Origin of the sequence: Pseudomonas sp. AM14(2022) (genome assembly GCF_036346455.1) — a bacterium.
In the GTDB taxonomy this organism is placed as follows: domain Bacteria; phylum Pseudomonadota; class Gammaproteobacteria; order Pseudomonadales; family Pseudomonadaceae; genus Aquipseudomonas; species Aquipseudomonas putida_A.
The window spans coordinates 627,084-683,980 of the sequence record NZ_JAOTNY010000001.1; the positions used below are offsets into that span (position 1 = coordinate 627,084).

Here is a 56,897-nt window from a genome sequence, read left to right on the forward strand (position 1 = left end):
CAGGGTCGCACCCACCACGTTCGGGCGGATCGGCAGCTCGCCGGCGTCCAGGTCGAGCAAGCAGACCAGGGTCACGCTGGCCGGGCGGCCGTAGTCGAACAGTTCGTTCATGGCGGCGCGGATGGTCCGGCCGCTCATCAATACGTCATCGATCAGCACCAGATGCTGGCCTTCGATCTCGAAGGGCAGGGCCGAGGGGCGCACTTGCGGGTGCAGGCCGTTCTGGCTGAAGTCGTCGCGGTAGAAGGAAACATCCAGCGTGCCCAACGGTGCGTCGCTGGCCAATTCCTTGAGCAGGGCCTGTGCGACCCAGATGCCGCCGGTACGGATGCCGATGTAACGCGGTTCGCTGATATCACGCTGTGCAAGGTGCGCCTTGAGGCGGGTCGCCATCTGGCTGATCAGATCGGCGGGATTGGGCAGGCTCATGGTTGCTCCTTCGTGATTCCGAGCCGCGTCCTGCCGGACGTGGCTGGGTTTATAACCAAAAGAAAAGCGCCGAAGCGCTTGTCAGGATTCAAACAATGCAGTGTTTTCATCGAGCCAGCCCTGTAGCAGCAGAGCGGCGGCGATGGCATCCACCGGGTTGTCGCGGTAACTGCCTTTCTGCCCGCCGCGCACCAGTCGTTCACCCTTGGCTTCAAAGGTGGTCAGGCGTTCGTCGTGGGTATAGAAGGGCACATTGAAACGGCCATTGAGACGGCGGGCGAATTTCTCCGCGCGCAGGCACATCTCGCTGGGCGTGCCGTCCATGTTCAGCGGCAGGCCGACCACCACGGCGTCGGGTTTCCATTCCTTGAACAGCGCTTCGACCTGATTCCAGTCGGGCACGCCGTTCTGCGCTTTCAGGGTGCACAGCTCGCGGGCCTGGCCGGTAATCACCTGGCCGACCGCAACGCCGATCTGTTTGGTGCCGTAGTCGAAGCCGAGAATCAGGCGCAGGGCCATCAGGCGTGCCCCGCCTGACTGGTCAGCAGGCTGAGGTTGATCCCCAGATGCCGTGCCGCCGCTTCCAGACGCAGCTCGCTGCTGGTATTGAACAGGATGTCGGCGTCGTACGGGCAGGTCAGCCAGGCGTTGTCGGCCAGCTCAGCCTCCAGTTGCCCGGCTTCCCAACCGGCGTAACCGAGGGCGATCACGCTTTTCGCCGGGCCTACGCCGTCGGCGATGGCGAACAGCACGTCCTGCGAGGTGGACAGCGCCAGATCACCGTCCAGCTCGACGGTGGCCTGAAAGGTCTTGCCCGAAGGGTGCAGGACGAAACCGCGATCGGTCTGCACCGGGCCACCAATGAAGATCGGCACATGCTGGCACAGCGCTGGCGGATCGATGTCCGGGCGCAATTGCTCGAGGATGTCAGCCAGATTCAGCTCTTGCGGTCGATTGACCACCAGCCCCATGGCGCCATTGGCCGTGTGCTCGACGATGTAGGTCAAGGTGTGGGCAAAGTTCGGGTCGGCCATGTGCGGCATGGCGATCAGGAAGTGATGCTTGAGGTAGCTGGGGCTGACGTTTTTCATGAGCGATAGTGTGGCGTCGTAGGGGCAAACTGACAAGCTGACGATCAGAGAACAACGCAGATCAAAGGGTGGGAGCGGGCTTGCTCGCGAAGAGGGCGTGTCAGGCAAAGTCAATGTAGCTGACCCACCGCATTCGCGAGCAAGCCCGCTCCCACAGGGGTTTTGCGGTGTTCTTAATTGCTCGAAAGCTTGTCGCCCCGGGCAAATTTCCAGGTGCGGATGATTTCCAGTCGGTCGATATCCGACAGATCGCCGGTAAACGGTGCAAACGGTGCCGCCAGCCGGACGATGCGCTGCGCCGCCTGATCCAGCAGCGGCTGGCCGGAGGACTCGAGCACCAGCACTTCATACAGCGAGCCATCGCGGTTGATCGAGACCATCAGCCGCAGGTTGCCGTAAATCTGCTTGCGCCGCGCTTCTTCCGGGTAATTGAGGTTGCCGATGCGCTCGACCTTCTTGCGCCAGTCATCCTTGTACCAGGCGCCCTTGTCGCGCATGGTCGAGGCCGCGCTCAAGCGGTGAATGCGCGGGCGTTTGGCGTACAGCTGTTGTTCGTTGGCCAGTTCCGCTTCGAGGCTGGCGATGTCGCTGGATAGCTGCGAGCTGTCGAACGTCGGCGCGTTGACCGCAGGTTTGGTCTCGGTCTTGGTTTCTTCTTTCTTGGTCGGCGCCTTTTGCTGTTTCGGCGCCACCGTGGTCACTGCAGCCTTGGGTGCTGCTTCGCGCACTTCCGGTTTGGCGGCCGGGGGCGGGGTGACCTTCTTGACCTGATTGTCCTGGAACGGCGCGACCTCGGTGGTCTTGGGAATCGCCTTCTTGTCGAGGGTGCCGCTGCCTTCCTGGTTTTCCTGAGCGAGGAAATCAGCCTTTTTCGGCTTGGTTTCGCTCTTGAAGGTGGCGAGGGTGATTTCCAGGGTTTTGCTGATCTGCTTGGGTTCGACCATGGTAAAGCCGACCCCGAGCAGCAGCGCCAAATGAATCAGCGCCGCGAGAAACAGGGTAAATCCGAGGCGATCGGCCGGGCGCACGCCACGGTGGGCGAGTTCTGCGGGCAGATCGGACGGGAGGGTCATGACAAGAAAACCAACATCGCGTTTTTCAGAGGCTGCGCATGATAACGCAATGTTGGTTTCGCGCCTTGGGCTTCACGCTTCAAGCGACAGGCTGCATGTGACACACGTCAAGCTTGCGGCTTTTTGCCGGCGGCTTGCAGCTTCTTGTCGATGGCATCCATCAGCATGCCGCCGATATCGGTACCGAAAGCATTGTCGATTTCGCGGATGCAGGTCGGGCTGGTGACGTTGATTTCGGTGAGGTTTTCGCCGATCACGTCCAGACCGACGAACAGCAGACCTTTCTCGCGCAGGGTCGGGCCGACCTGGGCGGCAATCCAGCGATCCTTGTCGGTCAACGGCCTTGCTTCACCACGACCACCGGCCGCGAGGTTGCCACGGGTTTCGCCTTGCGCCGGAATTCGCGCCAGGCAGTAATCCACCGGCTCACCGTCGATCATCAGGATGCGTTTGTCGCCGTCCTTGATTGCCGGCAGGTAGGCCTGGCCCATGATCTGCTGATTGCCGAGGGCGGTCAGGGTTTCCAGAATCACCGACAGGTTCGGGTCGCCGACGCGGTGACGGAAAATCGAAGTGCCGCCCATGCCGTCCAGCGGCTTGAGGATTACGTCGCCATGCTTGGCGGCGAATTCACGCAGCACATCGGCGCGGCGGCTGACGATAGTTGGCGGCGTGCACTGCGGGAACAGCGTGGCGAACAGTTTTTCGTTGCAGTCGCGCAGGCTCTGCGGCTTGTTGACCACTAGCACGCCAGCGGTTTCGGCCTGTTCCAGCAAGTAGGTGGAGTAGACGAACTCCATGTCGAACGGCGGATCCTTGCGCATCAGGATTACGTCCAGATCACTCAGCAGGTTGTCCTGCTCGGCGTCCAGTTCGAACCATTTTTCCGGGTTGGCGAAGACTTTCAGCGGCTTCATGCGCGCCCGGGCCTGACCTTCGGCCTGATACAGGTCGCGCTGCTCCATGTAGAACAGTTCCCAGCCACGTTTCTGCGCGGCCAGCAGCATGGCCAGCGAGCTATCCTTTTTATAGGAAATGCTGGCGATAGGGTCCATGACAATCCCGACGCGAACGCTCATTGGGTTTTCCTCGAAAATTGGCTACCGGATCGGTATTGAAAAAGTGCCGCCAGAGTGGCGCTGGCAGGGTTTTCGGTCAAGGAAAAACCCGTCGATAGATTGCATCTGGAGACTGTGCTAAAAAGGCTGGCATAGCGTGCTGGCCCTTGAGCATCAAGGGTTTCCAGCCATTACTCATCGCAAAACGGACAATTTGATTCGCAAAGGCGACGGTAGAGCCCTCTTATGGAACAGCAGTCCAGCGCCTTGAAGGTCATGGTGATCGATGACTCGAAAACGATTCGTCGCACCGCCGAAACGCTGTTGAAAAATGTGGGCTGCGAAGTCATCACGGCGATCGATGGCTTCGACGCTTTGGCGAAGATCGCCGACCACCACCCCGGGATCATTTTTGTCGACATCATGATGCCGCGTCTGGATGGTTATCAGACCTGCGCTTTAATCAAGAACAACAGTGCGTTCAAGGCCACGCCGGTGATCATGCTGTCGTCGCGTGACGGGCTGTTCGACAAGGCCAAGGGGCGGATTGTCGGTTCTGATCAATTTTTGACCAAACCTTTCAGCAAGGAAGAGCTGCTTGACGCGATTCAGGCCCACGTTCCGGGCTTCGCCGCCGTTTTGCCGCAGTAAGACACGTACAGTGACGCTCGGCCAGCGGGCCGGATGTCGACAAGAAAAATGGGGAAGACCATGGCACGTATCCTGATCGTCGATGATTCGCCGACTGAAATGTACAAACTCACCGGCATGCTGGAAAAGCACGGCCATGAAGTGCTCAAGGCCGAAAACGGTGCCGACGGCGTGGCCCTGGCCCGTCAGGAAAAACCCGACGCGGTGCTGATGGACATCGTCATGCCCGGCCTCAACGGTTTTCAGGCCACCCGCCAGTTGACCAAGGATGCCGAGACCAGCCACATCCCGGTGATCATCATCACCACCAAGGATCAGGAAACCGACAAGGTCTGGGGCACGCGCCAGGGCGCGAAGGATTACCTGACCAAACCGGTCGAAGAAGACATGCTTATCAAGACCCTGAACAACGTGCTGGCCGGTTGATCGCGCGGCCATGAACCAGTCGCTGACCGCGTTCGAGCTGCTGTGGCAGATCGACCAGCGCTGCCGTCTGCTGGCGGCGGACCTGCCGTCGCAGCCCGGCCGTCAGGATCGCTGGAGCGGCATCGGCTTTCGCCTCGGCGAGCATTGGTACGTGACGCCGATGGGCGAAGTCAGCGAAGTGCTGCACGAACCGCGTTGCACTCAGTTGCCCGGGGTCAAGCCGTGGGTCAAAGGGGTGGCTAACCTGCGTGGGCGCTTGCTGCCGATCATGGACCTGTGCGGCTTTTTCGGTCACGAGCTGTCGCCGTTGCGCAAACAGCGGCGTGTGTTGGTGGTGGAGCACAACGATGTGTTCGCCGGGTTGCTGGTGGATGAGGTGTTCGGCCTGCAGCACTTCGAGCAGGACAGCTTCGAACCGATCTCGATCAGCAAGCGCCAGGGCTCCAAGGCCGAGTTCGTCAAAGGCTATTTCCGGCGTGAGCAGAACTGGCGGGTGTTCAGCCTGTTTGCGCTGGCCAAATCGCCGGTGTTCATGAGCGTCGCGATATAACTCTGACACTACAAATCCCATGTGGGAGCGGGCTTGCTCGCGAATACCGTCTGACATTCAACATAGATGCTGGCTGACCCACCGCATTCGCGAGCAAGCCCGCTCCCACAGTGGACCGTGGCAGGTTTCATAGGCGAGGACCGATGACAAAGGCAAAAACAGGCAAATCGGCGGAAGGGTCGCGCAGTCGCTCGCAGATCATCGTGCTGTTCATCGCACTGATCGTGTTCATCATGCTGCTGTTCGCCAACTTCGCCTACCTCAACACCCAGGCCAACTACGACAAGCAGTACATCGGCCACGCCGGTGAGCTGCGCGTGCTGTCGCAACGCATCGCCAAGAACGCCACCGAAGCGGCTGCCGGGAAGTCGGCAGCGTTCAAGCTGCTGAGCGATGCGCGCAACGATTTTGCCCAGCGCTGGGGTTACCTGAAGAAGGGCGACCCGGCCACCGGCCTGCCACCCGCGCCGGCCACCGTGCGCCCGGAAATGCGCGCGGTGCAGCTGGATTGGGAACGCCTGCTGAAAAACACCGATGCGATTCTCTCCAGTGAGCAAACCGTGCTCTCGCTGCATCAGGTCGCCGCGACCCTGGCTGAAACCGTGCCGCAGTTGCAGATCGAATACGAAAAAGTCGTCGAGATCCTTCTGCAACGCGGCGCCCCGGCAGCGCAGGTGGCGATGGCCCAGCGCCAATCGCTGCTGGCCGAACGCATTCTCGGCGCGGTCAACACCGTGCTGGCCGGTGACGAAAACTCGCAGCAGGCTGCCGATGCGTTTGGCCGCGACGCCACCCGTTTCGGCCAGGTGCTCAACGGCATGTTGCAGGGCAACCCGACCCTGAAAATCAGCCAGGTCGAAGACCGTGATGCCCGTGCGCGGCTGAGTGAAATTTCCGAGCTGTTCCAGTTCGTCTCCGGCTCGGTGGACGAAATCCTCGAAACCTCGCCGGAGCTGTTCAAGGTCCGGGAGTCGGCGAGCAATATCTTCAGCCTGTCGCAGACCCTGCTCGACGAAGCCTCGCACCTCGCCAGCGGTTTCGAAAACCTTGCCGGCGGGCGCAACACCGACACCATCGGCGGCTACGTCCTCGGTTTGCTGGCGCTGGCTTCGATCATCCTGATCGGCATGGTCATGGTTCGTGAAACCAACCGCCAGTTGCGCGAGACCGCCGAGAAGAACGAACGCAATCAGAACGCGATCATGCGCCTGCTCGATGAGATCGAAGACCTCGCCGACGGTGACCTGACCGTGACCGCCTCGGTGACCGAAGACTTCACCGGGACCATCGCCGATTCGATCAACTACTCGGTTGACCAACTGCGCGATCTGGTCGCCACCATCAACCTCACCGCCGGTCAGGTCGCCGCCGCCGTGCAGGAAACCCAGGCCACCGCCATGCACCTGGCCCAGGCCTCGGAACATCAGGCGCAGCAGATTTCCGAAGCCTCGACGGCGATCAGCGACATGGCCCAGTCCATCGATCAGGTCTCGGCCAACGCCGCTGAATCCTCGGCGGTGGCCGAGCGTTCGGTGGAGATCGCCAACAAGGGCAACGAGGTGGTGCACAACACCATCCACGGCATGGACAACATTCGTGAACAGATTCAGGACACCGCCAAGCGCATCAAGCGTCTGGGCGAGTCGTCGCAGGAAATTGGCGACATCGTCAGCCTGATCGACGACATTGCCGACCAGACCAACATCCTCGCGCTCAACGCGGCGATTCAGGCCTCGATGGCCGGGGATGCCGGGCGCGGCTTTGCCGTGGTCGCCGACGAAGTGCAGCGGTTGGCCGAACGTTCGTCCGCCGCCACCCGGCAGATCGAAACCCTGGTGCGGGCGATTCAGACCGACACCAACGAAGCGGTGATTTCCATGGAGCAGACCACCACCGAAGTGGTGCGCGGCGCCCGACTGGCGCAGGATGCCGGAGTGGCACTGGAAGAAATCGAAGGCGTTTCGAAAACCCTCGCCGCGTTGATTCAAAGCATCTCCAACGCGGCGCAGCAGCAGACCTCGTCGGCCGGGCAAATCTCGCTGACGATGAACGTGATTCAGCAGATCACCACGCAGACCTCGTCCGGCTCCACCGCCACCGCCGAGAGCATCGGCAATCTGGCGAAAATGGCCAGTCAGCTGCGCCGTTCGGTATCCGGTTTCACTTTGCCGTCGGCGTCCGCGACGGATAAGGCGTGAGTGGAGTGGTTATGGGTGACCGGCACGACTACGTGGCCCTCGAATGGGTCAAGGGTGAAATTGCCGAAACGCTGAAACAGGCGCATCAGGCGATTGAAACCGTGCTCGATGACCCGCAGGCCACGCCGGGGCTGGATGAGTGCCTGGCCTATATTCATCAGGTGCACGGCAGTTTGCAGATGGTCGAGTTCTACGGCGCCGCGTTGCTGGCCGAAGAGATGGAGCATCTGGTCGAAGCCTTGCAGCAGGGGCGCGTCGCCCATCGCGACGAAGCCCTGCACCTGCTGCTGCAAGCCCTTGGGCAATTGCCGATCTACCTTGATCGGGTGCAGAGCGCCCGCCGCGACTTGCCGCTGGTGGTGCTGCCGCTGATCAACGACCTGCGCAGTGCGCGCGGCGACAGCCTGCTCTCGGAAACCAGCCTGTTCAGCCCGCCACTGCCGGACTTGCCGCCGTTGAGCGCAGAAGCGCTGGCCGCGCTGGAGCCGGCCGAGTGGCCCAACGTGCTGCGCAAGTTGCGCCAGATGCTGCAAATGGCGCTGGTCGGGTTGCTGCGCGAGCAGGATGACCAGACCCACCTCGAATACCTGGCGAAAGTCTTCCAGCGCCTGGAAGCGCTCAGCGCCAATGCGCCGTTGAGCCCGCTGTGGCAGGTCGCATCCGCGCTGGTCGAAGGCATGCGCGAAGGCGCCATTGCCAACAGTCCGGCGTTGCGCAGCCTGTTCAAGGACGCCGACAAGGAACTCAAGCGCCTGCTCGAACAAGGCCCGCGCGGCCTCAATCAGCCGCCCCCGCCGGAGTTGCTGAAAAGCCTGCTGTTCTATATTGCCAAAGCCGAACATCCCACCGGGCAGATGCTGACCATGAAAGATCGCTACTCCCTGGACGACGCGTTGCCCGACAGCGCGATGGTCGACGAAGAACGTGCGCGTCTGGCCGGCCCCGACCGCGATGCGATGCGCTCGGTGCTGGCGGCGCTGTGCGAAGAACTGGTGCGGGTCAAGGAACGCCTCGACCTGTTCGTGCGCAGCGACCGTCAGCACACCTCCGATCTGGAGAGCCTGCTGGCGCCGCTGCGGCAGATCGCCGACACCCTCGCGGTGCTCGGTTTCGGCCAGCCGCGCAAAGTCATCATCGATCAACTGGCGGTGGTGCTCAGCCTCGCTCAGGGCCAGCGCGAACCGAATGACGCGACCCTGATGGACGTTGCCGGCGCGCTGCTTTACGTCGAAGCCAACCTCGCCGGAATGGTCGGCACCGTCGAGCCGGAAAGCCCCGAAGACGCGCGCCTGCCGACCACCGACCTGACGCAGATCCATCAGATCGTGATCAAGGAAGCACGCATCTGCCTGCAACAGGCCAAGGACATGATCGTCGATTACATCGACGCCGACTGGGATCGCCAGCAACTGCAACCGTTGCCGGAGTTGCTGACCCAGGTGCGCGGCGCGCTGGCGATGATTCCGCTGAGCCGGGCGGCGAGTCTGGTCGAGGCCTGCAACAGCTTCATCCGCGAACACCTGCTGCTCGATCCGCATCAGCCGGGCTGGCAGCAACTGGATAATCTGGCCGACGTCATCACCAGCCTCGAGTATTACCTCGAACGCCTGAGCGACGACCCGCAGGCGCCGAATGAGCAACTGCTGGATGTCGCACAGAAGAGCCTCGCCAGCCTCGGTTTCTTTCCACACGAACAGCACGTGCCGCTGCTCGACGACGTGCTCAGCCCCAGCGAAGCGCTGGTGATGCAGGATCTGCAGGCGCTGGACGATCCGCAGACCGTGCAGTCGCTGGCGGAGGTGCTGGCCAGTCCGGTATCGGCAGTCAACCCGCCGGCCTTGATCACCCCCGGCAGCCTGATGCCACCGCCGCTCGATGAAGCACCGGTGGACGATGAACTGCGCGAAGTGTTCCTCGAAGAGACCGACGAGGTGCTTGAGGTTCTGCACGAATACCTGCCGCGCTGGACGGCTGACACTCATGACCGCGCCGCCCTGACCGAGCTGCGCCGCGCCTTTCACACCTTGAAGGGCAGCGGGCGCATGGTGCGCGCGTTGATCCTTGGCGAACTGGCCTGGGCGGTGGAAAACCTGCTCAACCGCGTGTTGGAGCACAGCGTCGAACCCGGCGCGCAGGTGCAGCAGTTGCTCACTGACACGCTGTTGCTGCTGCCGGAACTGATCAGCGAATTCGCCATGCAGCGCCAGCGTCAGCGCATTGATGTCGATCAACTGGCGGCCCGTGCGCATGCGCTGGCCAAAGGTGTCGAGCCGCTGGCGGCCGAAGACGTCGACGACGTGGCGGCTCTCGACCCGCTGTTGCTGGAGATCTTCCGCAACGAGGCCGAAACCCACCTCGCCAGCCTCAACCGCTTCCTCGATCAGGCTGCCGAGCATGTGCCGCTGCCGGCCAGCGACGAATTGCAGCGCGCCTTGCACACGCTCAAGGGCAGTGCGTCGATGGCCGGCGTGTTGCCGATTGCCGAACTGGCCGCGCCGCTGGATAAACTGGCGCGCGAGTTCAAGGCGCATCAGTTGCCGCTGGATCTTGATGAAGTGGAATTGCTCCTTGAAGCCGAAGGCCTGTTCCGCGTCGGTCTGCGCCAGCTCAAGCACGATCCGCTGGCGCCGATTGTCGGTGCGCAGTCGCTGATCAAACGCACCGAAACGCTGCTGGCCGAACGCCTGGAAGCGATCCTCAGTGCGCCGAACACCGGCCTGCGGATCAAGCGCGATCCGCAACTGATCAACAACTTCCTCGCCCAGGGCATGGACATCCTGCTCGACGCCGAAAGCCTGTTGCAGCGCTGGCAGCAACATCCCGGCGAGCGTCAGGAACTCAGCGCGCTGCTCGATGAACTGACTACCCTCGGCGAAGGCGCACACCTTGCCGATCTGCTGCCGGTGGATGTGCTCTGCGAAGCCTTGCTCGACCTCTATGGCGCCGTCGAAGAAAGCAGCCTGGCGGTCAGCGACAGGTTCTTCCACGAAGCGCAGAACGCTCACGAAGCGCTGATCAACATGCTCGACGAACTGGCCGCCGGTCAGGAAATCACCCCACAGCCGCAGCGCATTCGCGCCCTGCACGAACTGCTCGATGAAAGCCTCGATCCGACGGCGATGGGGCTGATTCGCAGCGACGGCAGCCGCACCTTGAGCATCCATGAGCTGGGCGCCGCCACCGCCGAACTGTCCCGCGCCAACGCCGAAAGCGCGCCGGATGACGAGATCGTCGAGATCTTTCTCGAAGAAGCGGTGGACATTCTCGACAGTGCCGGGCAAGCCCTGCAGCGCTGGTTGAGCGACCCGGACAACGCTGCACCGCTGTCCTCTTTGCAGCGCGATTTGCACACGCTCAAGGGCGGCGCGCGGATGGCCGAGGTCGATGCCATCGGCGATCTGGCCCATGAGCTGGAAAGTCTCTACGAAGGGCTGGTGGATCGTCGCCACAGCTACAGCGAGCTGCTCGGACGCTTGCTGCACAAGAGCCACGACCGCTTGGCTCAGTTGCTTGAGCAGTTGCACAACCATCAGCCGCTGACCCCGGCGCAAGACCTGATCGAAGCGATCCGCCAGTTCCGTCAGGGCCAGTCCGGCAGTGCCGAAACGGCGCAGCCGACGGCTGTACCCGACAGCACGGCGCATGATCCGGAACTGCTGGAAATCTTCCTCGAAGAAGGTTTCGACATCATCGAAAGCTCCGGCGCGGCGTTGTTGCGCTGGCAGGCCGAGCCGGGCAATCGGCAGGAAGTGGAAACCCTGCTGCGCGATCTGCACACCCTCAAGGGCGGCGCGCGGATGGTCGAGATCGGCCCGATCGGCGACCTCGCCCATGAGCTCGAATACCTTTACGAAAGCCTCGCCACCGGCGTGCTGCAACCGTCCGCCGAACTGTTCGCGCTGGTGCAGCGCGGGCATGACCGGTTGGCGCAGATGCTCGACGGCGTGCGCGCCGGGCAGCCTTGCCCGCCGGCGGATCGGCTGATCAACGCGATCCGGAATTTCAGCCACCCGGCGACTCCTGACACTCCGCCGCCGTTGCCGATTCCGGCCAAAACCGAGCCTGCGGTACCCGCCGCCGATGCCGGCGCAGACATGGTCAAGGTCTCCGCCGAACTGCTCGATGACTTGGTCAATCTGGCCGGGGAAACCTCGATTTTCCGTGGGCGTATCGAGCAGCAAGTCAGCGATGCGCAAACCGCGCTGAACGAGATGGAAACCACCATCGAACGCATGCGCGATCAGTTGCGCCGACTCGATACTGAAACCCAGGGGCGAATTCTCAGCCGTCAGCAAGTCGATGCCGAACGCCTCGGTTACGAAGAGTTCGACCCGCTGGAAATGGACCGCCATTCGCAGTTGCAGCAACTGTCGCGGGCGCTGTTCGAGTCTGCCTCCGACCTGCTCGATCTCAAGGAAACCCTCGAGCGCCGCAATCACGACGCCGAGAACCTGTTGCAGCAACAGGGGCGGATCAATACCGAATTGCAGGAAGGCCTGATGCGTACGCGCATGGTGCCGTTCGAACGCATGCTGCCGCGCCTGAAACGTATCGTGCGGCAGGTCGCCGAAGAGCTGAACAAAGACGTCGCGTTCATCATCGGCAACGCCGAAGGCGAGATGGATCGCAACGTGCTGGAGCGCATGGCCGCGCCGTTGGAGCACATGCTGCGCAACGCCGTCGACCATGGTCTGGAGTCGGCCGAAGTGCGGCTGGCGGCGGGCAAACCGGCGCAGGGCACGATTACGCTGGATCTGACCCGCGAGGGCGGCGACATCGTTTTCGATATTCGCGACGATGGCGCCGGGGTGCCGCTGGACGCGGTGCGGCGCAAGGCAATCAAGCGCGGCCTGCTGGCACCGGACGCCGAGATCAGCGACCGCGACGTGCTGCAATTCATCCTGCAGCCGGGGTTCTCCACGGCGGAAAAGATCACCCAGATTTCCGGACGCGGCGTCGGCATGGACGTGGTTCACGAAGAAGTCCGTCAGCTCGGCGGCACCATGAGCATCGACTCGGTGCCGGGGCAGGGCGTGCATTTCCGCATTCGTCTGCCGTTCACCGTGTCGGTCAACCGCGCGCTGATGGTGCAATGCGGCGAGGATCAATACGCGATTCCGCTGAACACCATCGAAGGCATCGTCCGCGTGTTGCCGAATGATCTGGAAGCGCACTACCGCAACGATCCGCCGAGCTACCACTACGCCGGTCAGCGCTACGAACTGTGCTATCTGGGCGAGCTGCTGAAAACCGCGCCACGGCCGAAACTGCTCGGCCAGAGTCTGCCGTTGCCGGTGCTGCTGGTGCAGTGCAATGACCGGCACATCGCGGTGCAGGTCGATGCGATGGCCGGCACTCGCGAGATCGTGGTCAAGAGCCTCGGCCCGCAGTTCGCGGCGGTGCAGGGCGTGTCCGGGGCGACGATTCTCGGCGATGGCCGGGTGGTGCTGATTCTGGATCTGCTCGCACCGATCCGCGCGATGCAGGCGCGGGTTGCGCAGCGCCCGGCGCAGGCGGAAATCGACAGCGAACCGCAGAAGCCACTGCTGGTTATGGTGGTCGACGACTCGGTGACCGTGCGCAAGGTCACCAGCCGTTTGCTCGAACGCCACGGCATGAACGTACTGACCGCCAAGGACGGTGTCGACGCGATGTTGCTGCTCGAAGAGCACATGCCCGACCTGATGCTGCTCGACATCGAAATGCCGCGCATGGACGGCTTCGAAGTCGCCACCCAAGTGCGCCACGATGAACGCCTGCAACACCTGCCGATCATCATGATCACCTCGCGCACAGGGCAGAAGCACCGCGACCGCGCGATGGCCATCGGCGTCAACGACTACCTCGGCAAGCCGTATCAGGAATCGGTGCTGCTCGAAAGCATTGCCCACTGGAGCAAGAAACATGCATGAGCGCCGCCACAACGCGCGCACCAGCCAACTCACCGGCCTGCTGCTGCCGTTGGCCGATCGCAACCTGATCCTGCCCAACGTCGCCGTCGCCGAACTGATCGACTACCAGGCCAGCGCCTTCGACCTCGACACACCGCCGTGGTACCTGGGGCGGGTGAGCTGGCGTGAGCGGCAGATTCCGCTGCTGAGTTTCGAGTCAGCCTGCGGGCAGAAAATCGTCATCGGCGAACGCGCGCGGATCGTCATCCTCAACGCCCTCGGCGGCTTGCCACAGCTGAAGTTCATTGCGCTGCTGGTGCAGGGGATACCGCGTTCGTACAAGCTCGACAGTCAGTTGAGTTATGTCGATGTGCCGTTGTGTGCGCTGGAACAGGCAGCGGTGCAGGTCGGGGAGCAGGTGGCGAAAGTCCCGGATTTGTTGGGGTTGGAGCAGTTGTTGGTGGAGGCTGGGTTGGCTCACTGATCCGGAATCTTCGGTGGCCTGACTGGCCTCTTCGCGAGCAGGCTCACTCCTACAATTGGAATGCGTTCCTCCTGTAGGAGTGAGCCTGCTCGCGATAGCGCCTGCGGCATCACCCAAAATCTGAGAGACAAATCTCAATCCCTTCAGTGCAATAAACACTATTCAGCATGGTTGTTTAAAAACACTCAGTGTTACGCCTCACCGGCCTACAAATCCTTGCGCCGCTGCCTACGCATGCACCAGAATCCGCCGGCTTGTGCGCCCTCGGCAGGCTGCGTAACTTGATTGCGTCACTGATTCCCAGTGATCGGGTTTAGCAGCTCGTGGTTAATCTAAGGGTGCACATACATCATCGTCAGGCTCAGTGCCTGCATTCGATGGCGGCTGTGCGCAGGGCGCTTCGGCGCGCCGGCTTCCTTAGGTTCCCCGGTCTGCTAACCTGCGTTCAGCTGCCACCCCTTCTTTTAGCAGAGAAGCGGTTCCAGCTTTATTTCGGAACCTGAGAATGATTAAACCAACACCAAGTCCGCCGCCAACAGATGCGGCATCCCCCTACGAAGCCCCCGAATCAAAGAAATTCCACGAAGCCGCCGAACGCGCCCTCGACCATTACCTCGGCCCGCCAAAGCCCGACCTCATGGCCACGCCCTACACCCCCAACACGCTGTATATGGCCAACCCCGACGCCGACAGCGAATCCTTGCTGGCCGACGCCAGCGAATCCCTCGGCTCCGCTACGGTCATGCTCAACAACCATGCGGCGCTGGTGCAAGGCACGCACCGCAAGACGCTGCAGGGCATTGCTCAGGTGGTGATGGTGGCGGAGATGGCGGTGAATCGGGTGTTGGATAAGCTGATGCCGACGGAGTAGCGAAAAAGCTGACCCATGTGATTGAGCCATGAACGGAAAAGCCCGCTGTCACAGAAATGGCCTGACAGTGGGCTTTGTTGCGTTGCTTCCGTATACAGCTCTAAACAGAACTTCTCAGCCTTTATCGCGATATCCGGGTAAGTATTGATGGCGGTTAATTCACATCTGCCACTACTTTCATCGAAATGATCTTGTCGGGATCTCTCGCAGGTTCGCCGCGCTTGAGCCTGTCGATACTTTCCATTCCTTCGATGACCTGGCCCCAAACTGTGTACTGCCCGTTCAGAAAAGGGCAGTCCCCAAAACAAATGAAAAACTGGGAATCGGCCGAGTCCAGGTTGTTTCCCCTAGCCATCGAGCAAGTGCCCCGAAGGTGCTGATTGTTTGAAAATTCGGACTTGAGAGAACCGTGGCTGCTCCCCTCGCGGCCGGTGCCGCTGCGGTCTCCAGTCTGTGCCATGAAACCTTCAATGACTCGATGGAAAGTGCAGCCATCATAAAAACGTTCCCGCGTCAGTTTCTTGATGCGGTCAACATGCTTGGGCGCAATATCGGGGAACAGCTCAATAAAGACTGTGCCTTTAGTTGTCTCCATGACAATTGTGTTTTCGGGTTCCTTGATGTCGGCCATTTCAATCTCCCTTTCGTCATTCGAATTTATGACGCGTAATTTTTGAATGAGAACCTGACAGAGGCGAGAGTCCTTTTTAGCAGTAATCATCTGAGGCTGAACCTGTAAGAACTGACAGTCGTTAATGCGTTTCGGAATTGAAGCTGCATCGCTTAGTGCTGATAGTTTGAATTTCGCAGTGTGTGAGTGCCCCCTTTGCGCAACCATTACGCTGACCGTAACGATCCACCACCGCGCTTGATTGATGCGCCCCGCTCACACGCCTAACGTAGCTCCACGACAGCGAACCCCGTGGAGTGAGCATGACAACAACAATTTCCCCCGACTCGCGCTGGACGCGGCGGCGTGACGAGAAGCAGCGGCGTCTCGACAAGGTGCGCGGGCTGGCCGACGGTGTGGTGTTGCCCAGCGACAAGATCGTCGCCGCGCTCGAAGCGCTAATCCATCCCGGCGACCGGGTGGTGCTGGAGGGCAACAACCAGAAGCAGGCGGATTTCCTTTCCCGTTCGCTGGCCAAAGCCGATCCGGAAAAGCTGCATGATCTGCACATGATCATGCCCAGCGTCGGTCGCTCCGAGCATCTGGATCTGTTCGAGCGCGGCATCGCCCGCAAGCTCGATTTTTCCTTCGCCGGCACCCAAAGCCTGCGCATCAGCCAGTTGCTCGAAGACGGCCTGCTGGAAATCGGCGCGATTCACACTTACATCGAACTCTACGCGCGGCTGGTGGTGGACTTGATCCCCAACGTCGTGCTCTCGGCCGGGTTCATGGCCGACCGTGCCGGCAACATCTACACCGGCCCCAGCACCGAAGACACCCCGGCACTGATCGAACCGGCGGCGTTCAGCGATGGCATCGTCATCGTCCAGGTCAACCAATTGGTCGACGATGTCAGCGAACTGCCACGCGTGGACATCCCTGCCTCGTGGGTCGATTTCGTCGTGGTGGCCGACAAGCCGTTCTACATCGAACCGCTGTTCACCCGCGACCCACGGCACATCAAACCGGTGCACGTGTTGATGGCGATGATGGCGATTCGCGGGATCTACGAAAAACACAACGTGCAGTCGCTCAACCACGGCATCGGTTTCAACACCGCCGCGATCGAATTGATCCTGCCGACCTACGGCGAATCCCTCGGCCTCAAGGGCAAGATCTGCCGCAACTGGACGCTCAACCCGCACCCGACGCTGATCCCGGCGATCGAAAGCGGCTGGGTCGAAAGCGTGCATTGCTTCGGCACTGAACTGGGCATGGAGAACTACATCGCCGCACGCCCGGACGTGTTCTTCACCGGGCGCGACGGCTCGCTGCGCTCCAACCGGATGTTCTGCCAACTCGCCGGGCAATACGCGGTGGATCTGTTTATCGGCGCGACGTTGCAGGTCGATGGCGACGGGCATTCCTCGACCGTCACCCGTGGTCGCCTCGCCGGTTTCGGCGGTGCGCCGAACATGGGCCACGACCCGCGCGGTCGGCGTCACGGCACCCCGGCGTGGCTCGACATGCGCCACGACGATTCACAGCAACCGATGCTCGAACGCGGCAAGAAACTCGTGGTGCAAATGGTCGAGACCTTCCAGGAGGGCGGCAAACCGACCTTCGTCGAAACCCTCGACGCGGTGGAGGTGGCGAAGAAAAGCGGCATGCCGCTGGCGCCGATCATGATTTACGGCGACGACGTCACCCACCTGCTCACCGAGGAAGGCATCGCCTACCTGTACAAGGCGCGCTCGCTGGAAGAGCGTCAGGCGATGATCGCCGCGGTGGCCGGCGTCACCGCCATCGGCCTGCGCCACCACCCGAAAGACACCGAACGCATGCGCCGCGAAGGCCTGATCGCCTTGCCCGAAGACCTCGGCATCCGCCGCACCGACGCCACCCGCGAACTGCTGGCGGCGAAAAGCGTGGCCGATCTGGTCGAGTGGTCCGGCGGCCTGTACAACCCGCCCGCCAAGTTCAGGAGCTGGTAATGCACGCACTCAACCTGCAAGCGAAACCCCTGAGCCTCAGCGAACGCCTGGCCGATCTGGCGGTGGATGCGCTGATCGACGAAGCCGATCTGTCGCCGAAACCGGCGCTGGTGGACCGGCGTGGCAATGGCGCGCACACCGATCTGCACTTGGGCCTGATGCACGCTTCGGCGTTGTCGTTGTGGCCGGCGTTCAAGGAAATGGCCGAAGCGGCGGTTGAAATCGGCGAAGTCGATTCCACGTTGCGCGAAACGATTGGCCGCATCGGTCGCGAAGGCGAGCAAGCCATGCTCGCGACCACCAACGGTGTGAATACCCATCGCGGGGCCATTTGGGCACTGGGGTTACTGGTGACCGCCGCTGCACTCGAACCGAAATCCTGCAGCGCCAACGCCGTCACCTTGCGCGCCGCACGTCTGGCATTACTCGATGACCGCTACGCACCAAAACCGCTGAGCCACGGCGCACAAGTCGCCCTGCGTTACGGCGCACGCGGTGCCCGTGAGGAAGCGCAACTCGGCTTTCCGTCTGTGCTGCAACGCGGCCTGCCGCAACTCAAACGCAGCCGCGCCAGCGGCCACGGCGAACAGAACGCCCGGCTCGATGCACTGCTGGCGATCATGACCGATCTGGCCGACACCTGCGTGCTCTACCGCGCCGGTGAACAGGGCCTGCACGCCATGCAACACGGCGCGCAAGCGGTGCTCGATGCTGGCGGCAGCGCCAGCCTCAGCGGGCGTCGGCGCCTGCACGAACTGGATCAACAACTCATTGCATTGAATGCCTCGCCCGGTGGCGCCGCCGACTTGCTCGCCGCCACGCTGCTGCTCGATCGAATCGAGCGCGACGGCATCCTTCAGGGAGCGTTTTGATGGAAACCTTATCCTTTGAATTCCCCGCCGGGCAGCCGCCACGCGGGCGCGCGCTGGTCGGTTGTGTCGGCTCGGGCGATCTGGAAGTGCTGATCGAACCGGGTCTGGCTGGCAAGCTGACGATCAATGTGCAGACCTCGGTCAACGGCGCGCAACAGCGCTGGCAGCATCTGTTTGCGCGGATGTTCGACGGCACCACGCCACCGGCGATGGCCATCGATATCCACGATTTCGGCGCCACGCCGGGGGTGGTGCGTTTGCGCCTGGAACAAGGTTTCGAGGAGATCGGCCATGACTGACAGCGCAGCGCTGTTGCACAAGCACAGCTTCGTCGAACTCGGGGCTCGGCAACGGGCGAAAGCCTTGCTCGATGCCGGGACCTTCCGCGAATTGCTCGACCCGTTTCAACGGGTCATGTCGCCATGGCTGGAGCGTCAGGGCGTGGTGCCGCAAGCCGATGACGGCGTGGTGATTGCCAAAGGCAGCCTCGACGGCCTGCCGGTGGTGATCGCCGCCATCGAAGGCGCGTTCCAGGGCGGTAGCCTTGGCGAAGTCGGCGGGGCGAAGATTGCCGGCGCGCTGGAACTGGCCGCCGAAGACAACCGCAAAGGCATTCCGACTCGCGCCATTCTGCTGCTGGAAACCGGTGGCGTGCGTTTGCAGGAAGCCAACCTCGGGCTGGCGGCGATTGCCGATATTCATGCGGCGATTGTCGATTTGCAGCAGTACCAACCAGTGGTCGGTGTGGTCGCGGGCAGTGTTGGTTGTTTCGGCGGCATGTCGATTGCCGCTGCGCTGTGCAGTTATTTGCTGGTGACCCAGGAAGCGCGCCTCGGCCTCAACGGCCCGCAGGTGATCGAGCAGGAAGCCGGGATCGAGGAATACGACTCCCGCGACCGGCCCTTCATCTGGAGCCTGACCGGTGGCGAGCAGCGGTTCGCCAGTGGTCTGGTGGATCGTTATGTCGCCGATGATGTGGCGCAGATTCGTCAGCAGGTCGGTGCGTTGCTGCAACAGGGTTTGCCAACGCGGCCGCGCAGTCAGCGCGCCGATTGGTTTCTGCAACGTCTGGCGAGCCTGGACACCGATAAGCAAATCGAGCCTGCGGTGGTTCGCGATCTGTATCAAGGAGAGCGCTCATGAGTGGTTATTCCGTGCGCGGTTTGAACTGGTTCAACGCCCTGACCGGTGGGGCGAAAGCCATAGAAGGTTTGCCGCCATCGTTGAAGGTCGCCGACAGCGAACTTGGGCGGTTTATTGCGGTGGTCGCTGACCCCGACAACCGTTTCCCACGGGCTCGCAATGGCGAAGTCGGATTGCTCGAAGGCTGGGGCTTGGCCAAGGCGGTGGATGACGCGATCACGGCGGATCGCGACAAAGCGCAGAAGCGCCCGATCATCGCCATCGTCGACGTCCCGAGCCAGGCTTACGGTCGTCGCGAAGAAGCCCTCGGCATTCATCAGGCCCTGGCCGGTGCGGCGGACAGTTATGCCCGCGCCCGTCTGGCCGGGCATCCGGTGATTGCGCTGCTGGTGGGCAAGGCGATGTCCGGTGCGTTTCTCGCCCACGGTTATCAGGCCAACCGTTTGATTGCCCTGCGCGATCCCGGGGTGATGGTGCATGCGATGGGCAAGGCCTCGGCGGCGCGAGTGACGCTGCGCAGTGTCGAGGAACTGGAAGCACTGGCCGCCAGCGTGCCGCCGATGGCCTATGACATCGACAGCTACGCCAGCCTCGGATTGCTCTGGGAAACCCTCTCGGTGCAGCAGATCGAGCAGCCGACGGCGGAGGATCTGGCGCGGGTGACCGAGTGCCTGAAACAGGCCATCGACGATATCTCCGGCACTGACTTGCGCAAGCGTCTCGGCGCGAAAAATCGTGAAGCATCCAGCCGTGTGCGTGAACTGCTGAGGGCGCAGTGGTGAACCTGCCACTGGCCCACGATCTGCTGTGGGGCATGACCCCGGCGCAGTTGCCGGCGGATGCGCCGCAGTGGGCGATCGAGTCGCTGGCTGCCGGGCAACCGGTGGTGGTGCGGCGGGCGGTGAGCGCTGAAGATTTGGTCGCGGTGGGCGTGCGCGGTGCGGTGCGTGAGCAGCGGCTGGCGGCGTTCATGGTGCTTGAGGCGGTTGTGCGTCGGGTCAGTCCGGAGGCGCTGTGTCATGTCGATTGCGAGCGTGATTTACCGGTGATGCAGGCACTCAAACAACTGCGGCCAATGCTCGATGACTGCGGTTGGGTCTGGGGTATCAGCGGCAGTGTCGGGTTTGAATTGGCCAGTGATTTTAGAGCGATGCACGCGGCCAGCGATCTCGATCTGATTCTGCGTACCCCGCAGCTGATTACTCGCAATCAGGCACGCAAACTGGTCGAGTTCTTTGATCAAGCCGTGTGCCGGGTCGACATGCAATTGCAGACGCCGTTCGGTGCAGTCGCGTTGCGCGAATGGGCCGGCGGGTCTGCACGGGTGCTGCTGAAAAACGCCCATCAAGCCTGTCTGGTCACTGACCCGTGGAACCCGCAGGAGCAGGCAGCGTGAGCAGCCTGTTGGTGTTCCCCGGCCAGGGCGCGCAGCAACTGGGCATGCTTCAGCGTTTGCCCCGGGCAACCTTGATCGAGGCCAGCGACGTACTCGGTGAAGATGTCGCATTGCTCGATTCTGTGGAAGCGTTGCGCAGCACCCGGGCGGTTCAGCTTTGCCTGTTGATCGCCGGGGTCGCTGCTTCGCGGCAGTTGCTGCAGGACGGACTCACGGCGGATTACGTCGCCGGTCTGTCCATCGGTGCGTACCCGGCAGCGGTGGTCGCCGGGGCGCTGAGCTTCAGTGATGCGTTAAATCTGGTCAGCCTGCGTGGCGAGTTGATGCAGCAGGCTTATCCACAGGGCTATGGCATGACCGCGATCATCGGTCTGCAATTATCCACCGTCGAAACGCTGCTGGCGCAGGTGCACAGCGCGGAGTCGCCGGTGTACCTGGCCAACATCAATGCCGATAACCAGGTGGTGATTGCCGGCAGCGACAAGGCCATGCAAGCGGTGGCGGAACTGGCGCGCAGTCGTGGCGCCGGTCTGGCGAAACGCCTGGCGGTGAGCGTGCCGTCGCACTGCCCGTTGCTGGATCAGCCTGCGCGAATCCTCGCCGAGGCCTTCGCCAAAGTGGAACTGCAAATCCCGAAAATCGCTTATCTGAGTGGCAGTCGCGCGCGTCCGCTGATCAAGCCTGAAGCCTTGCGTGATGACCTCGCTTTCAACATGTGTCGCGTGGTGGACTGGCGCGGCACCGTGCAAAGCGCTTACGAGCGCGGCGTACGTTTACAGATCGAACTGCCGCCCGGTGCGGTGCTGACCGGGCTGGCGCGCCGGGTGTTCGAATCGGGCACGGTCACTGCCTTCGACAGTGCGCGTCTGAACACCTTGCAGGCGCTGTTGCGAGAGGAGGGTGGCCGCCGACCCTAAACCGCCGCGACTCAGGCTTCGAACAACAAAAACAACATTCGACGATGCACTTTGAGGACTACAACAATGATTATTTACGGTGTGGCGCTGTTGGCGATCTGTACGCTGGCAGGGGTGATCATGGGCGACATGCTCGGCGTGTTGCTGGGCGTCAAATCCAACGTCGGCGGGGTCGGCATCGCCATGATCCTGTTGATCTGCGCGCGGTTGTGGATGCAGAAACGCGGCGGCATGACCAAGGATTGCGAGATGGGCGTCGGCTTCTGGGGCGCAATGTACATTCCGGTGGTGGTGGCGATGGCCGCGCAACAGAACGTCGTCACCGCCCTGCACGGTGGCCCGGTGGCGGTGCTGGCGGCCATCGGTTCGGTGCTGGTCTGTGGCTGCACGATTGCCCTGATCAGCCGCACTCATAAGGGTGAGCCATTGCCTGACGAACCGGTGGAAGTCACCCCGGTCGGCACCCCGGTAGGAGGTCGCTGAGATGTGGGCACTCATTGAAAACGGTCTGGAACACAATGGCCTGATCACCGCGTTCGCTTTCGTCGGCGTGATCATGTGGGTCTCGGTGATTCTCTCGAAACGCCTGACCTTCGGGCGCATTCACGGCTCGGCGATTGCCATCGTCATCGGTCTGGTACTGGCCTGGGTCGGCGGCACCCTGACTGGTGGCCAGAAAGGCCTGGCGGATCTGACGCTGTTCTCCGGCATCGGTCTGATGGGTGGGGCGATGCTGCGGGATTTCGCGATCGTCGCCACGGCGTTCGAAGTGCAGGCGACCGAAGCGAAGAAGGCCGGGTTGATTGGCGTGATCGCGCTGCTGCTCGGTACGATCCTGCCGTTCATTGTCGGCGCGTGTATGGCTTGGGCCTTCGGCTATCGCGATGCGGTGAGCATGACCACCATCGGCGCGGGAGCGGTAACTTACATCGTCGGCCCGGTGACCGGCGCGGCGATTGGCGCGACCTCCGATGTGATGGCGCTGTCGATTGCCACCGGGTTGATCAAGGCGATTCTGGTGATGGTCGGCACCCCGGTCGCGGCGCGCTGGATGGGCCTGGATAACCCGCGTTCGGCGATGGTGTTTGGTGGTCTGGCCGGGACCGTGAGCGGGGTGACGGCGGGGCTGGCGGCGACGGATCGGCGGTTGGTGCCTTATGGGGCGTTGACGGCGACGTTCCACACCGGGCTCGGGTGCTTGCTGGGGCCATCGCTGTTGTTCTTCATTGTTCGCGGGATTGTGGGCTGATTCTCGGGTTCTGCGATGCCCGTGCTGACGTCATCGCGAGCAGGCTCACTCCTACATTGGAATGCGTTCCCCTGTAGGAGTGAGCCTGCTCGCGATTGCGGCGACGCGGTGTCAGGCCTGGCGATTGGCATACATCCGACACTCCGCCAGCAACGCCAGCAGATTCGGATCGCGCTCCTTGGCCTTGAGAAACACCACGCCAATGTGCTGCTGCAACCGATACTTCTCCTGCAACGGAATCAGCTTCACCCGGTTCTCGTACACCGCCGCAATCCGCCCCGGCAGCAATGCATAACCCACCCCCGAACTGACCATGCTCAGCAGGGTGAAGATGTCGTTGACCTGCATCGCCACCTTCGGCTCGAACCCAGCCTGCTTGAACACCCGGATGCCATCCTGATGGGTGGCGAAGCCCTGGGTCAGGGTGATGAAGGTTTCGTCGCGCACCTCCGCCAGATCGACTTCCTGACGCTGGGCGAATCTTGAATCTGCCGGCGTGGCGAGGAAAATGTCATCGGAGAACAGCGGGATCTGCTCGCAGTCCGGATCGCTGACTGTGTCGTCCAGCGACACCAGGATCGCGTCGACTTCCATGTTCTTCAGCTTGTAGAGCAAGTCGATGTTCGAGCCGAGGATCAGGTCGATATTGAGTTCGCTGCGGCGGATCTTCAGGCCCATGATCAGTTGCGGTACGGTTTTCACCGTCAGCGAATACAGCGAGCCGAGTTTGAAGCGTTCAGCGGAGAATCCGGCGGCCTCGCGGGTCAGGCGCACGCTTTCGACCACGTCCTGAATCAGCTTCTGCGCGCGTTCTTCGAGCACGTAGGCGCTTTCCAGTGGCGTCAGGTTGCGCCCTTCGTGCTTGAACAGCGGGCAGCGCAGGGCGCTTTCCAGCGAATGGATCGCCCGGTGCACGCTGACATTGCTGGTCTGCAACTCAGCCGCGGCGCGCGCCAGATTGCCGGTGCGCATGAAGGCGAGGAACACCTCGAGTTTTTTCAGGGTCAATTCTTCGTCGATCAGCATGGCGCGGACTCTTTTTAGAATGCGTCGATTGTGCCTTGAAGATCAAAAGATCGCAGCCTTCGGCAGCTCCTACCTGTGGAATGCGATCTTCCTGTAGGAGCTGCCGCAGGCTGCGATCTTTTGATCCTGGCTTTGAACAGAAACATTGCGCTTTTACGCTCAAGGCCCGAGCCTTGCGCGCTGCGGTAACGAATAACGAGGTGAGCGACACATGTATCACGGGGAAAAACTCAACGCCTGGACGCATCTGGTCGGGGCAGTGGCAGCGTTTATCGGCGGCGTGTGGATGCTGGTGATTGCCAGCCTCGACGGCAGTCCGTGGAAGATCGTCAGCGTGGCGATCTACGCCTTTACCTTGCTGGTGCTCTACAGCGCCTCGACCGTGTACCACAGCGTGCGCGGGCGCAAGAAAGCGATCATGAAGAAGGTCGATCACTTTTCGATCTACCTGCTGATCGCCGGCAGCTACACGCCGTTCTGCCTGGTGACGCTGCGCGGGCCGTGGGGCTGGACGTTGTTCGGGATTGTCTGGGGGCTGGCGCTGATCGGCATCCTGCAGGAGATCAAACCACGCTCCGAAGCGCGAATCCTGTCGATCGTGATCTATGCGGTGATGGGCTGGATCGTGCTGGTGGCGGTCAAACCGTTGATTGCGGCGTTGGGCACGGCAGGCTTTGCCTGGCTGGCGTCGGGCGGGGTGTTGTATACCGTGGGCATCATCTTTTTTGCCCTGGATCACCGGTTGCGCCATGCGCACGGGATCTGGCATTTGTTTGTGATCGCCGGGAGTCTGCTGCACTTTGTGGCGATTCTGTTTTATGTCCTCTGAACACACCGCCATCCCCTTGTAGGAGTGAGCCTGCTCGCGATGGCGTCCTGTCAGTCGACAGTGTTTGTGACTGATAGACCACTATCGCGAGCAGGCTCACTCCTACAGGGGTTACGTATTCTAAAAATCACCCCAAAGCTGCTGGGCCACCGCCAGTGCAACCACCGGCGCGGTCTCGGTGCGCAGCACCCGCGGCCCAAGGCGTGCGGCATGGAAGCCGTTGCCCTTGGCCTGCTCGACCTCGGCATCTGACAAACCACCCTCCGGCCCGATCAGAAACGCCAGCGTCGCCGGTCTGGCATGGCTGACCAACGGCTCGGCCACCGGGTGCAGCACCAGTTTCAGTTCGGCTTCGGTCTGCTTGATCCAGTCCGCCAACAACACCGGCGGATGAATCACCGGCACCCGCGAGCGGCCGCACTGCTCGCAAGCGCTGATCGCCACCTGACGCCAGTGCAGCAGGCGTTTGTCGGCGCGTTCGTCCTTCAGGCGCACTTCGCAGCGGTCGCTGAAGATCGGGGTGATTTCCGTCACGCCCAGCTCGGTGGCTTTCTGGATCGCCCAGTCCATCCGTTCGCCACGGGACAGGCCCTGGCCGAGGTGGATCTGCAGCGGCGATTCAATCTGCCCGGCTAACTGCTCGTCGATCTGCACGACGACGCGTTTCTTGCCGACCTCCACCAGCGAGCCGCGAAACTCATGGCCGGAACCGTCGAACAACTGCACCGCATCGCCCTCGGCCATGCGCAGCACGCGGCTGATGTAATGCGCCTGGTCTTCCGGCAGTTCGTGTTCGCCGGTGCTCAGGGGGGCGTCGATAAAGAAGCGGGACAGTCTCATTTCGGGTCTCTGGAAAGATGTGGATCAGTTGGATCGGTGTCGACTTCATTCGCGAGCAGGCTCGCTCCCACAGGGAAATGCATTCCAGGGTGGGAGCGAGCCTGCTCGCGAAAGCGGCAGTTCAGGCGCCACAAATTCTCAATCAGCCCGGATCACGGAAACCCGGGTGGAAATCCTTCGGCACCGCGACGCTGACGCTGTCCCGGGTGGCGATGTCGATGCCTTCGCTGGCGACTTCGGCGAGGAAGTCGATCTGCTCCGGGGTAATCACGTACGGCGGCAGGAAATACACCACACTGCCCAGCGGACGCAGCAGCGCGCCACGCTCCAGCGCATGCTGGAACACCTTCAGGCCTCGTCGCTCCTGCCAAGGGTAGGCCTCTTTGGTGGCTTTATCCTTGACCATTTCGATCGCCAGCACCATGCCGGTCTGCCGCACTTCCGAGACATTCGGGTGATCGACCAGATGCGCAGTGGCCGAGGCCATGCGCCGGGCCAGTGCCTGGTTGTTCTCGATGACGTTGTCCTGCTCGAAGATATCCAGCGTCGCCAGCGCCGCCGCACAGGCCAGCGGGTTGCCGGTGTAGCTGTGCGAGTGGAGGAAGGCTCGCAGGGTCGGGTAGTCGTCGTAGAACGCGCTGTAGACCTCGTCGGTGGTCAGGCACGCCGCCAGTGGCAGGTAGCCGCCGGTCAGGGCCTTGGACAGGCAGAGGAAGTCCGGGCGGATGCCGGCCTGCTCACAGGCAAACATGGTGCCGGTACGGCCAAAGCCGACAGCGATTTCGTCGTGGATCAGGTGCACGCCATATCGGTCGCAGGCCTCGCGCAGCAGCTTGAGGTACACCGGGTGATACATGCGCATGCCGCCGGCGCCCTGAATCAACGGCTCGACGATGACTGCCGCCACGCTGTCATGATGTTCTGCCAAGGTCTGTTCCATGGCGGCGAACAGGTTGCGTGAATGCTCTTCCCAGCTCATGCCTTCGGGGCGCAGATAGCAATCGGGGCTTGGCACCTTGATGGTGTCCATCAGCAGGGCTTTGTAGGTTTCGGTGAACAGCGGCACGTCGCCGACTGCCATCGCTGCCATGGTTTCGCCGTGGTAGCTGTTGGTCAGGGTGACGAAGCGTTTCTTGTTCGGCTGGCCGCGATTGAGCCAGTAGTGAAAGCTCATTTTCAGCGCGACTTCGATGCAGGACGAACCGTTATCGGCGTAGAACACCCGGTTCAGGCCTTCCGGGGTCATCTTCACCAGACGCTCGGACAGTTCGATCACCGGTTGATGGCTGAAACCGGCCAGAATCACGTGCTCCAGCTGATCGACCTGATCCTTGATGCGCTGGTTGATGCGCGGGTTGGCGTGGCCGAACACGTTGACCCACCAGGAGCTGACGGCGTCGAGGTAGCGCTTGCCTTCGAAGTCTTCGAGCCAGACGCCTTCGCCGCGCTTGATCGGGATCAGCGGCAGCTGTTCGTGGTCTTTCATCTGGGTGCAGGGATGCCACAGCACCGCGAGGTCGCGTTGCATCCACTGGTTATTCAGGCCCATTTACAGTCTCCTCGAGGCGGCTCGCGTCAGGCGCGGGCAAACAATCGCGCAAGCCTATGCAATGCATCGCGCCGGGACAACCCATTGCGTCGATTGAGCTACTTTGTATGGGCCGATAGACGTCGCTGGCGGCGTTTTGATGGCTGACGTATTCTTCGCGGTTCTTTGGGTCGTCTGACCCGCAAAACTGCTTTTTTCCTACGTGTATTTCCGGAGTTCGCTGAATGTCTGTCGGTTGGCTGCGCGCCTGTGCGCTGGTGATGTTGGGGCTGTTCAGCGTTACGGCGCTGGCCAAGGATAAAACCGCAATCGTGATCGGCGGCGGCCTGTCGGGCCTGACCGCGGCTTACGAGCTGCAGAACAAGGGCTGGCAGGTCACGCTGCTCGAAGCCAAGCCGAGCCTCGGCGGTCGCTCGGGCATGGCCACCAGCGAGTGGATCGGCAACGACAAGACCCAGCCGGTGCTGAACAAGTACGTCTCGACCTTCAAGCTGAGCACCACGCCAGCCCCTGAATTTGTGCGTACCCCGGGTTATCTGATCGACGGCGAATATTTCTCCGCTGCCGATCTGGCGACCAAGCAGCCGGCCACCGCCGATGCCCTGAAGCGCTACCAGAAAGTCCTCGACGATCTGGCGCGCTCGATCGACGACCCGCAGAACCCGGCCGCGACCAATACCCTGCATGCACTGGACCAGATCAACGTCTCGAGCTGGCTCGACAAGCAGAACCTGCCGGCCACCGCGCGTCAGTTGATCAACCAGGACATCCGCACCCACTACGACGAGCCTTCGCGTCTGTCGCTGCTGTATTTCGCTCAGCAGAACCGCGTGTATCGCGGCGTCTCCGACCGTGACCTGCGCGCCTCGCGCCTGGTCGGCGGCAGCCAGGTGCTGGCCCAGGCGTTCGTCAAACAGATCAAGACCATCAAGACCAACTCGCCGGTTTCCGCGATCACTCAGGACAAGGACGGCGTGACCGTCAAGGTCGGCAGTGTTGGCTATCAGGCTGACTACGTGGTGCTGGCCGTGCCGCTGCGTGCGCTGAACAAAATTGCGCTGACCCCGGCACTGGACGCTCAGCACCTGGCCGCGATCAAGGGCACCAACTACGGCTGGCGCGACCAGATCATGTTGAAGTTCAAGACGCCTGTGTGGGAAAGCAAGGCGCGCATGTCCGGTGAGATCTACAGCAACGCAGGTCTGGGCATGCTCTGGATCGAGCCGGCGCTGAAGGGCGGCGCCAACGTGGTGATCAACCTGTCCGGCGACAATGCCCGCGTGATGCAAGCGTTCGGCGACAAGCAGATGGTCGATCAGGTGCTGATCCGTCTGCACGCGTTTTATCCACAGGCCCGTGGCTCGTTCACCGGTTATGAAATCCGTCGCTACAGCACCGACCCGTCGATGGGCGGCGCCTACCTGGCTTACGGCCCGGGCCAGATCAGCAAGTTCTGGCGCATGTGGGAGCGCCCACTGCAACGCGTAGCGTTTGCCGGCGAACACACCGACACCCTGTATCCGGGCACTCTGGAAGGCGCGCTGCGCACCGGTCAGCGTGCGGCCAGTCAGGTGGAAGACCTGGCAGCCGGCAAATCGTTTGAACCGGTCAAAGTGGTTCCGGCCGCAGCAGCGGCAGGCGCGGCGGGTGCCGTGGCGGCGAAGAAGGGCAACTTCTTCAGCAACCTGTTTGGCGGTTCGGATGACGAGAAGAAGCCAGAACCTGTGAAGGCGCCTGAACCGGCTCCAGCGCCAGTGACTCCAGCGCCTGCACCGGCTCCTGCGCCTGCGCCAGCTCCAGTGGAAGCGCCGAAACCCGCCGCTCCGGTGAAAGCCGAGCCGGCGAAGAAAGCGCCAGCCAAGCCTGCGGCGAAGAAGCCAGCAGCGAAGACCGAGGCGAAGAAGCCTGCGGCCAAACCGGCGGCGAAAAAGGCTGAACCGGCGAAGAAGCCTGCGGCGAAACCTGCTGCTGCTCCGGCTCCAGCTGCAAGCACCGACAGCAAAGCGCAGTAAGGCTTTGCGGTGAATGAAAAAGCGCGGCTTGCAGGCCGCGCTTTTTTTTGGCCTGTAAGACTGCTATCGCGAGCAGGCTCACTCCTACAGGGGATCGCATTTCTCCAGTTGGAATACGGTCACTGTAGGAGTGAGCCTGCTCGCGATAGGGGCGGCTAAGACAACGCAATTCCATTGTCCGGCAACAACACCCCGCCACACTTTTCCCGTTTAATCTTTCCTTAACAAGCCACTTACAGACTCTTGATCGTATTTCTCGATATTTCAAAGCAAAATTTTCCGCTTTAATTCGATAGATAACTCGCTAGTCTTGGTTCGCAGTTCTCACAGGATTTGGGCAATGCAGCTACGTAACTCTGCTTCACGCTATGGTTGGGTCAGCATCTTCATGCACTGGGGCGTGGCGCTGGCGGTCTTCGGACTGTTCGCGCTGGGTCTGTGGATGGTGGGGCTGGATTACTACAGCAGCTGGCGCAAAGACGCGCCGGATCTGCACAAGAGCATCGGTCTGGTGTTGTTGGGTGTGATGGTGTTGCGGGTGTTGTGGCGCTTTATCAGCCCACCGCCACCGACGCTGCAAAGCTACAGCCGCATGACCCGCATCGGCGCCAAGTTCGGCCATGGGTTTCTGTACCTTGGGCTGTTCGCTGTGATGCTTGCCGGTTACCTGATTTCCACCGCAGACGGTGTCGGTATCCCGGTGTTTGGCCTGTTTGAAGTTCCTGCACTGGTTTCCGGGCTACCGGATCAGGCAGACACCGCTGGGGTGATTCATCTCTGGCTGGCATGGGCGCTGGTAATTTTTTCCGGTCTCCATGCGTTGGCAGCATTGAAGCACCACTTTATCGATCGTGATGCGACCCTCACTCGAATGCTCGGTCGCAAAGCCTGAAATTCAACCTCGACTCAAAGGAAAAGAAAGCATGTTGAAAAAGACTCTGGCCGCTCTGGCAATCGGTTCGGCCGTACTGTCCGCGAACGTGATGGCTGCTGATTACACCGTCGACAAGGAAGGCCAGCACGCTTTCGTCGACTTCAAGATCAGCCACCTGGGCTACAGCTACATCACCGGTACCTTCAAGGACATCGACGGCAAGTTCAGCTTCGACGCCGCCAAGCCTGAAGACAGCAAAATCGAATTCAACGTGAAAACCGCCAGCGTGTTCACCAACCACGCCGAGCGCGACAAGCACATCTCCAGCAAAGACTTCCTGGACGTGGGCAAATACGCTGACGCCAAGTTCGTCTCCACCAGCGTCAAATCCACCGGCAAGAACGCCGATGGCAAAGACACTGCCGACGTGACCGGCGACCTGACCCTGCACGGCGTGACCAAGCCGATCGTGGTCAAGGCTGTGTTCCTTGGCGAAGGCAAGGATCCATGGGGCGGCTACCGTGCCGGCTTTGAAGGCACCACCAGCATCAAGCGCTCTGATTTCGGCAAGATGATGGATCTGGGTCCACAGTCCGACAAGGTCGACCTGTACATCTCGTTCGAAGGTGTGAAAGCGAAGTAATTTTCGCCGTCATGCAAAACGCCCCCGGTCGTAAGGCCGGGGGCGTTTTTATTGCGGCACACTACAGATCCATTGTGGGAGCGGGCTTGCTCGCGAATGCAGTGTGTCATTCAACATAAGTTTCGACTGATCCGACGCATTCGCGAGCAAGCCCGCTCCCACAGGGGGGAGTGTGCGATTCAGGATATTTGTGACGGCATAAAAAAATGCCCCGGCTCTTTCGAACCGGGGCATTTTTCATTGCCGCGATAACTCAGCGATTGCGGGTCAGCAAAGCTGGTTTTTCGCCGCGCGGACGGGTCGGCAGTTGATCGAGCTGCTCAGGCGTCGGGAAGCGGTCTGCCTTGGACTCCTTGTGCATGATCTTCGGCCCGGTGCTGCGCGGGTTCTGCACGGCCGGTTCGGCGCGTTGCTGATCGTCGCGAGCCGGACGACGGTTGCGCGACGACTCGTCACGACGGCCCTGGCCATCACGCGGAGCACCGTTGCGCGGGCCGTTGCGTTTGCCCGGTGGGGTGCCGGTGCTCGAACCGTTGCTGTTGCGCGGACCGTTCTGGCGACCCTGCGACTGACCGCCACGAGGGGCGCCTGCGCCTGCACCTTGTGCCGGTGCACCCGGACGGCGACCACGGCCACCGGCTGGAGCAGCTTTCGGCACGTAGTCAACGCGGTTGCCGAAGTTATCGATATCGTCGTCGAGGAACTCGTCCGGTGCACGATCAGCCGCAGCGCGTGGTGGCTGGCTCGGACGCTGTTCGCGGGCCGGGGTGCCTTCACGTGGTTTCTGCTGACGGGCAGGGCGCTCGCCGCGTTCGCCGGCGGGTTTTTCCTTGCCCTTGTCTTTGCCTTTGTCTTTACGACCGCCGCCACCGCCGCCGCCATTCGGACCGTCGCCGCGCGGGCCACGGGAGTTGCGCGGGTTGCGCATGTCCGGGCGCTCGCGCACTTCAGGCTTCTCGGCCTCGATGGTGCTGGCATCGAAGCCCATCAGGTCGCCGTCGGCGATTTTCTGCTTGGTCATGCGTTCGATGCTTTTCAGCAGTTTTTCTTCGTCCGGGGCCACCAGCGAGATCGCTTCGCCCGAACGACCGGCACGGCCAGTACGGCCGATACGGTGCACGTAGTCTTCATCGACGTTTGGCAGCTCGAAGTTGACCACGTGTGGCAACTGGTCGATGTCCAGACCGCGCGCGGCGATGTCGGTCGCGACCAGGATGCGCACTTCACCGGCCTTGAAGTCGGCCAGGGCTTTGGTGCGGGCGTTTTGGCTCTTGTTACCGTGGATCGCCACAGCCGGCAGGCCGTGCTTGTCCAGGTATTCGGCCAGACGGTTGGCGCCGTGCTTGGTACGCGTGAACACCAGTACCTGTTCCCAGGCACCGGCGGTGATCAGGTGCGCCAGCAGGGCACGCTTGTGGCTGGCCGGCAGACGGAACACGCGTTGCTCGATGCGCTCGACCGTGGTGTTCGGCGGCGTGACTTCGATGCGTTCCGGGTTGTGCAGCAGCTTGCCGGCAAGATCGGTGATGTCTTTGGAGAACGTCGCCGAGAACAGCAGGTTCTGTCGCTTGGCCGGCAGGCGTGCGAGGACTTTCTTCACGTCGTGAACGAAGCCCATGTCGAGCATGCGGTCGGCTTCGTCGAGGACGAGGATTTCGACGTGGGACAGATCGACGCTGCCCTGGCCGGCGAGGTCGAGCAGACGACCCGGGCACGCGACGAGCACGTCAACGCCACGGGACATGGCCTGGACTTGCGGGTTCATGCCGACGCCACCGAAGATGCAGGCGCTGACGAATTTCAGGTCACGGGCGTAGATCTTGAAGCTCTCGTGAACCTGGGCCGCGAGTTCGCGGGTCGGGGTCAGGACCAGAACGCGCGGTTGGCGCGGGCCATGACGCTGGGATTTGTCCGGGTGACCGTTGGGGAACAACCGCTCCAGGATCGGAAGGGCGAAACCGCCGGTTTTACCGGTACCTGTCTGTGCCGCAACCATCAGGTCGCGACCTTGCAACACGGCGGGAATGGCCCGCTGTTGCACCGGAGTAGGCTCGGTATAGCCCGCATCTTCGATGGCACGGACTAAAGCCTCGGAGAGACCGAGGGAAGCAAAGGACATGAGTAATCCTGTTTTAGTTAGGGCTTGGCCCAATGGGAGTCTTGCCTGGCGCGAATCGCGTTTAAGAGGACGCGATCCCGTCCGGTCCTGCTGCGGTTCCGAAGGCACGTCAGGAGCGCTCGCGCGGGCTGAAAGCTGCGCTGTAGCGGGTCGAGAGGCCTGTTACGGTTCCGGGCGTCCGGGCGTGAGCCTGGCGGGAACGCCGGAGTATAACAGAGCAATCACTGTGCGCTGCTTTCCTGCTGCTCAACGGTTTTGCGGCTGGCCGAAGCATTGCCCAGCGGCACGGCATCGACCGGTGCTGCGCCGTAACGTGCGCTGAGCTCGGCGTAGGCCGGTTCGCGCTTGAAACGCTTGAGCTCGGCGCCAAAACGCGCCACCAGCAGATCCATGCCGGCATTGCGTCGAACCGCCAGATATTGGCTCTGACGGCTGATGACCGTGGGATTTTCGGTGATTTGATCGCGAATATTCAGTTGATCGAGCAAATGCTGGCCCACGCGGCGATCGGTGATCAGCAAGTCGATGCGTCCGCGCAGCAGTTTGCCGAAATTGGCCTCGTGGGTCGGTGCCGGCTCGCGGGTGAACAGTGTCGACTGACTGAAATCCGGGCTGTACAGATAGCCCGGCGAAGTGCCGATGGTCAGGCCTTTGAGGTCTTCGAGCTGGCGGAACGGATGGGGACGGTCGTTGGCGTAGAACATCACGAACTCGACGTCCGACAGCGGTTCGATGGGGTAGAGCAGGGTGGCATCGCGCTCGTCGCTGTGAAAGATGTCCAGTGCGCCGTCGGCCTGGCCGGTCTCGAGCATCGACAGGCAGCGCTTCCACGGCAGGAACTGCCACTCGACTTCGATTCCCAGACGCTTGAACACGATGGCGGTGGTTTCGTAATCCAGCCCGAGGTTCTTGCCATCCTCTTCGTAGACGTAAGGCGCCCACGGCTCGGTGACAATACGCAGCTTCTCGCCCCGAGCGGCAAAGCTCAGGCAAGCAAAAACCAGCACGGTGAGTAACTGCGCGAAAAAAGGCATGGCTTGAGATTACGACGAGAAACGCGAAAGAGCCAGAAAGTGCCGGCACAAGCTCTAATTCGGGGATTCAAAAGCAAAAAATCGCAGCAACGACACCCCTGTAGAAGCTGCCGAAGGCTGCGATCTTTTGATCTTGCTTTTAGTGCTTAGCGCGGCAACTTCAGGTTATTCCAGATCGCCAGACTAGGTTCAGCCTGGTTCATGGAATAGAAATGCAGCCCCGGTGCGCCGCCCTGCAGCAGGCGTTCGCACATTTCGCTGACAACTTGCTCGCCGAAGCGCTGAATGCTCTGGCTGTCATCGCCGTAGGCTTCCAGTTGCTTGCGGATCCAGCGCGGGATTTCCGCACCGCAGGCATCGGAGAACCGCGCCAGCTTGCTGTAGTTGGTGATCGGCATGATCCCCGGCACGACTGGAATATCCACGCCCAGCGCCTGCAAGCGGTCGACGAAGTAGAAGTAGCTGTCGGCGTTGAAGAAGTACTGGGTGATCGCGCTGTCGGCGCCGGCGCGGGCCTTGCGCACGAAGTTGGCGAGATCGTCTTCGTAATTGCGCGCTTGCGGATGCATCTCCGGGTAAGCGGCAACTTCGATGTGGAAATGATCACCGGTTTCTTCACGAATGAATTCAACCAGTTCGTTGGCGTGACGCAGCTCGCCGCTGGTCATGCCCATGCCGGACGGCAGGTCACCGCGCAGCGCAACGATGCGCTTGATGCCGGCCGCCTTGTACTCGTTCAGCAGGCCGCGCAGGTCGTCCTTGCTGTCGCCGACGCACGACAGGTGCGGGGCGGCCGGTACTTTGACTTCGCTTTCCAGTTGCAGAACGGTGTTGAGGGTGCGATCACGGGTCGAACCACCAGCGCCATAGGTGCAGGAGAAGAAGTCGGGGTTGTACGTTGCCAACTGACGGGCAACGTTGAGCAGTTTTTCATGCCCAGCATCGGTCTTGGTCGGGAAGAACTCGAAGCTGTAGCGACGGTCTTGGGACATGGGAAATACCCTTGGAAACACGAAGCCTGTGAGGCTTGCACCGCCCATGTGGGAGCGGGCTTGCTCGCGAAAGCGGCGGGTCAGGCAACATCAATGCTGAATGACAGACCGCTTTCGCGAGCAAGCCCGCTCCCACAGGGAGAGCAGGCCGCCGCGTCAATCAGTAGCGGTAAGCGTGCGGCTTGAACGGGCCTTCGACGGTCACGCCGATGTAGTCAGCCTGTTGCTTGGTCAGTTGCGTGACCACGCCGCCGAAGCCGCGCACCATTTCCAGGGCAACTTCTTCGTCGAGTTTCTTCGGCAGTACTTCAACGGTCAGACGCTCGGCTTTCTCGGCTGGCGACAGGTCGGCGTACTTCTGGCCGAACAGGAAGATCTGCGCCAGTACCTGGTTGGCGAACGAACCGTCCATGATGCGGCTCGGGTGACCAGTGGCGTTGCCCAGGTTCACCAGACGGCCTTCGGCCAGCAGGATCAGGTAGTCGTCGTTCTGTGCGTCGAAAGCGCCCGGGCCGGTACGGTGGATCTTGTGTACCTGTGGCTTCACTTCTTCCCATGCCCAGTTCTTGCGCATGAAAGCGGTGTCGATTTCGTTGTCGAAGTGACCGATGTTGCAGACAACAGCGCGCTTCTTCAGGGCTTTGAGCATGTTCGCGTCGCAAACGTTGACGTTACCGGTGGTGGTCACGATCAGGTCGATCTTGCCCAGCAGCGCTTTGTCGATGCTCGCTTCGGTGCCGTTGTTGATGCCGTCGATGAACGGCGAAACCAGTTCGAAACCGTCCATGCAGGCCTGCATGGCGCAGATCGGGTCAACTTCGGAAACCTTGACGATCATGCCTTCCTGACGCAGGGACTGGGCCGAACCCTTACCCACGTCACCGTAACCGATGACCAGCGCTTGCTTGCCGGACAGCAGGTGGTCGGTACCACGTTTGATCGCATCGTTCAGGCTGTGACGGCAGCCGTACTTGTTGTCGTTCTTGGACTTGGTCACCGAGTCGTTGACGTTGATCGCAGGGATCTTCAGCTCGCCCTTTGCCAGCATGTCCAGCAGGCGGTGAACGCCGGTGGTGGTTTCTTCGGTCACGCCGTGAACGCGGTCCAGTACTTGTGGGTACTTGTCGTGCAGCAGCTGAGTCAGGTCGCCGCCGTCGTCGAGGATCATGTTGGCGTCCCATGGCTGGCCATCCTTCAGGATGGTCTGCTCCAGGCACCACTCGTACTCTTCTTCAGTCTCGCCTTTCCAGGCGAAAACCGGGATGCCGGCGGCAGCGATGGACGCAGCGGCCTGATCCTGAGTCGAGAAAATGTTGCAGGACGACCAGCGTACTTCGGCACCCAGGGCAACCAGGGTTTCGATCAGCACGGCAGTCTGAATGGTCATGTGGATGCAGCCGAGGATTTTCGCGCCCTTGAGCGGCTGCTCGGAGGCGTACTTGCGGCGCAGACCCATCAGGGCCGGCATTTCCGACTCGGCGATGATGGTTTCGCGACGGCCCCAGGCAGCCAGGGACATGTCGGCAACTTTGTAATCGTTAAAATCTGCAGGCGTGATAACAGCGCTCATGAAGAGCCTCCATTCGTAATGTATGCGAATGGGCGCCGTTGTGCGTTTAGTGTCCGGCCGTGGCCAGTCAACGCCCCATCCGAGCCTGACAGGTTGATCCTGCTGCAGCGCCCCTCGGACAGGTGGCGGGAAAACGGTAGCAAGTGAAGGTTACCGTTTTGAAACGGGGGCGATTATAGCCGTCTAGACTGATCTTCCAAAGGGTTTCTGTCGGCCAGATGAAGATCGCTAATAGCGACCATAGTAGAAGGCTCATGGAGCCTGACCGCCCGGTCTGCCAAGATGGCGCCATCTTTCGGCAAACGCTCAGGAGTGAACATGAATTTCCACACCCGCAAATGGGTAAAACCCGAAGACCTGAACCCCAACGGCACCCTGTTCGGCGGCAGCCTGCTGCGCTGGATCGACGAAGAAGCGGCGATTTACGCGATCGTCCAGTTGGGCAATCAGCGCGTGGTGACCAAGTACATTTCCGAAATCAACTTCGTCAGCGCCTCGCGCCAGGGCGACATCATCGAACTGGGCATCACCGCCACCGAGTTCGGCCGCACCTCGATCACCCTGACCTGCGAAGTGCGCAACAAGATCACCCGCAAGAGCATCCTCACGGTCGAGAAGATGGTCTTCGTCAACCTCGGCGAAGACGGCCTGCCGGCGCCGCACGGTCGCACCGAGATCAAGTACGTCAAAGACCAGTTCAAGGAAGATGAACTGGTCAGCAAGTAACATCGGCGGCGCGCCCTTCGCGAGCAAGCCCGCTCCCACATGGATTGCGTTGTACCTGTGGGAGCGGGCTTGCTCGCGAAGGCGGTTGTTCAGTCAGCGAAGAATCATCTGGCCACTGAACAGCCATGAACCGCCGGGGTCGTAGGTAAACACCACCCCCACGGTTCCCACGCCATGACCACCCCGACAGACGGCAAGACCCCAAACCTCTCGACCGACGAACAACACGAAGTCGAGAAAAACCAGCCGCCCCGCGCGGCGGTTCTGCATGAAATCATCCGCACTCAGGGCGATCAGGAACTGGAGCGCAGCATCGCTGCATTGTGGTGGTCGGCGCTCGCCGCCGGGCTGACCATGGGCCTGTCGCTGATGGGCATGGGCCTGCTCAATTCGCGCCTGCCCGAGGGCGACGAATTCAAGGTCATCGCCAGTTTCGGCTACTGCGCCGGTTTCCTCGCGGTGATTCTCGCCCGCCAGCAACTGTTCACCGAAAACACCCTGACCGCCGTTCTGCCGGTGATGACCAAACCGACCCTGAAAAACTTCGGCCGGCTGATCCGCCTGTGGGGCGTGGTTCTGTTCGGCAACTTGTGCGGAACGATTCTGGTGGCGTACGTGATGCTCGAGCTGCCGATCTTCGACACCAAGACTGATCACGCCTTCCTTGAAATCGGCCGCAAGGTCATGGAAAACCACGCCAGTCAGATGTTCGCCAAGGGCATCGTCTCAGGCTGGATGATCGCCACCATGGTCTGGATGATCCCGTCCATGGAGAGCGCGAAGATGTGGATCATCATCCTCATCACCTACCTGATGGCGCTGGGCGACTTCACCCACATCGTGGTCGGTTCGGCGGAAGTGTCGTATCTGGTGTTTGCCGGCGAGCTGCCGTGGAGTGATTTCTGGATGGTGTTTGCCGGGCCCACGCTGGCGGGGAATATCATCGGCGGCAGTTTCATCTTCGCCCTGATCAGCCATGCGCAGATCCGCAGCGAAAGCGGGGCGCCCAAGACGGATAAACCGAACTCCGGCAAACCCCGCGAAGATCAATCCGACAGCAAGCCCCGATAGTTTCAGGCCTTGAACGGCGGGCTGACCGGTTCTGTCGTCGGTTCGCTTTCAGGTGCCTTGAGCTGTCCCTCCCAGCGCGCTATGACCAGCGGTGCCAGTGCGTTGCCCAACACGTTGAGCGCGGTGACCGGCATGTCCATCAAGCGGTAGACGCCGGCGATGATTGCCACGCCTTCCACTGGCAAACCGGCGGTGGTCAGGGTCGCTGTGAGTATGATGAACATGAAACCCGGCACTCCCGCCGCGCCCTTTGACGTTAACACCATGATCAGCACCAGCATGGCCTGATCCGCCAGACCCAGATCAATCCCGTACGCCTGGGCGATAAACAGCGTGCCCAGTCCCGCGAACAGCGAGGCGCCATCAAGGTTGAACGAGTACCCCAGTGGAATGACCATGCTGGTGATCGGGCGCGGAGCGCCATACTTCTCCATTTTCTCGATCAGTTGTGGCATCACCGTGGCCGACGCAGCACTGCTGTAAGCCAGTATCAATTCACTGCGTATTTCCCGAATCAGGTGGAAAAAGCGAATGCCGGCCATCCGCGCCACCAACCCCAGCACGCCCAACGCGAAGAGCAACACCGCGACGTAAGTGATGCCGATCAGCTTCGCCAGCGGCAGTAATGCACTAAGGCCGAAGCTGGCCACGGTGACCCCGATCAGGCCGAAGATGCCGATGGGTGAATAGTGCATGACCAGGTGCGTGACCTTGAACATGGTGTCCGATACCGCCTGAATCACGGCGATCAATGGCGCCTTCTGCGGCTCGGGCAGCATCGACAGGGCACAGCCGAACAGGATCGCGAAAAACAGCACGGAGAGCAGCTTGCCCTGAGACATTGCCAGGACGATGTTGTCCGGCACGATGTTCACCAGGGTTCGGCCCAGGTTCTGTGTGTCCCCCGTATTCGCCAGACCAATGGCCGGTGATTGCAGGGTGCTGCTGAAGTCCGCGCCGGCGCCGGGCTGAAAAACATCGCCGACGATCAGTCCGAAGACGATGGCAATGCTGGTGATGGTAAAGAAATAAACCAGCGTCTTTATCCCGACCCGGCCCAATGCCCTGGTGCTGCCTGCCCCGGCGATGCCGACGACCATGCACGCAAAGACCAACGGTACGACGATCATTTTCATCAGCCTGATGAACAGGTCACCGGCCGGTTGCAGCAGATTGTCGATGAACCAGATCTTGTGTTCGGGAAACTGGTTGAGAAGGATGCCGACGATTATTCCGGCTGCCAGCCCGAGCATGATGCGGGTGACCAGACTGGTGGGTTTCCTGGTAGTCATGATGTGCCCCTTTTGTTGTTGTGTTTGTTGGGGTGAAGCTCAGTGTGCGAAGAGACCGTCGAAGTCCTTGAAACCCTTGACCTCGATCGGATTGCCGCTGGGATCGAGAAAGAACATCGTGCGCTGCTCGCCGGGTTCGCCGGCGAAGCGGATCACCGGAGGGATTTCAAACGTTGTGCCGAGGCGGCTCAAACGATCGGCCAGCTCCAGCCACTCCTCCAGCGGCAGGACGACGCCAATGTGCGGCATCAATACTTTGTGATCGCCAACCTGGCCGGTACGGGTCGTGGTGAAGGGCGTGCCCACATGAAGCGAGAGCTGATTGCCGAAAAAATCGAAGTCGACCCATGTCTCGGTACTGCGGCCTTCGGTGCAGCCCAACACATCTCGATAAAAAGTCCGCGCCTGTTCCAGGTCGCAAACATGGTATGCAGCGTGAAAAGGTCTGTTCATATGATGTCCCCAAGTGAAGGAGCGCTCAGGGTAAACAGACCGTGCGGCGGGGCATAACGACTTCGCCTTGTTCTGAGCGAAAGGAAAACTTATGGATGTACGGTTTCTGAAAAGTCTGGTGGCGGTGGTTGAGGCCGGTTCGATTGCGGCAGCGGCACGGCGCGAGAGTCGCACTGCGGCGGCTATCAGTCAGCGCGTCCAGGCGCTCGAGAGATTGCTGGGTTGCACGTTACTGCTGCGTACCGCGCACGCTGCCCGGCCCTCGGACCAGTGCCTGCTGATTCTGCCGAAGATCAGGGCGATCATCGAATTGGCCCAGGATCTACAGAGCGATCTGCATCCCGATGGGGTGGCCGGTGAACTGACAATCGGTGCAATTTCCACAGCGCTGACCGGCGTGTTACCCACCTTGATCGAACGATTGGCGCTTACAGCACCTGATTTGAAGCTGAAGATCACCCCGGGTGACTCGAAAAGTCTTTACGAGAAGGTGCTTGCAGGGGAGTTGGACGCGGCGATTCTGGTCAGGCCTCCATTCCAGCCGCCCAAGGCATTGGCCTTGGTCGTGCTCAAGGTAGAGCCGCTGATTCTGGTGGCTCCAGCCGCGTACGCCGGGCAGTCGCTGGAAACGCTGTTGCGCGTTCATCCGTTCATTCGTTATGACGCACGCTCGTGGGGTGGGCAGATTGCTCAGCGCTACCTCGATGAACACGCCATCGAGCCCAACGTGCTGTGCGAACTGGATGCGCTGGAAACGATCGTCATGCTGGTCGCGCAGGGGATGGGCGTATCGCTGGTGCCGCAGTGGGCCGGGATGATGCTGGAAGGGATGTACGTTTTACCGGTCGAGGACGGGCAGCGTCATGCACGCGAGTTGGTGGTGATGCATGGCTCGACGCCGCACCGCCCATTGGCGATGCGACATCTGCTTGATTTGCTGTGCGGTGCGTCGTGAGGGGGGGGCACGACGGCGCTGCGGTGATACATCAGTGTGCGGGTTCAGCCACGGTCGTCGGCTCGTCACGGGTGGCGTGCTTGACCAGTTTGCCGATAGTCAGGCCCTGCAACAGGATCGACGACAGCACCACGATGTAGGTGATGCTCAGCAGCAAATCGCGCTCTGGGCCCAGCGGCAGGGCCAGCGCCAGTGCCACCGAGACCCCGCCGCGCAAACCACCCCAGGTCAGAATGCGGATGGTGCCGCGCGGCACCGTGCGCCAACGGCGTAATAGAACGATGGCCGGGGCTACGGTGAGCAGACGCGACAGCAGAATCGCCAGCGCCAGCAAACTGGCCGCCGCCACGTGCGCCCAGTTGAACGGTAGTAGCAACAGCTCCATGCCGATCAGTGCGAACAGCAGGGCGTTGAGCATGTCATCGAGCAATTCCCAAATTTTGCCATTCGCATTTTTTTGTCAGTTATTCGGAGTGCCTGTAGAATAGACATTACAGCCAGCTCGCCACGGATTTTGAAAGTGACAATCGTCAAAAAAGGATCGCCCATTGAAACCTATCCCTTCCGAGCTCTGGCGCCTGATGTGGTGGAGTTGTTTCAGCGTTGCGCTGAGCGTAGGAAGGTGCCGTCGACGACGACATTGAAGCTTCTCGAATGCTTTTGTGACATCACCAACCAGCCCTTGTCTTTCTTGAAGCTTTCGTCGTCAGAGCTGACCCACATCGTTGCGGGTTTTCAAGGAGCGCTGTTCGAACAGGATTTGGTCGGCACGTCTGACGTGACGCGCGCGAAGATTTCCGTTTATCTGCAAGACATTCTGCTCGAAGCACGTAATTACGTCCCTTCCATGCCGCCGACAGAATGTGGAAGTGGACTAAGAAAAAAATATAATACGAAGTGGAAAAAAATACTCCTTGGGGTTGACCAGTGTAAAGTCAATTATTGGACTGGATGGCCTGTAGAAAACCGTAAAGGCACCAAGTTGTATTGTCACTTTGCCAATATTCATAACAGTCATGGTCATGACTTTACATCCGGCTTGTATGAGCAGCTACGACTCCATATTTCAGGGTATGGAACTACACAGATAACTATGCCGAATAAGATGGCTGGTTTTCTGAGTCAGAATAGTGATTCCTGGCCTGAATACACGTTTAACGATTCGACAATGATTTACAATTTCTTCTGGGATTTTAGGGAAAGTTTTTTCATGAGTGGCGAGGCCCTGGGGCTGGATATCGACGCACAAATGAAGACTTGGAATAAGTATATTGGGTTTGTCGAGAAGATTTTCATTCTTCCAGGCGTATGGGCCGAGCCATTGGGAGGGAAACTGCCGTTAGCACCTGCTAAGCGAATCGATGGTCAGTCGACTAATGTCAGAAAAAATGATGATGGTGCAGAGGTAAAAGTTAAGCTCGTAATGGAGGTGCCATTACATGTTACTGAGTCTGAAGCTATTGAGATATTATTCATTTCCATATCTAAGCGGCTGAAGATTATTGAAGGATGGGCCAAAGCTCAGATAGCAGATCTATATAGTAGGGTTCTTCGTCGTAAACAGCTCGCTGCGCATGGGGAGTTGGTAGATACGACTAAACGGAAGAAGGGGCACCTACTAATAATCCCCAATATTTGCTGTATTTTCGAAACCTACGGCTACGGAGAGCCTTACAGCCACTACGCTTCCTTGTCAGTGGATACAAAAGATTCTCAGACTCCTGCTTCTGATTTAGCCAGCTATATGGGGATGCCTCTGACGGGGAGTCTAATGCCATTTAAGCTCCTAATTATTCTAAGGCATCCGATAATTACGTCGGAGTTTTTGGGTGATTTCGATCTTTGGAATAAGCAGGGGCAGAGATCTGGATACGTACTGGACGGGTCGGTATATAAGCTGGTGGGGTACAAGGATCGTAAGGGGGCAGGAAGGTCTGAACAAAAAATCACGCTAACCTCAGAAACTAAAGCTTTGGTCGACCAAATTATTGAGATCACTGCGCCCCTACGTGAGTATCTGAAATCACAGGGTGATCCCTCATGGAGGAAGCTATTCATTACATGCGGCAACGCATTTTCACCGCCTGTCAAAAGCACCATAACGCCGTGGTCGAGGTCGACACTTAAACCTGGTACGTATTTGAGAAATAATCTTTTAGCTCAGTTCCGCCCTCATACGGACATGCCTGAAGATGATCTCGTTAAGTTTTTGGAGATGGTGAGTGCGTCTTCCGTACGCGCATCCAGAGTAACCGAGATATTCATTAAGACGCATAGCGCTGAAACTACATCTCAGGCTTTAGGCCATGATAGCTACGATCCTAACCTCATGGATCACTATCTGCCCAAGGTGATTATCGATTTCCTGCATGAAAGGCGTATGCGAGTATTTAACAAGGTCTTAATTTGTCATAGTCTTAAAGATAGCCCGTTTTTATTTCGGGCAAGCAATTTTTCAAGCGTGGATGAATTGGACACTTTCCTAGTAAATCATGCTTTTGGAGATATTCCTGCGTATCTTCAAGATCCAGAGGGTCGTCATGAAAAGCTTGAGAACGACGGGACTGTATATGCGTTAGTGTCTGCCGATATTTTGAGCGTGCTGCTCTCGATAAAATTGGCTGTTGAACAAGCGCCACCCAATCAGAAGGTTAATGCTAAGGCAGTCTACTGGGCGAGTTACGCAGGCTTTCTTGAGGGAGAGATCAGTAAGCATCGAGATGTCAGTTATCGGAGCGATCTACACAAGGCGTCACTAACAGCAAGCGCAGCGTCAATGGAGAGGTTTGTTTATGAATGCTCCATCTAAACTTGGGTTCCTCAACGAGCCTCGCATGGCACCGGCAGAAGCGTTCCGTAAGGCTTCTTGGCTAACCACTGATTTTAATGCCTCCATCTGGAGCGTAAATTTCAACGGTGATCCTATCCTGCTCAACTGGAAGGTAGCCCTAGACAATAATTCATACCTTACCGATGACGAAAACTTAGATCTGTTGAACGGTCTTAAATACTCCCTTATTGGCGCCACGCGAAATAGCCTGGTTGAAATGGCCAACTCCCAAAGTGTTGAGACATTAAGGAGGAAATTTCACGCAGCGGTAGGTGTCATTGACTGTCTGCTAATTCACGCGACCGAGCTTAAACTTTTAAGTGCAGGGTTGGCAGGTTTGTCTGAAGGCGATATGAAATGGATACTGAACAAGCTGTCTTCAGAATCCTCCGTGGCCGAAGCGCTGTATGATTGGTCAGGGAAATTGTGTGAGTATGCTCAAGTCCTGTTGAATGAGATCCCAGGCGCGACGATATCTTCCATATTGGAAGTGAATCCGTCGATGTTAGAGATAAGTTCTACTCAGCTCGAGTCTAACGAGCTTGATGTTTCCGTTGAAAATATTCCACGTATCCGGGCCGCTTTATATTATAAAGGCCACTACGACGGACATAGAGGTGCTGGCTATACGGTAAACTCCGTACGTATCTCAAACGAGATTTACAAAAATACGATCCGTGGCAGCATGGCCAAACCGAGGCATGAAATCCTCAGTTTCTATCCGCTTGGAGAATCCTATAAACGTGAGATGGAGGGGGTTAGGGTTACTTCTAGTTCGAGGAGTCTTATGGCTGAGTCCCAGTACAGGCTGTTTTACAATTTCTTATACGGAATGGGGCTGCTTAAAAAGCTTGGTATGCCAGGGCCTAGTGAGCGAGTCTTGGATGGAATCAAAGGTTACACGCCAGAGTTAGCCAAGCCTGGTCGCTTTGTGACAGTGCCTTCCGGCACTATTTTTAAGTTATTCAAAGGAGCTGTCGAGTTTCATTACGAGCTTGGCCCTCTCGTAGTTGAGGGGTTTTGCAGGTTGGCTCGATACTGTGACGAGCATGACAAGTCGCTTACAAGCCTAACAGACGAACAGGTTGTTTCAATTATTGGCAGTGATTTGGAGCGTCACGGCGTAACGAAGCTGGGGCTTGGTTGCAGAAATACAAGTGATGTCGATGGTAGTGGTCTTGAAAATCGCAAGGGAGCGAAAGAGGACTATTTTGGGCGACTAAGATCCAATGTAGGCCTGCTTGAACTTGTCTATGTTTATATTGGTGTTATTCAATTTGTTGTGGGTTTGCTTATGGCGCGGCGAATCGATGAGCTTTTGCAGATCCCATCAGCACAAGCATTCGACTCCACGAGTACCTGGCTGATGTTTAGGAGAGAAAAGAGCACAACAAATACGTATGGTCTCCGTAAGTATGATGCTAGGCCTATAGATCCCCTTGCGGTACAGATGCTTGCGCAATTAGTGCGGCTTCAAGAGGAGCTGATTGATGCGGGCTTCTCGGCTGAAGCTCCTACTATTTTCTCTGTTCCTTCTCTCCATGGAAGAAAGGTACTATATTCTGCCACGAAAACAAGCATGAATACCTGTTTCGACTTCCTTTGTGACTACTTCGAGAGTGAAGTTAATGAGGTAGGTCTACGGTATTATGTCAGGCAACACCAGTTGCGCCGCGTGGCGGCTTTGTTATTTTTTCACGCGTATGGCAAAGGACGCATAGATACACTGCGTTGGATTCTCGGGCATAACGATATTGAGCATGCATGGAGGTACATTACAGATGCCACAGATGGCGCATCCCTCCGTGGGGCGGAAGCTCAAATCATTGCTGAGAACTTCTTCACTGGTGATGTGCATAACTATAAATCGTTACGTGCGTTGATGAAGGAGCAGTTCGGAACGGATGATGTGCGTCTTGTAGATCAAGAATCCTTTTCGGAGCATCTAGAGCATTTGATGAGTAAAGGCATTGTCAAATTTGAGCCTGTATTTGTTCTTGGTGCTTATGGCAAGGAAATGCAGGTTCTTGTTCACGTAAAGGGGGCGTAATCATGGGTAAGCCTAGGTCGGAAATTCAAGTTCACAATCAGTCAATCAAGGCGCGACAGGTTCTGCTAGAGGACGTACTTGCCGATGTTAAAAAATACGTCTCAAATGAGGTTGTTACTTCCGCTCTAAAAAATCAGGGAGCTTTGGCTTCGCTTTCTTACAAGTTCGATTTGGCTGGCCAGCATTACGCTATCGACCCCACAAGTCTGAACACCCTCAAAAAAAAATCCGATGAATTACTTGGTCATCACGGTTTCGCAGGGCTAGAGCGTCTTAGAGGCGTGGCTAAGGATGCAATTGCCGCGTATGCCGAAAGGGGCAACAAGCCCACCAAGAAGACCAAACATGGGCTGGAGCAAATTAATAGCGAGTTAGAATGTACGGTGGTCGCACTGCGCCGTGCTAATTTCAGATTGCTTCAAGGGCTTTCCACTGCTATCTCCGGAATCAAAGAAACCAGGGATGGTTCTAGTGAGGCTATTAGAAATAAAAGCGCTAGCGAAGCCGTAAATGCACTGTTGGCAATAGTCTCGCTTAATGAGTCTCCTTTTGACGTGATTCCATCTCACGAGAATATCCAGTCTTTAAAGGTAGTACGGAGTGAGTAATTTCCCTGAGCGTAAGCTTTATTCAGTGGTTCCTGAGCTTGAGTTGTTTGACCACAACGCACTGGGGAAGCTCGTGACTAGGGATGCGAGCAATCTGACATTCATCAATTGGCCAAACGGGGCACCCTGTTTTGCCGCGAATCTCTACATGCTTTCCCTTACGGTTCGCCCCAATAGGATGAAGCGTAAAGGGTTAGCGCGTACAGGTAGAAAAGGTGGGACGATAGGTGAGTACGCTCAAAAAATCAGTCAGTTGGTTAGATTCTGTTATGCTTCAAACATTGACTTTATAGATCTATCAGATAACGACTTTACACGGTTTATTCATCATCTAGGTACGGAGGTAGATCCCAAAAATCTTCGTGAGAAGAAGAAGGCCACACTCACCGTTGTAGACGTTGGGACTGTATGTATAGACTTTCTAAAGTATATTGGAGGGCTTTATGAGCAACCTAATTTCGTCGCGATTGGAGGACGAATAAAGATTACTGAAAGCGTTACAGTGAAAAAAGATAAGCGTGGTCGTGATTATGCTGTGCATAGTGTTTGGCACCACGCATTTCCACCTGGTGGTAGGAGGCACGAGCGGAATGCGATTCCTGCTGTTCATGTCGACCAGCTCAGGAGCGCTGTCGATGAAATGGGGGGCTCACGGTTCATCAAGATTCGGCGGCATGCATTCATCTCAACATTGGAAAACTCTGGGGCTAGGCTTTCAGAGGTGGCGAGTCTTAAGGTCGTAGATGTCCTGACCGCGTATGAGATGAAGCACCCTATGCTTAGGTTTATCACGCTGAAGGGCGACGACAGCGAGGAAAGAGAGATACCCGTAAATAAGATGTTCCTCAATGAGCTGATCTCATACATTGAGTTTCACAGAGACAAAGTTGTAAGAAATAAATTCTCTAGTATTAATGATCATGGTTTCGTATTTGTATCATCAGCAACCGGAACTCCGCTTTCAGAAACATCCCTTGGTAACGAGATCGGTTCAGTGCGCAGGTTTGCTGGCATCGAGGAGCAAGCATGCGCACACATGTTTCGCCACTCGTTTATCACGAACTTAGTAATGGAGTTTGTACAGCGGGATAGATATAGGCGCGCAGGAGACTTTGAAGTCAGGTTGCTTTCTGATGAAAGCTATCTTGAGGAAGTTAAGATGTATACCGGCCAGAAATCAATTGCGACTATCATGGGCTATGTACATGCAGCATTCAAGGAGATTGAGGGGTATAGCACTACAGTTAGCAATGTTTTCCTAATTCGAGCCATGGAGCAGTTCGATAAATACTCTCGTAAACTCAGGGCCCAGCTCGGCTCTACCCTTACAATTCAAGAGTATAACGTAGAAATGGAGAAGCTTGAGGCTTTAAGGGATGATGATTTTGCTCGTGAGCTTGCAAGAGAGAAAACGGTCAAAGGAATCGCTCCAATTCTGCCTGGACGCGAATGATTCCACGAATTCTGGGACGGGTCTATCATTCACGCAGTAGTGTTGAGATACCATGGTTCATAACCAATGGATTTAAGCCTTGGGCTTTAGGTCAGGAGAACGTTTTGTTGCTGCTTACACGCTTCTGGAACCTTATCAGCCCCGACCTTCGCCCTGAGTGGGAGAAAGCGCGTGAACGCGAGTTCATCCTGGCGGCGAACTCCTTGAAGACCCTCAGGGTGACACCGGGGGGCGGGATGTCCATCGATCCTGAAGAACTCCGAGATCAGATAATCGCCTCACGTGAGCAGTTGAAGCATCTTGTCCAAAAACCAGAAGTGCCTAGGAGACCTTTCGAGGCAGCGACAGACCTTCTGGTAGAACAGGAAGCGAGTCCCTCCGTAGAGGCTCCAGTAAGTGCCATGGACTGTATCGAGTTGGTAGCTTGGCGTCGCTTGCAGACCGGCGCTGCTGTGCGCTACGTGTGCCTCCAGTCTACAAGTACGGGGCGATCCGCTGTCGCTACAGCCAGTCTGTTCACAGAAGCCGTAGAGAGTCTCCCGACTTGGGTCGACGGCAATACCAACAGGCAAATTGCGAATGCCCTACAGCTCGGTGACCTCCAGTGGTACGCGACTATGAGCGAGGCTATGGATGCTTGGGATGCGGAGCTTTGATGACCCTGAGCTTTCAACTGGGGCGTGCCCCTGCGGGGAGCGGCTGTCGTGCACCGAGCCCTTGCGATGCCAAGGTCTCGGCCCTTCGGGCTTCCATCCCACACGCCTGCGCGCTCCGCTCGCCATGCCTACCAGGCACGTGATCACCTGCCTTCGGTTCGAGCGGTCGCACAAGCTGTGCTGCATCCATACTTCAATGGACTCATCGCTTTCGCATAGCTGAAGGTCGGTATCCCCCCTCTGATAGTTCAAGCTTCGAAAAAAGCACGGCAGGCCTCCATCAAAGCAGTAGCGTCATGCAGAGCTCGGTGGTGCCTAGTTGTTGGCAGTAGGCGATAAATGTTACTGGCAGCCTCCCGCCCCACAAACACTTCCAAAGGCTTCAACTCGAAGGTAGGTCTCAGATCCGCTGCCTCATAAAGGACGTCGAACCAAAATACGTCTTGAGGTGAGTCGCTGCATAGCACATGTCCTGAAAACAGCTGATTCATTCGTTCCGCCACGGTGTGTGGGGTATCACCTTCCTGAAGCAAATGATCCTGAGTGAGACCATGCATGTCTTGCGCATCGAACGACCAGTGTGTCCAGTAACGGGCTGGCCTTATCAAAGAACTGAACGAGGTCTCACTCGACACGACGGCGACCTCAATGGGATAGCTATCAGGAGCTATTCCAGAAGCTTCAAAATCAACAAAAAACGAAGGCCGTCCCACCTTGCTGCTCCTGTTTGAGGTTGCGATTTTCAGCGGCAACACCGACTGCTTGTGTTTGCGCCGCCATCGCTCGAGCCAGCCGTTCTAGCTGTTAGCAGCCTTTGCAAGTCGATGGTCTTGCAGATGCTGCATCTCACGCTCCCATTCAACCAAAAATTTATCCCAGTTCGCAGCGTAAGGCCCATCTAACAATCTGGTCGACCCGATACTCGCCTGATTGAAGCGCTCCCTCCAGGGCTGGGGGATAGTCTGCTCCAAAATGATGTCGATTCCGGAGTGGTGATGCTGCACCGTGACACAATCCCGAAGCTGGTTGAGCTCAAGTGTCTTGTCAGCATTGGGGAAGTATTTCCGTTCTTGAAGGTCAAGGTCATCAAGGATGGATAAGGCATCGAACGCCTTCGAATCGCCAGGAGATGTGTTCGCAAGCATCCACAAAGCCTTTCGTCTCTTGGCTTCCAGTTCGCGGAGTTCATCGTCGGGCATAGGGGTTACCTCTTGCTTGAGCGAAGTGGCGCTGATGGCGTGCCGCCTGCGGCGTCAGGCTGCCGTGAATCGAGCCCCGCCAAGGCGCGTCTCGCCCCTGCGGGCCCGCATCCCTCACGCCTGCGCGCTCCGCTTGCTTGGTGTTTGCGCCTCGCTCACGGGTCAGGCAGTGTGAATGCCCTCGGCAAAATGCTGCTCCCATGGTGGGCATGGTGACCAAGCCTCCACGAGTTTATCGATAAAGAGTCGAATTTTTGGAGATAGGTGCCGCTTGCTAGGGTAGATCACCCGAATAGGCTCTGCGGCCTCTGCATACCCAGCGAGCAATTGAACGAGCTTGCCGCTCCTCAAATCGTCGTTTACCACGTAGGAAGGAAGAGTCGCGATGCCCAGGCCAGCTACAGCTGACTGGTGTAATGACTCAGCACTGTCCATCTGGAGTCTTCCACCATGAGTAACGGGCACAGATCGCCCGTTTACTCGGAAATTCCAAGGAAGCAGTCTGCCGCCGCTCACAAAATGCAGGCACTGGTGCTCGGATAAATCCTCAGGCGTTTTAGGCTCTGCATGTTCAGCCAAATACTTGGGTGAAGCACAGGTAATCATTTGTTGGTAGGCCACAGTGCGCGTGAGCAACCGAGAGTCCTCCTTGGGAGGGCCAATGCGCATGGCCAAATCAAATCCCTCGTCAATCAGGTCGACCAGCCTGTCAGAAAATGTGACATCCACGCTCAAGGAGGGCCAGTCCTTAAGACAGCATTCAATGTGCTGAAGGACATGAAGTCTCCCCAACGCAACCGGCAGACTCATCCGAAGTCGCCCACTGGGTGTCGAACGACGAAACGCAAGGGCATCCTCCACGTCATCCAGATCCTGAAGAACGCCCACACAGCGCTCGTACAGAACCTGGCCGTCATCCGTCATGCTCAAGCTACGCGTAGTGCGATTCAGTAAACGTACCTGTAAACGAGCCTCGAGCCTGACTATCGACTTCCCCACTGCAGAGCGCGTAAGGCCAAGCTGTTTTGCCGCCGCAGTGAAGCTTCCAGCGTTTACCGAGCTCACAAACGCGGCAATATCATTCAGGTTATGGAGTTCCATAAGGCCTCGGTGGTCTCAACGTTCGGGCGGCTTAGCACCTGTTATGGGGAGCCCCATTCCCCAATACTAGGCATAGTATCTCAATTAGCTAATCCACTCCCAACGATCAATTGAGGTCATTATGAACACCAAAGTCCAAGCAGCCGTCCAAACCTGGGCCAATAGCCTTAGCGATCTGGTACCCGTTCTTAAGGGAATCGATACCACCACAAAAATGAGCGACATCCGCGACTCTTACGCAAAAATGCTCGCGCAAAATCCAGCGCCAGCTGGCGTTAAATTCGAAGCAGTCGAAATGGGTGGCGTACCCGGCACATTGGTTACTCCGGACGAGATCAAAACGGACGCGGTCGTGATGTACATCCACGGCGGCGCGTACATTGTAGGACGTCCAGACGGCTACCACGGTATCGGCGGCAACTACGCGAAAATGCTCGGTGCTCGTGTGTACATGCCGGACTACCGCCTCGCTCCGGAGCACAAGTTTCCAGCATCTATTGACGACACATTGCGCGCTTACGAATGGTTGCTTGAGCAGAAAATCCCGGCTAACAAAATTGCATTCTCTGGCGAGTCGGCTGGCGGCGCGATGGTTGTCAGCGTCATGGTTGCGGCTAAATCGAAGGGCCTTCCATTGCCTGCTGTTGGCTCCTCCATCTCGCCATGGGCGAACCTTGAACACACCGGTGCTTCCATGAGCAACCGTGAAGGTCTGGATCCTCTGAACTCCAAGCCTGTGCTGGACATCCTCGCCAGAGCGTTCCTAGGCGACACATGGGCCAATCATCCTCTGGCCTCTCCTGTGTTCGCGGATGTCACCGGGCTTCCGCCAATTCTGGTGCAGATCGGCGAGAACGAGCTGATGTTGAGTGATGCAATGCGCCTTGCAACTCACCTGGCTGATAACCGCGTTCGCGTGAACCTGGAAGTATGGCCAGCGATGTTCCACGCCTGGCACTTCTACGCCACCATGCTTCCAGAAGGTCGGCAGGCTATGGAGAGTTCCGTTCGCTTCATCGAGGCTGGCTTGGCCGACGCTAACCGCTAAAACGCAGAACAACCGCGATAGCTTTCTAGGCTATCGTGGCTCTACCCATATTTTCTAAGGCCATTTGCCCATCCACTGCTAGTAGTCTGACAGCTCGCCTTGTCTAGATACGTATTCATTCCTTGTGCTGCGCTATGCTGAGTTTCCCTGAAGGAGGCCACATCAATGCCAAAGGAATACTCGTTGTCGGATGTGCTGGAAAGGATTTACCAAAATCAGCTCGCTCTCGAAGCTGCGCTCATGGAGCTGACCCTCCAGGTAGAAGCGCAAGGACATTCGGAAGTCGGCGCCAACGTCCGTGGTGCGCTTTACACAATCGGCGAAAACTCCGGCCACATAAAGCAGGGCTTGGCCCGCCTCAAAAAACTTCCATGACCCAGCCGCTTTTCGATTTTGATCTCAACCGCGTTTCCCGCACGCACTACATCACTGGCAAGGCTGCGATCAACTTTCCGCACGCTGGAAGCACCACTGGCGGATGGCATTTCCTGTCCTACTTCGACCCGGATTCGGGCGTGGCAAAGGTCTCGTTAGCAGGCATTCATTACCCTGATACCACCGATTTCTTCGGAGGCGCCGGAGTCAACGACGTAACCGACGAGCTTTCAAAGCGGGGCTGGTCAGAAGACGGCAAAAGGCTGTTCATGGCGGATCACTACAGAGCCGCAGCTGACATGGTGATGAAATGGGTGCTAAGTGATTCTAAGCACTGTAACGTCGAGGTCGCTGATTGGTTTCCCTCTTCCGAAACGAAGCAGCGGCTTTTTGAGATCCTGAATTCGGGAAGGCCCAAACTTTCAGATTTTGACAAGCTGCAAAAAATGGAAGCTTGGCTAAGCTCGCAATAGGTGATGACGTCAGGTTGGTCAGGAAGACAGCCGTTGTCATACGTGGCGAATGAGAGCAATGGATATGCGCAAGAAGTCCCCGTCATGGTTTGTCCCGCTCCTGATTATTTTTGCCCTCCTGTGGGCAATGGGGAAGAAAGACACGCCTCCAGCCCCGGTACAGCCACACGCTCTTAGCTCGCCGAATACGCAAGCGTCGATTTCCCCGGCCTCACCGCCAACCCCGGCTCCTGCTCCTGCTTCCGCAACTGAGCACTTTGTGAGTGCTGATAATCTCAATATCAGGGATCAACCAGGTGGAAAGGTCATCTCCAAACTGAAGCGCGGGGAAAAGGTTCAGGTCTTCGAAACGAGGAATGAATGGGCGCGCATCAGCATTGATGGTCAATCTTCGAAATGGATTTCGTCCAAGAGTCTATGCAGTGGGCCTGGCTGCTACGTTGTTCCGAAGCCCAGACCGTCGGCCCAGCTTCCACTGCCCGCTCGCCAACAGACTCCAGCTTACGGTTCCTCGTGCCCCTGTTCCTCTGGAAACGTGTGTATAGGGCCTAGGGGTGGTCGATACTGCATTACCTCTGGCGGTAACAAGCGGTACGGCGTTTGAGCGATTATCTGGTGACGTCTTGCCGGGGATTACACTCTCGCAGGCGCTTGAGCCGGTAAACGAGCCGATCTCTTGACGAGGTTTCGTTGCAGACGGATATGTATTGGCTATGAATCCGTAACCACCTGACTCAACAACCATGTAGTTCAACTTCATTTTTGATTTTCCAGCTCAGGGCTAAACATGCACACCATACGGAAAGTGGTAATTCAGAATTTCAAAAAATTCAAAACGCTCACGCTCGATTTTGAGTCTGGGAAGAATGTGCTGATTGGCAACAATGAGGCAGGAAAAAGCAGCATTTTGCTCGCGCTAGACCTCACGCTCGGCGGGAGTCGCAACCGCATTGAAGCTCTGGGTGCAGAAGCTCTGCTCAACAAGGATTCGGTTGACACTTTCCTTGCTGGGGAGAAGAGCCTGGAGAAACTACCTGAGCTGATAGTCGACGTTTTCCTAGAGGAAGGTGACGACGAAAGCCTCTATGGAACCAACAATGCCCACCAGCGCCAGACTGACGGCGTGCGCATGATCCTTGCGGTGATGGCCGAATATGGCGAAGCGGTGCAAGCCATCTTGGCTGATGATCAACCGAACTTCCCATTCGAGTATTATGCGGTACGGTTTGAAACGTTCGCCGGCAGGCCCTATGCAGCTTTCAACCGCCCCATTAAGCACATGATGCTAGACGGTTCACGTATTGATGGCGATCACGCGTCTCGTGAATACACCCGCGCCGTTTACGCTTTCAACGCCCCCGTTGAAGACCGCTATAAACTTGAAAACCTGTACCGCCAAGGCAAGCAGGCGTTTACAGGACAACACCTCGCAGCGCTCAACGCTGACCTACCCGCGTATCAATTTGACGTACGGAGTGGAGTCCGGTCGAACCTGGAAACTGACCTAATCATCACGGAAGACAATATTCCGCTTGAGAACCATGGCAAAGGAAGGCAGTGCTTCATCAAGACCGAATTTGCGCTGAGCAAGCATAAGCAAGGCGGCTTGGATGTAATGCTCTTGGAGGAGCCTGAGAACCACCTCAGCCATTCCTCCATGAAAGCACTCGTCGCCAAGCTAGCGGATAACAAGAGCACACAGCTTTTCATCGCAACTCACAGCAGCCATATCTGCTCAAGGCTTGATCTTCGGCATGCCCTTTTGATCGGCCCGAATGCAGCTGCTGGCTCACTTAAAGCCCTATCACCCGACACCGCAGAATTCTTCATGAAAGCCCCGGACAACAATGTCCTGGAGTTCGCGCTTTCGAAAAAGGTGATATTGGTTGAAGGTGATGCTGAATTCATCCTGGTGGAAGAGTTCTATAAGCAATGTACAAATGGACGTCTACCGCATGTCGATGACGTTCACATAATCTCTATTGGCGGCACCAGCTTCAAAAGGTACATGGAGCTCGCTAACCTGCTCGGAATTCGAGTTGCAGCCATACGGGACAACGACAAGGATTATCAGAAAAACTGCGTAGAAAACTATGTCGATTTCGCTTCGGACAATGCCAAGGTTTTTGCCGACAAAGACAATGACCGTTCAACCTTCGAAATAGGGTTGCACAACGATAACGAGGAAACCTGCAAGACCGTCTTCGGCCCAGGACGAAAAACCCTCTCCCCCTTAGAATACATGCTGGCAAACAAGGCAGAAGCCGCGTTTGAGCTGCTCAAGGGAAAGCCCGGTGAGCTGACCGTTCCGGCCTACATCGCGGAGGCAATCCAATGGATAAACGAGTGATGTTCGCTGTGGCAGGGTCAGGGAAGACCACCTTGCTCGTGACGCGTCTGAGCCTAGAAAAGCGCGCACTGATAATCACCTACACGGAGAACAACTATCGCCATTTGCGCGATAGCATCATCAAACGGTTTGGCCATGTGCCGAAAAATATCAACCTGCTGAGTTATTTCACGTTCCTTTATAGCTTCTGCTATCGCCCTCTGCTGCAGGTGCATATGCAGACTCGGGGAATCAGCTTTCGAGCTCCGCACGCCCGTACGCTAAAGCTCAAACGGGACAATATGGCGTATTACGCCACTACAAGCGGCAGCGTTTACCACAATCGCCTCGCAAAGCTCCTAGAAACCGTTAATGCAATTCCTGACGTGATGGCGCGAATGGAGCGCTTTTACGATGAGTTTTATGTCGACGAAGTTCAAGACCTAGCAGGTCATGATTTCAACCTGCTAATGGCATTAGCGAAAGCCAAGGTTGAAATGCTATTTGTAGGTGACTTCTACCAGCATACGTTCGACACCAGTCGTGATGGGAACGTGAACACCTCGCTACACGCTGACATTGGGAAATACGAAAAGCTTTTTCAAAAGGCGGGTGTGACTGTCGATAAGGAAACACTGAGCCGAAGCTGGAGGTGTGGCGTCACCGTATGTGATTTTATCCGTACACATCTCCAGATTGACATGCAGTCACAGCATACGTATGAAACCGAAATCATTCCTCTGTCCAATCAAGTGGATGCTAACGCCGTGCACGCGGATGGCAACGTGGTGAAGCTGTTCTACCAGGAGCATTACAAATACGGTTGTCTGTCTAACAACTGGGGCGCTAGTAAGGGTTTGGATCACTACAATGATGTGTGCGTAGTGCTGGGTACTACTCACTGGAAGATCTACCAGACATCCTCGCTTGCCGCGCTCCCTCCACGGACAAAAAACAAACTCTATGTTGCCTTCTCACGGACTCGCGGAAGGCTGTACCTAGCGCCCGAAAAACTTTTCAAACCATTTAAAACGGACTAGGTCGTAGCCATGGGTGGTGACGTCTGACGTAAGACCTTGTCCAGAAAGTATGCTCAGTATGAAGGGGAACCGCTAGGCATGACACCTAGCGTGATCAGTCGAAAGACTGGCCCTGCTCCATCTCCCCAATCAAGCTGTATGTGCCGTTTAGCCAAACGAAGATGCTGTTGAGCACCTCGCGCAAGTGCCGGATGTTGATATGCGTAACGTCTGGGAGATGGTCTTTACCACTGTTGGTCGTCGCATACCGAAACGCCATCGAGTCTGGGTCGACGTTGTCCAACTGGCGAATGAACTCGTGAACAGCAGTAGCGTTGACGTCAGAGCGCTCTAGACCCAAGTCCTTGAGCAGATGACGCAACTCCGACCACAGAGGCATCAACGGATGCTTGTCGTAGTTCTTGGGCTCTTTGCCTGTCAGAGCGCGAGCACTCTTTAGCATCAGCTTGAACTGCAGCTCCAAGGAATGGCGGTACAGAAAAAGCAAAGGATAAATGCCGCTGTCCAATGGCACCTGACGATTCGCCATCGCCTCCACAAGACCGTCGGCGGCATCTTTGTATGCAAAAGCATAGAGGTCGGCACGAAAGTGAGACCAGTTCAGCATGGCGTTGTACTGCCAATCTTCACCCTGGATAAACAGCTGCTGGCCGGAGAAGTCTGCCGGCCACTGGATGGCCTCAAGCTCCGGGTCGAGCATCGGTGGCGATTCCTCATCCATGTCGTCTTCTCACGTTGGCCAGTCCATGGTTCAGAACTTTACGAGTCTGGGTGGACTACCGGCAACCAGTAAGTGGTTTTCTAGCGTGGACTACTGTGCGAGAAAGCGTGATCCAAGGCTGAGGTC

At 58.4% G+C, this 56,897-nt stretch carries 52 protein-coding genes, 1 pseudogene and 1 riboswitch (1 of these 54 only partly in view); of the genes and pseudogenes, 33 read left to right on the plus strand and 20 right to left on the minus strand.

Going from position 1 to position 56,897, the window contains the following annotated elements; all coding sequences use genetic code 11:
- The 5 genes from pyrR to gshB all read right to left on the minus strand — a co-directional run.
- Window positions 1-429: the 5' portion of a bifunctional pyr operon transcriptional regulator/uracil phosphoribosyltransferase PyrR gene (gene pyrR / locus V3W27_RS02945; protein ID WP_027610583.1), read on the minus strand. It extends 78 nt beyond the left edge of the window; only the first 429 of its 507 coding nucleotides appear in the window; the start codon lies at window positions 427-429; the stop codon falls past the left edge of the window.
- An 81-nt stretch (window positions 430-510) separates the two neighbouring features.
- Entirely contained in the window at window positions 511-948 is a 438-nt protein-coding gene (ruvX, locus tag V3W27_RS02950; protein WP_003229101.1) for a Holliday junction resolvase RuvX, read from the minus strand.
- The gene (locus V3W27_RS02955; RefSeq protein ID WP_007964108.1) at window positions 948-1,520 is read right to left on the minus strand and encodes a YqgE/AlgH family protein; all 573 of its coding nucleotides are present in this window, start codon (window positions 1,518-1,520) and stop codon (window positions 948-950) included. The genes ruvX and V3W27_RS02955 overlap by 1 nt, the downstream gene beginning before the upstream one ends.
- Before the next feature lie 173 nt (window positions 1,521-1,693).
- Window positions 1,694-2,593, minus strand: coding sequence for an energy transducer TonB (locus tag V3W27_RS02960; RefSeq protein ID WP_007964106.1), 900 nt, complete (start codon window positions 2,591-2,593; stop codon window positions 1,694-1,696).
- Between the two features lie 107 nt (window positions 2,594-2,700).
- Window positions 2,701-3,672, minus strand: a complete 972-nt coding sequence (gene gshB / locus V3W27_RS02965; RefSeq protein ID WP_027610584.1) for a glutathione synthase — start codon at window positions 3,670-3,672, stop codon at window positions 2,701-2,703.
- Between the two features lie 225 nt (window positions 3,673-3,897).
- On the opposite strand from gshB, the gene pilG reads away from it, so the two are divergent.
- The 7 genes from pilG to V3W27_RS03000 all read left to right on the plus strand — a co-directional run bounded on the left by pilG (window position 3,898) and on the right by V3W27_RS03000 (window position 14,722).
- On the plus strand, window positions 3,898-4,302 hold the full coding sequence (gene pilG / locus V3W27_RS02970; RefSeq protein WP_003229093.1) for a twitching motility response regulator PilG: 405 nt from the start codon (window positions 3,898-3,900) through the stop codon (window positions 4,300-4,302).
- A gap of 60 nt (window positions 4,303-4,362) precedes the next feature.
- Window positions 4,363-4,728 carry a twitching motility response regulator PilH gene (gene pilH / locus V3W27_RS02975; protein ID WP_025109154.1) on the plus strand — a complete coding sequence of 122 codons (366 nt, stop codon included), beginning with the start codon at window positions 4,363-4,365 and terminating at the stop codon, window positions 4,726-4,728.
- A 10-nt stretch (window positions 4,729-4,738) separates the two neighbouring features.
- Entirely contained in the window at window positions 4,739-5,278 is a 540-nt protein-coding gene (locus V3W27_RS02980; protein WP_007964098.1) for a chemotaxis protein CheW, read from the plus strand.
- A gap of 143 nt (window positions 5,279-5,421) precedes the next feature.
- Window positions 5,422-7,476 (plus strand): methyl-accepting chemotaxis protein, encoded by a 2,055-nt coding sequence (locus V3W27_RS02985; RefSeq protein ID WP_027610585.1) that lies wholly within the window; start codon window positions 5,422-5,424, stop codon window positions 7,474-7,476.
- An 11-nt stretch (window positions 7,477-7,487) separates the two neighbouring features.
- On the plus strand, window positions 7,488-13,388 hold the full coding sequence (locus tag V3W27_RS02990) for a hybrid sensor histidine kinase/response regulator (RefSeq protein WP_330205874.1): 5,901 nt from the start codon (window positions 7,488-7,490) through the stop codon (window positions 13,386-13,388).
- Window positions 13,381-13,851 carry a chemotaxis protein CheW gene (locus V3W27_RS02995; protein ID WP_330205875.1) on the plus strand — a complete coding sequence of 157 codons (471 nt, stop codon included), beginning with the start codon at window positions 13,381-13,383 and terminating at the stop codon, window positions 13,849-13,851. The genes V3W27_RS02990 and V3W27_RS02995 overlap by 8 nt, the downstream gene beginning before the upstream one ends.
- Window positions 13,852-14,356: 505 nt before the next feature.
- Entirely contained in the window at window positions 14,357-14,722 is a 366-nt protein-coding gene (locus V3W27_RS03000; RefSeq protein WP_330205876.1) for a DUF6124 family protein, read from the plus strand.
- 154 nt (window positions 14,723-14,876) lie between these two features.
- On the opposite strand, the gene V3W27_RS03005 is transcribed toward V3W27_RS03000, so the two are convergent.
- The gene (locus V3W27_RS03005; protein ID WP_330205877.1) at window positions 14,877-15,353 is read right to left on the minus strand and encodes a peptidylprolyl isomerase; all 477 of its coding nucleotides are present in this window, start codon (window positions 15,351-15,353) and stop codon (window positions 14,877-14,879) included.
- A 302-nt stretch (window positions 15,354-15,655) separates the two neighbouring features.
- Between V3W27_RS03005 and mdcA the strand changes: the two genes are divergently transcribed.
- The 9 genes from mdcA (at window position 15,656) to madM (ending at window position 22,903) form a co-directional block, all read left to right on the plus strand.
- Entirely contained in the window at window positions 15,656-17,326 is a 1,671-nt protein-coding gene (mdcA, locus tag V3W27_RS03010; RefSeq protein WP_330205878.1) for a malonate decarboxylase subunit alpha, read from the plus strand.
- Window positions 17,326-18,198 carry a triphosphoribosyl-dephospho-CoA synthase gene (locus V3W27_RS03015; RefSeq protein ID WP_330205879.1) on the plus strand — a complete coding sequence of 291 codons (873 nt, stop codon included), beginning with the start codon at window positions 17,326-17,328 and terminating at the stop codon, window positions 18,196-18,198. Before mdcA ends, V3W27_RS03015 begins: the two co-directional genes overlap by 1 nt.
- On the plus strand, window positions 18,198-18,497 hold the full coding sequence (locus V3W27_RS03020) for a malonate decarboxylase subunit delta (protein ID WP_003229075.1): 300 nt from the start codon (window positions 18,198-18,200) through the stop codon (window positions 18,495-18,497). The genes V3W27_RS03015 and V3W27_RS03020 overlap by 1 nt, the downstream gene beginning before the upstream one ends.
- Window positions 18,490-19,341 (plus strand): biotin-independent malonate decarboxylase subunit beta, encoded by an 852-nt coding sequence (locus tag V3W27_RS03025; protein ID WP_330205880.1) that lies wholly within the window; start codon window positions 18,490-18,492, stop codon window positions 19,339-19,341. The genes V3W27_RS03020 and V3W27_RS03025 overlap by 8 nt, the downstream gene beginning before the upstream one ends.
- Window positions 19,338-20,123 carry a biotin-independent malonate decarboxylase subunit gamma gene (gene mdcE / locus V3W27_RS03030; protein ID WP_123588952.1) on the plus strand — a complete coding sequence of 262 codons (786 nt, stop codon included), beginning with the start codon at window positions 19,338-19,340 and terminating at the stop codon, window positions 20,121-20,123. Before V3W27_RS03025 ends, mdcE begins: the two co-directional genes overlap by 4 nt.
- Entirely contained in the window at window positions 20,117-20,737 is a 621-nt protein-coding gene (locus V3W27_RS03035; RefSeq protein ID WP_330205881.1) for a malonate decarboxylase holo-ACP synthase, read from the plus strand. Before mdcE ends, V3W27_RS03035 begins: the two co-directional genes overlap by 7 nt.
- Window positions 20,734-21,654 (plus strand): malonate decarboxylase subunit epsilon, encoded by a 921-nt coding sequence (gene mdcH / locus V3W27_RS03040; RefSeq protein ID WP_330205882.1) that lies wholly within the window; start codon window positions 20,734-20,736, stop codon window positions 21,652-21,654. The genes V3W27_RS03035 and mdcH overlap by 4 nt, the downstream gene beginning before the upstream one ends.
- Window positions 21,655-21,720: 66 nt before the next feature.
- Window positions 21,721-22,137 carry a malonate transporter subunit MadL gene (gene madL / locus V3W27_RS03045; RefSeq protein WP_027610595.1) on the plus strand — a complete coding sequence of 139 codons (417 nt, stop codon included), beginning with the start codon at window positions 21,721-21,723 and terminating at the stop codon, window positions 22,135-22,137.
- Between the two features lies 1 nt (window position 22,138).
- On the plus strand, window positions 22,139-22,903 hold the full coding sequence (gene madM / locus V3W27_RS03050) for a malonate transporter subunit MadM (protein WP_103485191.1): 765 nt from the start codon (window positions 22,139-22,141) through the stop codon (window positions 22,901-22,903).
- Between the two features lie 111 nt (window positions 22,904-23,014).
- Here madM and V3W27_RS03055 read toward each other — a convergent pair whose 3' ends face one another.
- A complete protein-coding gene (locus V3W27_RS03055) occupies window positions 23,015-23,929 on the minus strand; it encodes a LysR family transcriptional regulator (RefSeq protein WP_047596561.1) in 915 nt (304 codons plus the stop codon).
- A gap of 211 nt (window positions 23,930-24,140) precedes the next feature.
- Between V3W27_RS03055 and trhA the strand changes: the two genes are divergently transcribed.
- A complete protein-coding gene (trhA, locus tag V3W27_RS03060) occupies window positions 24,141-24,758 on the plus strand; it encodes a PAQR family membrane homeostasis protein TrhA (protein WP_007964065.1) in 618 nt (205 codons plus the stop codon).
- A gap of 120 nt (window positions 24,759-24,878) precedes the next feature.
- Here trhA and V3W27_RS03065 read toward each other — a convergent pair whose 3' ends face one another.
- Both V3W27_RS03065 and V3W27_RS03070 read right to left on the minus strand, forming a co-directional pair.
- Window positions 24,879-25,598, minus strand: a complete 720-nt coding sequence (locus V3W27_RS03065) for a 16S rRNA (uracil(1498)-N(3))-methyltransferase (RefSeq protein WP_330205883.1) — start codon at window positions 25,596-25,598, stop codon at window positions 24,879-24,881.
- 142 nt (window positions 25,599-25,740) lie between these two features.
- The gene (locus V3W27_RS03070) at window positions 25,741-27,147 is read right to left on the minus strand and encodes an adenosylmethionine--8-amino-7-oxononanoate transaminase (protein WP_024164438.1); all 1,407 of its coding nucleotides are present in this window, start codon (window positions 27,145-27,147) and stop codon (window positions 25,741-25,743) included.
- 224 nt (window positions 27,148-27,371) lie between these two features.
- On the opposite strand from V3W27_RS03070, the gene V3W27_RS03075 reads away from it, so the two are divergent.
- From V3W27_RS03075 to V3W27_RS03085, 3 genes are all read left to right on the plus strand, one after another.
- Complete coding sequence (locus V3W27_RS03075; protein ID WP_330205884.1) at window positions 27,372-29,159, plus strand: flavin monoamine oxidase family protein; 1,788 nt, start codon at window positions 27,372-27,374, stop codon at window positions 29,157-29,159.
- 340 nt (window positions 29,160-29,499) lie between these two features.
- Window positions 29,500-30,051, plus strand: a complete 552-nt coding sequence (locus tag V3W27_RS03080; protein WP_096795741.1) for a cytochrome b — start codon at window positions 29,500-29,502, stop codon at window positions 30,049-30,051.
- A gap of 31 nt (window positions 30,052-30,082) precedes the next feature.
- A complete protein-coding gene (locus V3W27_RS03085; RefSeq protein WP_096795740.1) occupies window positions 30,083-30,676 on the plus strand; it encodes a YceI family protein in 594 nt (197 codons plus the stop codon).
- 253 nt (window positions 30,677-30,929) lie between these two features.
- Here V3W27_RS03085 and V3W27_RS03090 read toward each other — a convergent pair whose 3' ends face one another.
- The 4 genes from V3W27_RS03090 to ahcY form a co-directional block, all read right to left on the minus strand.
- Entirely contained in the window at window positions 30,930-32,795 is a 1,866-nt protein-coding gene (locus V3W27_RS03090) for a DEAD/DEAH box helicase (RefSeq protein WP_108591838.1), read from the minus strand.
- A 221-nt stretch (window positions 32,796-33,016) separates the two neighbouring features.
- The gene (locus V3W27_RS03095) at window positions 33,017-33,829 is read right to left on the minus strand and encodes a substrate-binding periplasmic protein (protein ID WP_123588961.1); all 813 of its coding nucleotides are present in this window, start codon (window positions 33,827-33,829) and stop codon (window positions 33,017-33,019) included.
- Between the two features lie 146 nt (window positions 33,830-33,975).
- Window positions 33,976-34,821: a methylenetetrahydrofolate reductase [NAD(P)H] gene (gene metF / locus V3W27_RS03100; protein ID WP_003229047.1), complete on the minus strand. Its 846-nt coding sequence runs from the start codon at window positions 34,819-34,821 to the stop codon at window positions 33,976-33,978.
- Window positions 34,822-34,981: 160 nt separating this feature from the next.
- The gene (gene ahcY / locus V3W27_RS03105) at window positions 34,982-36,391 is read right to left on the minus strand and encodes an adenosylhomocysteinase (protein WP_027610609.1); all 1,410 of its coding nucleotides are present in this window, start codon (window positions 36,389-36,391) and stop codon (window positions 34,982-34,984) included.
- Window positions 36,392-36,414: 23 nt separating this feature from the next.
- A riboswitch (S-adenosyl-L-homocysteine riboswitch) is annotated at window positions 36,415-36,513 on the minus strand.
- A 196-nt stretch (window positions 36,514-36,709) separates the two neighbouring features.
- Here ahcY and V3W27_RS03110 point away from each other — a divergent pair.
- Window positions 36,710-37,117, plus strand: a complete 408-nt coding sequence (locus tag V3W27_RS03110; protein WP_027610610.1) for an acyl-CoA thioesterase — start codon at window positions 36,710-36,712, stop codon at window positions 37,115-37,117.
- 174 nt (window positions 37,118-37,291) lie between these two features.
- The gene (locus V3W27_RS03115) at window positions 37,292-38,188 is read left to right on the plus strand and encodes a formate/nitrite transporter family protein (RefSeq protein WP_330205885.1); all 897 of its coding nucleotides are present in this window, start codon (window positions 37,292-37,294) and stop codon (window positions 38,186-38,188) included.
- 2 nt (window positions 38,189-38,190) lie between these two features.
- Here the strand turns inward: V3W27_RS03115 and V3W27_RS03120 are convergent, their stop codons facing one another.
- On the minus strand, window positions 38,191-39,480 hold the full coding sequence (locus V3W27_RS03120; protein WP_330205886.1) for a cation:dicarboxylate symporter family transporter: 1,290 nt from the start codon (window positions 39,478-39,480) through the stop codon (window positions 38,191-38,193).
- Between the two features lie 39 nt (window positions 39,481-39,519).
- A complete protein-coding gene (locus tag V3W27_RS03125) occupies window positions 39,520-39,933 on the minus strand; it encodes a VOC family protein (RefSeq protein WP_027610613.1) in 414 nt (137 codons plus the stop codon).
- Window positions 39,934-40,024: 91 nt separating this feature from the next.
- Here V3W27_RS03125 and V3W27_RS03130 point away from each other — a divergent pair, with 91 nt between their 5' ends.
- Entirely contained in the window at window positions 40,025-40,888 is an 864-nt protein-coding gene (locus V3W27_RS03130) for a LysR family transcriptional regulator (RefSeq protein WP_330205887.1), read from the plus strand.
- 31 nt (window positions 40,889-40,919) lie between these two features.
- Here the strand turns inward: V3W27_RS03130 and V3W27_RS03135 are convergent.
- Window positions 40,920-41,324 (minus strand): annotated as a pseudogene (locus tag V3W27_RS03135) (cation:proton antiporter domain-containing protein); the annotation flags it as partial.
- Window positions 41,325-41,408: 84 nt separating this feature from the next.
- Here V3W27_RS03135 and V3W27_RS03140 point away from each other — a divergent pair.
- The 4 genes from V3W27_RS03140 to V3W27_RS03155 are packed head-to-tail and all read left to right on the plus strand — an operon-like array spanning window position 41,409 to window position 47,829.
- Entirely contained in the window at window positions 41,409-43,697 is a 2,289-nt protein-coding gene (locus V3W27_RS03140) for a hypothetical protein (protein ID WP_330205888.1), read from the plus strand.
- Between the two features lie 25 nt (window positions 43,698-43,722).
- Window positions 43,723-45,768, plus strand: coding sequence for an integrase (locus V3W27_RS03145; RefSeq protein WP_330205889.1), 2,046 nt, complete (start codon window positions 43,723-43,725; stop codon window positions 45,766-45,768).
- 2 nt (window positions 45,769-45,770) lie between these two features.
- Entirely contained in the window at window positions 45,771-46,376 is a 606-nt protein-coding gene (locus tag V3W27_RS03150) for a hypothetical protein (RefSeq protein WP_330205890.1), read from the plus strand.
- A complete protein-coding gene (locus V3W27_RS03155) occupies window positions 46,369-47,829 on the plus strand; it encodes a tyrosine-type recombinase/integrase (RefSeq protein ID WP_330205891.1) in 1,461 nt (486 codons plus the stop codon). The genes V3W27_RS03150 and V3W27_RS03155 overlap by 8 nt, the downstream gene beginning before the upstream one ends.
- Window positions 47,830-48,733: 904 nt before the next feature.
- Here the strand turns inward: V3W27_RS03155 and V3W27_RS03160 are convergent.
- From V3W27_RS03160 to V3W27_RS03170, 3 genes are all read right to left on the minus strand, one after another.
- Complete coding sequence (locus V3W27_RS03160; RefSeq protein ID WP_122727916.1) at window positions 48,734-49,198, minus strand: hypothetical protein; 465 nt, start codon at window positions 49,196-49,198, stop codon at window positions 48,734-48,736.
- Between the two features lie 84 nt (window positions 49,199-49,282).
- Complete coding sequence (locus V3W27_RS03165) at window positions 49,283-49,684, minus strand: hypothetical protein (RefSeq protein ID WP_164393763.1); 402 nt, start codon at window positions 49,682-49,684, stop codon at window positions 49,283-49,285.
- Between the two features lie 162 nt (window positions 49,685-49,846).
- The gene (locus V3W27_RS03170) at window positions 49,847-50,785 is read right to left on the minus strand and encodes a LysR family transcriptional regulator (RefSeq protein WP_330205892.1); all 939 of its coding nucleotides are present in this window, start codon (window positions 50,783-50,785) and stop codon (window positions 49,847-49,849) included.
- A 121-nt stretch (window positions 50,786-50,906) separates the two neighbouring features.
- Between V3W27_RS03170 and V3W27_RS03175 the strand changes: the two genes are divergently transcribed.
- The 6 genes from V3W27_RS03175 to V3W27_RS03200 all read left to right on the plus strand — a co-directional run bounded on the left by V3W27_RS03175 (window position 50,907) and on the right by V3W27_RS03200 (window position 56,050).
- A complete protein-coding gene (locus V3W27_RS03175; protein WP_330205893.1) occupies window positions 50,907-51,833 on the plus strand; it encodes an alpha/beta hydrolase in 927 nt (308 codons plus the stop codon).
- Between the two features lie 165 nt (window positions 51,834-51,998).
- Window positions 51,999-52,208, plus strand: coding sequence for a hypothetical protein (locus V3W27_RS03180; RefSeq protein ID WP_330205894.1), 210 nt, complete (start codon window positions 51,999-52,001; stop codon window positions 52,206-52,208).
- Complete coding sequence (locus V3W27_RS03185; protein WP_330205895.1) at window positions 52,205-52,681, plus strand: hypothetical protein; 477 nt, start codon at window positions 52,205-52,207, stop codon at window positions 52,679-52,681. The genes V3W27_RS03180 and V3W27_RS03185 overlap by 4 nt, the downstream gene beginning before the upstream one ends.
- Before the next feature lie 127 nt (window positions 52,682-52,808).
- Entirely contained in the window at window positions 52,809-53,285 is a 477-nt protein-coding gene (locus V3W27_RS03190; protein WP_330205936.1) for an SH3 domain-containing protein, read from the plus strand.
- A 183-nt stretch (window positions 53,286-53,468) separates the two neighbouring features.
- Window positions 53,469-55,031, plus strand: coding sequence for an ATP-dependent nuclease (locus V3W27_RS03195; RefSeq protein WP_330205896.1), 1,563 nt, complete (start codon window positions 53,469-53,471; stop codon window positions 55,029-55,031).
- Window positions 55,016-56,050 carry an AAA family ATPase gene (locus tag V3W27_RS03200; protein WP_150689265.1) on the plus strand — a complete coding sequence of 345 codons (1,035 nt, stop codon included), beginning with the start codon at window positions 55,016-55,018 and terminating at the stop codon, window positions 56,048-56,050. The genes V3W27_RS03195 and V3W27_RS03200 overlap by 16 nt, the downstream gene beginning before the upstream one ends.
- Window positions 56,051-56,144: 94 nt before the next feature.
- On the opposite strand, the gene V3W27_RS03205 is transcribed toward V3W27_RS03200, so the two are convergent.
- Window positions 56,145-56,771: a hypothetical protein gene (locus tag V3W27_RS03205; protein ID WP_330205897.1), complete on the minus strand. Its 627-nt coding sequence runs from the start codon at window positions 56,769-56,771 to the stop codon at window positions 56,145-56,147.
- Between the last annotated feature and the right edge of the window lie 126 nt (window positions 56,772-56,897).

Coding starts and splice junctions, on each gene's coding strand:
- V3W27_RS03125 (WP_027610613.1), bottom strand. CDS start 39,933: ATGAACAGACCTTTTCACGCTGCATACCATGTTTGCGACCTGGAACAG.
- V3W27_RS02980 (WP_007964098.1), top strand. CDS start 4,739: ATGAACCAGTCGCTGACCGCGTTCGAGCTGCTGTGGCAGATCGACCAG.
- V3W27_RS03200 (WP_150689265.1), top strand. CDS start 55,016: ATGGATAAACGAGTGATGTTCGCTGTGGCAGGGTCAGGGAAGACCACC.
- V3W27_RS03020 (WP_003229075.1), top strand. CDS start 18,198: ATGGAAACCTTATCCTTTGAATTCCCCGCCGGGCAGCCGCCACGCGGG.
- gshB (WP_027610584.1), bottom strand. CDS start 3,672: ATGAGCGTTCGCGTCGGGATTGTCATGGACCCTATCGCCAGCATTTCC.
- V3W27_RS03185 (WP_330205895.1), top strand. CDS start 52,205: ATGACCCAGCCGCTTTTCGATTTTGATCTCAACCGCGTTTCCCGCACG.
- V3W27_RS02960 (WP_007964106.1), bottom strand. CDS start 2,593: ATGACCCTCCCGTCCGATCTGCCCGCAGAACTCGCCCACCGTGGCGTG.
- madM (WP_103485191.1), top strand. CDS start 22,139: ATGTGGGCACTCATTGAAAACGGTCTGGAACACAATGGCCTGATCACC.
- mdcE (WP_123588952.1), top strand. CDS start 19,338: ATGAGTGGTTATTCCGTGCGCGGTTTGAACTGGTTCAACGCCCTGACC.
- V3W27_RS03190 (WP_330205936.1), top strand. CDS start 52,809: ATGGGGAAGAAAGACACGCCTCCAGCCCCGGTACAGCCACACGCTCTT.
- V3W27_RS03000 (WP_330205876.1), top strand. CDS start 14,357: ATGATTAAACCAACACCAAGTCCGCCGCCAACAGATGCGGCATCCCCC.
- V3W27_RS03120 (WP_330205886.1), bottom strand. CDS start 39,480: ATGACTACCAGGAAACCCACCAGTCTGGTCACCCGCATCATGCTCGGG.
- V3W27_RS03205 (WP_330205897.1), bottom strand. CDS start 56,771: ATGGATGAGGAATCGCCACCGATGCTCGACCCGGAGCTTGAGGCCATC.
- V3W27_RS03075 (WP_330205884.1), top strand. CDS start 27,372: ATGTCTGTCGGTTGGCTGCGCGCCTGTGCGCTGGTGATGTTGGGGCTG.
- ruvX (WP_003229101.1), bottom strand. CDS start 948: ATGGCCCTGCGCCTGATTCTCGGCTTCGACTACGGCACCAAACAGATC.
- V3W27_RS03195 (WP_330205896.1), top strand. CDS start 53,469: ATGCACACCATACGGAAAGTGGTAATTCAGAATTTCAAAAAATTCAAA.
- pilG (WP_003229093.1), top strand. CDS start 3,898: ATGGAACAGCAGTCCAGCGCCTTGAAGGTCATGGTGATCGATGACTCG.
- V3W27_RS03085 (WP_096795740.1), top strand. CDS start 30,083: ATGTTGAAAAAGACTCTGGCCGCTCTGGCAATCGGTTCGGCCGTACTG.
- V3W27_RS03180 (WP_330205894.1), top strand. CDS start 51,999: ATGCCAAAGGAATACTCGTTGTCGGATGTGCTGGAAAGGATTTACCAA.
- V3W27_RS03025 (WP_330205880.1), top strand. CDS start 18,490: ATGACTGACAGCGCAGCGCTGTTGCACAAGCACAGCTTCGTCGAACTC.
- V3W27_RS03145 (WP_330205889.1), top strand. CDS start 43,723: ATGGCACCGGCAGAAGCGTTCCGTAAGGCTTCTTGGCTAACCACTGAT.
- V3W27_RS03115 (WP_330205885.1), top strand. CDS start 37,292: ATGACCACCCCGACAGACGGCAAGACCCCAAACCTCTCGACCGACGAA.
- pilH (WP_025109154.1), top strand. CDS start 4,363: ATGGCACGTATCCTGATCGTCGATGATTCGCCGACTGAAATGTACAAA.
- ahcY (WP_027610609.1), bottom strand. CDS start 36,391: ATGAGCGCTGTTATCACGCCTGCAGATTTTAACGATTACAAAGTTGCC.
- V3W27_RS03005 (WP_330205877.1), bottom strand. CDS start 15,353: ATGGCCGACATCAAGGAACCCGAAAACACAATTGTCATGGAGACAACT.
- V3W27_RS03165 (WP_164393763.1), bottom strand. CDS start 49,684: ATGCCCGACGATGAACTCCGCGAACTGGAAGCCAAGAGACGAAAGGCT.
- V3W27_RS03015 (WP_330205879.1), top strand. CDS start 17,326: ATGCACGCACTCAACCTGCAAGCGAAACCCCTGAGCCTCAGCGAACGC.
- V3W27_RS02985 (WP_027610585.1), top strand. CDS start 5,422: ATGACAAAGGCAAAAACAGGCAAATCGGCGGAAGGGTCGCGCAGTCGC.
- V3W27_RS03175 (WP_330205893.1), top strand. CDS start 50,907: ATGAACACCAAAGTCCAAGCAGCCGTCCAAACCTGGGCCAATAGCCTT.
- V3W27_RS03130 (WP_330205887.1), top strand. CDS start 40,025: ATGGATGTACGGTTTCTGAAAAGTCTGGTGGCGGTGGTTGAGGCCGGT.
- V3W27_RS03150 (WP_330205890.1), top strand. CDS start 45,771: ATGGGTAAGCCTAGGTCGGAAATTCAAGTTCACAATCAGTCAATCAAG.
- V3W27_RS03055 (WP_047596561.1), bottom strand. CDS start 23,929: ATGCTGATCGACGAAGAATTGACCCTGAAAAAACTCGAGGTGTTCCTC.
- V3W27_RS03090 (WP_108591838.1), bottom strand. CDS start 32,795: ATGTCCTTTGCTTCCCTCGGTCTCTCCGAGGCTTTAGTCCGTGCCATC.
- metF (WP_003229047.1), bottom strand. CDS start 34,821: ATGTCCCAAGACCGTCGCTACAGCTTCGAGTTCTTCCCGACCAAGACC.
- madL (WP_027610595.1), top strand. CDS start 21,721: ATGATTATTTACGGTGTGGCGCTGTTGGCGATCTGTACGCTGGCAGGG.
- V3W27_RS02990 (WP_330205874.1), top strand. CDS start 7,488: ATGGGTGACCGGCACGACTACGTGGCCCTCGAATGGGTCAAGGGTGAA.
- V3W27_RS03110 (WP_027610610.1), top strand. CDS start 36,710: ATGAATTTCCACACCCGCAAATGGGTAAAACCCGAAGACCTGAACCCC.
- V3W27_RS02955 (WP_007964108.1), bottom strand. CDS start 1,520: ATGAAAAACGTCAGCCCCAGCTACCTCAAGCATCACTTCCTGATCGCC.
- mdcA (WP_330205878.1), top strand. CDS start 15,656: ATGACAACAACAATTTCCCCCGACTCGCGCTGGACGCGGCGGCGTGAC.
- V3W27_RS03170 (WP_330205892.1), bottom strand. CDS start 50,785: ATGGAACTCCATAACCTGAATGATATTGCCGCGTTTGTGAGCTCGGTA.
- V3W27_RS03080 (WP_096795741.1), top strand. CDS start 29,500: ATGCAGCTACGTAACTCTGCTTCACGCTATGGTTGGGTCAGCATCTTC.
- V3W27_RS03070 (WP_024164438.1), bottom strand. CDS start 27,147: ATGGGCCTGAATAACCAGTGGATGCAACGCGACCTCGCGGTGCTGTGG.
- V3W27_RS03095 (WP_123588961.1), bottom strand. CDS start 33,829: ATGCCTTTTTTCGCGCAGTTACTCACCGTGCTGGTTTTTGCTTGCCTG.
- V3W27_RS02995 (WP_330205875.1), top strand. CDS start 13,381: ATGCATGAGCGCCGCCACAACGCGCGCACCAGCCAACTCACCGGCCTG.
- trhA (WP_007964065.1), top strand. CDS start 24,141: ATGTATCACGGGGAAAAACTCAACGCCTGGACGCATCTGGTCGGGGCA.
- V3W27_RS03065 (WP_330205883.1), bottom strand. CDS start 25,598: ATGAGACTGTCCCGCTTCTTTATCGACGCCCCCCTGAGCACCGGCGAA.